Origin of the sequence: Methyloceanibacter methanicus (genome assembly GCF_001723285.1) — a bacterium.
Taxonomy (GTDB): domain Bacteria; phylum Pseudomonadota; class Alphaproteobacteria; order Rhizobiales; family Methyloligellaceae; genus Methyloceanibacter; species Methyloceanibacter methanicus.
The window spans coordinates 172769-229603 of record NZ_LPWG01000010.1 but is presented as its reverse complement, the minus strand read 5'-3'; the positions used below and the strand labels follow the sequence as shown (position 1 = coordinate 229603).

The following is a 56835-nucleotide window of genomic DNA, read 5'->3' as shown; positions in this document are numbered from 1 at the left end:
TGATGGACCTGTACAAGAAGGAGAAGGTGAACCCGGCCTCGGGCTGTTTGCCGATCCTCGTGCAGATCCCCGTGTTCTTCGCGCTGTACAAGGTCCTGTTCGTCACCATCGAAATGCGGCACGCGCCCTTCTTCGGATGGATCAAGGACCTTTCGGCCCCGGACCCGACCTCGGTCTTCAATTTGTTCGGCCTCATTCCCTGGGACCCGCCCATGTTCCTCATGGTCGGCGCCTGGCCGCTGATCATGGGTCTGACCATGTGGTTCCAGATGAAGCTGAACCCGGCCCCGCCGGATCCGGTTCAGCAGAAGATCTTCTCCTGGATGCCGGTGGTGTTCACCTACATGCTGGCCTCGTTCCCCTCCGGTCTCGTGATCTATTGGGCCTGGAACAACTTCCTCTCGATCATCCAGCAATCGGTGATCATGTGGCGTCAGGGCGTGGACATTCCGCTCCTCGAGAATCTCGGCTTCAAGCCGCCACACGAGCCCGGCGACGAGTCCGAGGAGGCGCAGTCGGCCCGGGTCACGGCCGAGGAGAAGCGTAGCGCCAAGGCGTCCCGGCGGGCCGAGCGCGCCGCCAAGCAGACGGCGGCGGATGCGGACTCGGACGATGCAACGGACACGGCGGAAGACGCCGCGAACGGCGCCGAGGCAACGGCTTCCGCTCCCAAGAAGGCAGCACCGAAGAAACGCGCCCCGCGCAAGCGGGCGGCGAAGAAGACCGCAGCGAAAGCGGCGGATCGGGAGGCGGACGGCGAAAGTCCCGCGTAAGCGCCCTTGCGAATTGACGGGCCCGGCCTCAAGGCCGGGCCTCTTTTCAGGAACAATACTTAGGTGTTGACCTAAGTATTGTTCCGCACTAGCGTCCCGGTGCCGGACGCGATTGCCATCCGTGGGCGGGAGGGACGACAAACAATGACCGGGCTTGCCACAACGACACCCCCCGCCGCCGTGGACGGCGTCTTCCGGGCCCTGAGCGATCCCACGCGGCGCAGCGTGCTGGAGCGCCTCACCCGGGGGCCCTCGTCCGTCAGCGAACTCGCCGCCCCGTTCGAGATGGCCCTGCCGTCTTTCGTCGCGCACATGAAGACACTCGACGCGCGGGCCTCGTGTCCTCGCGGAAGACGGGGCGTGTGCGCACCTATTCTCTCGTACCGGAACAGCTGCGTTGCGCGGAGGACTGGCTCGGACGCCAGCGCCGCCTTTGGGAGACGCGGCTGGATCAGCTCGATGCGTATCTCGTCAAAATGAAGGAGGCCGACGAATGATGACTCTAGACCCACGCCTTGATCTTCAACTCGACCGTTTCGTCGACGTGCCCCGCAGGCTCGTCTGGGAGGCTTGGACGACCCCGGAGCACCTCAAGCACTGGTTCGTGCCGAAGCCCTGGACGATCACGGACTGCGAGATCGACCTGCGGCCCGGCGGCGTGTTCCGCTCGGTCATGCGCTCGCCCGAGGGTCAGGAGTTCCCCAATTTGGGCTGCTATCTCGAGGTCGTCCCCGAAGAACGGTTGGTCTGGACCGATGCCCTGCTGCCGGGCTATCGCCCGTCCGAAAAGCCTTTCTTCACGGCCTTTCTGCTGCTGGATGAGGAAAACGGCGGCACGCGCTATCGAGCCATCGCCCTCCATCGCGACGAAGCCGGCCGCAAGCAGCATGAAGAGATGGGCTTCGAAGAAGGCTGGGGCACGGTGGTCACCCAGCTCGTGGAATACATCAAGTCGTCGATGGTCTAAGTTGCCCCGGTTTGCCGCGCGGAGGGCCGCATGGCGCGAAACGAACCGGAATCCAGCACCGTGACCGCAACCGAGACGCCCGATCTATCCGCAGAAGAGCTAGCGCGCGGCGAAGCCCTGTTCCGCACGCCTTGCGACTTCGTGCTGGGCGCCGTGGCCGTCGACGGGCTGCCCCAGGACGGACGGCCCGAAATCGCCTTTGCCGGGCGCTCCAATGTGGGCAAGTCGAGCCTCATCAATGCCCTCACCGGGCGTAAGACGCTCGCGCGCGTCTCCGTGACGCCGGGGCGGACGCGCGAGCTCAACTTCTTCACTTTGGGTGCGCAAGACCCCGACGGCACTGGCGGCGCCTATCTTGTGGACATGCCGGGCTACGGCTACGCCAAGGTCTCGAAATCCGCCGTCAAGGGCTGGACCCGGCTGATCGAGGACTATCTCAAGGGGCGCCGGGAACTGAAGCGGGTGTTCCTCTTGATCGATGCCCGTCACGGCCTCAAGGCCAACGACCGGGAGACGATGAAACTCATGGACGAGGCCGCCGTCTCTTATCAGGGCGTCCTCACCAAGTCCGACAAGCCGAAGACGTCCGAGCTGGAGGCGGTGATCGCCAAGACGGAAGCCGAGCTCGCCAAGCATCCGGCCGCCTTCCCGCATCTTCTCGTCACCTCGGCCCGCGAGGGGCTCGGGATCGCGGAATTGCGGGCCACGATCGCGGGGCTCACGCCGAACGGCGTTGAACCCTGAGCCCTTCCGCCGCTATAAGCGCACCCGTGACACATACGAAGACCAACCCGCCTTCGGGCCAGACCACAGCGGCGGATGCCGGCCCGCTGGCGGAGGCGCTCGGCTCGGTGCACGCCAAGGCCAAAATCCTCTCCGAGGCCCTGCCCTATATGCAGCGCTACGACCGCCAGACGGTCGTGGTGAAATATGGCGGGCACGCCATGGGCGATCCGGAGCTTGCGCGGGATTTCGCGCGCGACGTGGTGCTTCTCAAGCAGGCCGGCGTGAACCCGGTCGTGGTCCATGGCGGTGGGCCGCAAATCGGTCGCCTGCTGGAGCGGCTCAACATCAAGTCCGAGTTCAAGGACGGCCTCAGGGTCACGGACCGGCAGACGGTCGACGTGGTCGAGATGGTCCTGGCAGGCTCCGTGAACAAGGAAATCGTCTCGGCCATCAACGATCAGGGCGGGAAGGCCGTGGGCATCTGCGGCAAGGACGCCAATCTGATGCGGGCCCACAGGCTCGAACGGCGCGTGCGCGACCCCCTGTCCAATATCGAGAAGGTCCTGGACCTGGGCTATGTTGGCGAGCCCGGTCTCGTGGAGCCCCACATCATCGACGTGATCATCCACTCGGACCTGATCCCGGTGGTGGCGCCGATTGGCGTCGGCCCCGAGGGCGAGACCTTGAACATCAATGCGGACACGTTCGCGGCTGCCATCGCGGTGGCCCTCAAGGCCAAGCGCCTCCTGCTGCTCACCGACGTGGACGGCGTCCTGGACAAGGACGGCGCGCTGATCCGGTCCATGACCACGACGGAAGCGCTCAACCGGATCGCGGACGGCACCATCACGGGCGGGATGATCCCCAAGATCGAGAGCTGCCTCGACGTGATCGCCGAGGGCGTGGAAGCCGTCGTGATCATCAACGGCAAGGTGCCCCATTCGGTCCTGCTCGAACTCTTTACCGAACACGGCGCCGGCACGCTCATCGAGCGGCGGCGCCCCGGCGGCTACCGTATGAGGCAGCCATGACTCGCGGGCGCGCGACCGCGGCGGCTGGCCGCGGCTTCGACCATGTCGAAACCTGGGTGTTCGACCTCGACAACACGCTCTACCCGGCCGAGTGCGACCTGTTCGCCCAGATCGACCGCCGCATGGGAACGTTCATCGCCGAGAGGCTGGAACTTTCGCTCGACGAGGCGCACGCGCTGCGCAAGCGCTACTATTTCGAGCACGGCACCACGCTTGCCGGTTTGATCCGCCAGCATGGCATCAAGCCGCACGACTTTCTCGATTACGTCCACGACATCGATCTCGACGTGCTCGCCCCCTCGCCGGAACTTGGCGCCGCCATCGATGCGCTGCCGGGCCGGAAGCTGGTATTCACAAACGGCTGCCGCAAGCACGCTGAACGTGTCACGGCGCGGCTCGGCGTGCGCGACCGGTTCGAAGACATTTTCGACATTCACGCGCTCGAATATCTGAACCCCAAACCTTCGCGGGAGGGGTTCGACCGCTTCGTGAACGCGCACGGGGTCACGGCCCAAAAAGCGGCCATCTTCGACGACCTGCCGCACAATCTTGAGACCGCGCACGCGCTCGGCATGACGACGGTCTGGATCGACTGCCGGGCGATGGGGCGGCCGGAACATACGTCCGGCCACGATTGGACCGAACTGCCCGCGCATATCCACCACCGCACGGAGGCGCTTGCGCCTTTCGTCGCCGCCATCGGGGCGGCGCTCGCGGACGGCGTAAAAAGCGATACATCTTCGGCCGTTGTACGCGGCCCGCAATGACCTACGAGAGTTCTGGGAGACTGACATGTCGCACGATCACCTGAAGAATTTCATCGACGGCGCCTTCGAGCACGCCTCCGATATCAATGCCCAGACCAAGGGTGTCGTGCGCGACGGCGTCGAGGAGGTTCTGGGCCTGCTCGACAAGGGCGAGTTGCGAGTCGCGGAAAAGTCCGACGGCGAGTGGGTGGTCAATCAATGGGTGAAGAAGGCCATCCTGCTCTCCTTCAAGCTCAACGACCAGAAGCGGATGGACGGCGGTCCCGACGGCTCGTCCTGGTGGGACAAGGTGCCGGTGAAGTTTGAGAAGTGGAAGGCTAAGGACTTCAAGGAGGCGGGCTTCCGCGCCGTTCCCGGCTGCATCGTGCGCCATTCGGCTTATATCGCCCCCGGCGTGGTGCTCATGCCCAGCTTCGTCAATCTCGGCGCCTATGTGGACAGCGGCTCGATGATCGACACCTGGGCCACGGTCGGCTCCTGCGCGCAGATCGGCAAGAACGTGCACCTTTCCGGCGGCGCGGGCATTGGCGGCGTGCTCGAGCCGTTGCAGGCCAATCCCGTGATTATCGAGGACAATTGCTTCATCGGTGCCCGGGCCGAAGTCGCCGAAGGGGTGATCGTGGGCGAAGGCTCGGTGCTCTCCATGGGCGTCTATATCGGCCAATCCACCAAGATCATCGACCGGGCCACGGGCTTCGTGCACCAGGGCCGCGTGCCGCCCTATTCGGTGGTGGTGTCCGGCTCCATGCCGGGCAAGCCGCTGCCGGACGGCACGCCGGGCCCCTCGCTCTATTGCGCCGTGATCGTCAAGACCGTCGACGAGCAGACCCGCTCGAAGACATCGATCAACGAGCTCCTGCGCACCTAGACAAGGCTCTGGCACGCGCCCGGGTCCTGGCAGGATCGGCCAAGATCGGCCCGCGACCCTGCGGTTCATTGGCGCTAGGATCGAATTGCGCTCTTCGCAATGTCACGATTCGGTTCTAAAAATTGAGACTTGCGTCAGACGCTGACCAAGGGGGGAACAATGGATCTGCAGTACATCTTCACGTCGCTGGACGGCCGCATCAACCGCGCCAAATGGTGGGCCGGTGTGGTGATCCTTGGCATCATCAGCATCGTGCTCGGGGTTCTGATCGAAGTGATCTTCGGAACCGGCTTTTTCGGCGGGCTCCTGGCCACGCTCGTGTCCCTTGCCCTGTTCTTCCCCAGCTACGCCGTCTGCGCGAAACGCTTCCAGGACCGGGACAAGCCCGGAAAGATGGCGCTGTACGGCCTGGTCCCCTCCCTGATCGCGAGCCTGCTGACGGCCTGGGGCCTCACGGGCACGCCCGACCAGCTCAACGGCCTCGGATGGATCTGCGTTCTCGTCAATCTCGGCGTGGGACTGTGGTTCCTGATCGAACTCGGCATCCTCAAGGGAACGCCGGGATCCAACCAGTATGGCGGCGACCCTCTGGCCGCCCTCACCTAACGCACCCGAGCAGACGCCAAGACCGCGCGGCCCAGCGTTCCCCGCAAGGCGACCAGGCTGTCGCCTGCGCTTGCCATCGGAACGGCACGCCGTCATGTTCTGGGGCCGCGCCCGGGACGGGCGCCACGTCGCAGTCAAGGACCCTTCCAAGGACCTTTCTATGCCAACGCCCGCCGAGTCCGCGGTCGAAATCGCGCAAAGCCTGATCCGGTGCCCCAGCGTCACGCCGCTGGATGAAGGCGCCTTGGACGCTCTCGCCAGGCCTCTCGCCGCGGCCGGCTTTGCCTGCGAGCGGCTGAGGTTCAGCGAGGACGGCACACCGGACGTGGACAATCTCGTCGCGCGCATCGGCTCGGGTGCGCCGCATCTGTGCTTCGCGGGCCACACGGACGTGGTGCCCCCGGGCGATACGAGCCTATGGAGCCATCCGCCTTTCGCCGCCGACATTGCCGATGGGCGGCTTTATGGGCGCGGCGCCTCAGACATGAAGGGCGCGATCGCCTGCTTCGCCGCGGCCGCGATCGACTATGTTTCGGCACGGAATGGCATTGTGCCGGGCACGATCAGCCTCCTTGTCACGGGCGACGAAGAAGGCCCCGCGATCAACGGCACCAAGAAGGTGCTCGCCTGGATGGAGGAGACGGGCCTCACCCCCGACCACTGCCTCGTGGGCGAGCCGTCCAACTCGACCGTGCTCGGTGAAACGATCAAGATCGGCCGGCGCGGCAGCCTGACCGGCCATCTCACCGTGACCGGGCAACAGGGCCATGTGGCCTATCCGCATCTTGCGGCCAATCCCGTGAAGGGCATCGTGTCGGCGCTCGCAAGGCTCTACGACACGCCGCTGGATTCGGGCAGCACCCATTTCTCGCCGTCAAATTTCGAAGTGACGAGCATCGACGTGGGCAACCCCGCCACCAATGTGATCCCGGTGCGCGCGGAAGCCCGGTTCAACATCCGCTTCAACGACAACCACGAGGCCGGCACGCTGAAGGCCATGCTGAGCGACAGCATCGCCGCCACGCTCGCCAATACGGAACTCGGCTTCACACTAGACTTCGCCCCGCACGGCGATGCGTTCCTCACCAAGCCCGGCGCACTCGATCGGCTTCTCAGCCAAGCCGTGGCTGAATTCACCGGCAAGACGCCGGCCCTGTCGACGAGTGGCGGCACGTCGGACGCCCGTTTCATTAAGGACTATTGTCCCGTCGTGGAATTCGGCCTCACGACCGAGACGATCCACAAGACCGACGAGAACGCCGCGCTGGCCGACCTGGAAACGCTGACGGCGATCTACCGCCGCTTCATCGCCCGGTATTTCGAAACGTTCGGGGATGGCGCATCCGGGGACAACGATGGCCGGTGATCCGCGCCCCATCGGCGTGTTCGATTCCGGCATGGGCGGGTTGACCGTGTTGCGGGCGCTCGCCGGCCGTTTGCCGGAGGAGCACTTCGTCTATCTCGGCGACACCGCGCGGCTGCCCTACGGCACCAAGAGCCCCGACACGGTCAGCGCCTATGCGCTCCAGGCCACGCATCTCCTTCTCGGCGAGAACGTCAAGATGGTGGTGATCGCCTGCAATACGGCGTCGGCGGTCGCGCTGGACGCACTGCGCGGCGCGCTGGCTCCCGTGCCCGTGATCGGCGTGATCGAACCCGGTGCACGTGCCGGCGTCGCGGCCACGCGCAACAAGCGCATCGCGGTGCTGGCGACCGAAAGCACGGTCAGAGGCGGCGCCTACGCCAAGGCCATCCACCGCTTCATGGCGGACGCAGAGGTGACGCAGCTCGCCTGCCAGGTCTTTGTCGCGCTCGCCGAGGAAGGCTGGACGAGCACGCGCGCGACCGCGGCGGCGGTCGAGGACTATCTCGAACCGCTCTTCGCGCGCGCCGATGCGCCCGATACGCTGGTACTGGGGTGCACCCATTTCCCGGTCTTGGCGGCGGCCATTCAGCACCATGTCGGCGATGCGATCACGCTCGTGGATTCGGCCGAGACGACAGCCGCGGCCGTCGCCGAGGCGCTGGCGGAATCGGCCCTGCAGGCCGGCGTCGGGCGTGGCCCGCAGTCGATCCGCTTCTTTGCCACGGATTCGCCCGAGCGTTTCGCCCGGATCGGCGCCATCTTCCTTGGCAGCGCGATCGAGGACGGCGCCGTGACGCTGGTCGATTTGAAGATGGCTTAGGCCGTCTTTCGCCCGGCTAGATCCTCGGCGGCGGCTCGGAGTCCGGGATCGCTTCGGAATCGTCTGTGGGGTCCTCGATCAGCTCGGCGGCACCCGGCGGCGGCAAATCCGCCTCGCGCTCGACCTCTCTCATGAGGCCTGCAAACCAGCGGCGCCCCAGAATGGCGAGAACGGCCGCGAAATAAACGACGCCACCCACCACGACGAGGATTCCAAGTTCCGTCTCGTCGCGGAAATGGGTCATCGACGAAAGCGCGCTGTCGAGCCCGAGCGCGCCGAAATAGAGCGCCACGGCGAAGGCGATGCCGATGATCGCGAGTTTCGCCACCGGTCCGCCGATGGCCGCGCCCGACACCGCGAAGCCCTGGCGCCGGGCCAGAAGACCAAGGAGACCGAGATTGATCCACGCGCCGACGCTCGTTGCAAGCGCGAGGCCGACCTGGGCGAGCGGGCCCATCAGCACCACTTTCAAGGCGATGTTCACGAGCGCGGCGAGGATCGCGGCCTTGACGGGCGTTGCCGTATCGCCGCGCGCATAGAACGGCGCGGTGAAGCTTCTGAGCAGCACGAAGGGAATGAGGCCGAGCGAATAGGCGGCGAGCGTGTGCCCGGCGGCGAGCGCATCTTCGCCGGTGAAGGCGCCGCGGGCGAACAGCGCCCGCATGATCAGATCAGGGATCGCGATGGCCGCAGCCGCGCAGGGAAGCGTCATCAGCAAAGCGAGCTGAATGCCGCGCGCCTGGGCGGACGCCGCGCCCGCCGTATCGCCCGCCGCGAGCCGGCGGGACATTTCCGGCAGGAGCACCGTGCCCACGGCGATGCCCACGACGCCGATGGGGAGCTGGTTGATGCGGTCCGCATAGTAGAGCGCCGACAGGGCGCCGGTCGGCAGGAAGGACGCGATGACCGTGTCGGCGAACAGGGCGAGCTGCACGCCGCCCGCGCCGATGATCGCCGGACCCAGCGCTTTCAGGAACCGGCGCGTGGGCGCGTCGAGCCTCGGCATGCGCAGGCGGATGCCGTAGCCATGCATCTCCGCATCGCCGCCCACGAGGAGCACCATCGCGACGCCCGCGATTAGCACGCCCCAGGCCGCCGCATGGCCCGCGCTTTCGAAATAGGGCGCTAGCGCCAGCGTGGCGATCAGCGAGACGTTGAGCAGAATGGAGGCGCCCGCTGCCGTGGCGAACCGGTTGTTGGCGTTGAGGATGCCCGCGAACAGCGTCTCCAGCGAGACCAGCGCGAGATAGGGAAACGTGATCCGGGTGAGCGCCACGGCGAGATCGAAGCGCTGCGGATCGTCTGACAGGCCCGGGGCGAGCAGCATGACCACGTCCGGCGTGAACAGGAGGGCGATCGCCAGGATGACGAGGTTGATCGCGATCAGCGCCGCGCCCACCTGGTCTGCGAAGAGTTTCGCGGCCGGGAGCCCCGCCTTTTCCAACGTGTGGGCGTAGGCCGGCACGAAGGCCGCGGCGAACGCTCCTTCGGCGAAGATCGCGCGGAAATGGTTGGGCAGGCGGAAGGCGACGAAGAAGGCATCGGCGACGGGCCCGGCGCCGAGGATGGCGGCCATGACCACGTCCCGAATGAAACCCGAAAGGCGCGAAACGAGCGTCAGCCCGCCAACCGTGGCAATGCGCCTGATCATGGATGTGTGTCCCCCTCGCCGGCCCTAGCGGCAGCTAGAGGCTTAATAGTCCACCTTGACCAGGTAAAGGCCGCAAGCAGGCGCCACGGGACCGCAGGCCGCCCGGTCGCGCGCCGCCAATGCCTGCTCCAGGTCGCCTTTCGTCCAGCGCCCTTCGCCGACGCATTTCAACGAACCGACCATGGAGCGCACCTGATTGTGCAGGAAGGAGCGCGCGGAGGCCTCGACCCGGATGACCTCGCCATGGCGTGACACCTCCAGCCGGTCGAGCGTCTTCTCGGGCGAAGCCGCCTGGCATTCGGAAGACCGGAACGTCGTGAAATCGTGATGGCCGAGCAGGCTCTGGGCGGCCGCGTGCATGGCTTTTGCGTCGAGCGGCCTGAAGACGCCCCAGGCGCGGTTGCGTTCCAGCGCCAGAGGCGCGCGGCGGTCGACGATGCGATAGAGGTAATGGCGCGCCTTCGCGGAAAAACGCGCGTCGAAATCGTCGCCTACGATCTCGCACGACAGCACCGAAATCGGATCGGGGCGCACTTGCGCGTTCAATGCGTCGCGCACCCTGGCAGGCTCCCAGTCCTTCGCAAGATCCATATGGGCGACCTGTCCGATCGCATGGACGCCCGCATCCGTGCGTCCGGCCCCCACGCGGGACGCTTCGCCGGAGAACGCTTCGATGGCTTCCGCAAGCCGTCCCTGCACGGACATCTGTCCATCCTGGACCTGCCAGCCCACGAAGGGCGTGCCGTCATATTCCAAAGTGAGCTTGTAACGGGGCATTGCGGGTCGCGCCTCGCTAGAGCAGCGTGCTGCCGGGCGCAGATCGACGCCGCGCAGGAAAGCGTCCGCCAGCATGGGCTTCTTGCCCGCGCGCTGGACCCGGGTCAGGCGCACCGCGCCCTCCGAGCAGGCAACCGTCAAGCGGTCGTCCAGTAGCGTGCCCGGCGCGCCCCGCCCTTTTTCGAGGGCGGAGCCCTGGACCTTCACCCGCTCGGCCTTGCCGTTCTGCACGATTTGGAACCAGGCGCCGGGATAGGGGGACAGGCCGCGTATGTGGTTGTGCACCTCTTGTGCGGGACGGGCCCAATCGATGCGGGTCTCCTCGTTCGTCAGCTTCGCCGCATAGGTCGCGAGCTTGCCGTCTTGCTCCACGCAGTGGAGCGTCCCCTGCCCGAGCGATGCCAGCACGTCCACCATCAGCTCCGCGCCGAGCGCCGAAAGCGCATCGTGCAACTCTCCCGCCGTCATGTCGGGTTCGATCGCCAACCGCTCCATGAGGCAGACCGGTCCCTCGTCGAGCCCTGGCGTCACCCGCATGATGGAGACGCCGGTTTCCGCATCGCCCGCCATGATCGCGCGGTTGATCGGGGCGGCGCCTCGCCACCGCGGCAGCAAGGACGCATGGATGTTGTAGACACCGCGCCGCGTGCCGTTCAGAACCAATGCGGGCAGGATCAGGCCATAGGCCACCACGACGGCCGCATCCGCCTCGAGCGCGGCGAAGCGTTTCTGTTCGGCCGGACTCTTGAGGCTGGCCGGCACGCTCACCGGAAGACCCAGCGCTTCGGCTTCCTCCTGGACCGGCGACTTGCGCAAGGCCATGCCCCGGCCCGCGGGCCTGGGCGGCTGCGTGTAGACCGCCGCGATCTCATGCCCCGCCTTGGCGATGGACAGCAGCGCCGGAACGGCGAAATCCGGCGTGCCCATGAAGATGATCCGCATGGGCCGGTCTTAGGCTGGTTCGATGCGCATGGGAAGCCGCTTCGCGGGATGGGAAGCCGCTTCGCGGGATGGGAAGCCGCTTCGCGGGCGTCAAAGGGCCGTGGCGCGCTTCTGCTTGGTGACTTCCGCACGATCATGTCGCGCTTCAGCCGCGACAGATAGTCGATGAACAAGACCCCGTTCAGATGGTCGACCTCGTGCTGGACGATGGTGGACAAGAAGCCCTCGACCTCCGCCTCTTGGGGCTTGCCCTCGCGATCGAGATAGGACACGCGCGCACGGCCGGGCGTTCCACCTCCGCCGTGACCTCGGGGATCGACAGGCAGCCCTCTTCATGCACGCGCATCTCTTCCGAGCGCTCCAGGATCACGGGGTTCACCATGACGAGCGGGGCCGGCTCCTCCTCGTCGCGGGCCGGGTCCATGACGATCAGCCGGCGCGAAATGCCGATCTGGGGCGCAGCGAGGCCGACGCCCGGCGCGTCGTACATCGTCGCCAGCATATCGTCCATCAGCTTGCGCAGCTCGTCGTCCACGCGTTCGACGGGCTCGGCCGTCTGCCGCAACACGGGCTCCGGGATGGTGAGGATGGGATAGATGGAAGTCATGTCTGACGCTGACATAAGGAGCCGGACGGCTCCGGTCAATGCGCCCCTTCATCCGACGCCCATCGGACCCGGTCCGCCGCATGTTCTGGTTTTGGTCTAGCCTCCCGAATCAGCCTATAGCTAGGCTGATGGTTCTCGAGCCCCTGAAAATCGGGACGATGACAGTCGACCCTGTCCTGGTGGGCCTCGTGCTCGCCGGGCTCGCTGCGTTCGCACTGCTCGTGCTGGCCGTCGTGCTGGTCGTCCATCTCGTCCGCCGGAAAGAGGACGCCGCCGCGCAGGATCAACAGCTCGGCGAGATGCGCGTCCGTCTGCAGACGCTGGCGGAGATCAGCGTCACCCGGCATGGCGAACTGGCGCGCGCGGTGAACGAGCGTCTGGACCGCATGACCCACAAGGTCGGGAGCGATATCAACGAGAGCGCCCGCAAGACGCACGAGACCATCTCGCGCCTCAACGAGCGGCTCGCGGTCATCGATACCGCCCAGAAGAACCTGACCGAGCTCTCCAGCAACATGGTCAGCCTTCAGGAGATACTGGCGAACAAGCAGGCGCGGGGCGCGTTCGGCCAGATGCGCATGGAAGCCATCGTCAAGGACGGGCTACCGGCCGGGGCCTACACGTTCCAGGCGACGCTCTCCAACGGCAAGCGGCCGGACTGTCTGCTGCGCATGCCGAACGCGGCCGCCGGCGTCGTGATCGACGCGAAGTTCCCGCTGGAAGGCTTCGAAGCCTTCCGCGCGGCGCGCAGCGACGAGGCCAAGAAATATGCCGCGCGGCGGATCCGGACCGATGTGGGCAAACATATCGAGGCGATCGCCGACAAATATCTCATCGCCGGCGAAACACAGGACACGGCCATTCTGTTCGTGCCGTCCGAGTCGATCTATGCGGACCTCGCCGAGTACTTCCCGGACATCGTCCAGAAGGCGCACCGGGCGCGCATCGTGATCTGCGCCCCGAACATGCTGATGCTCGCGGTGCAGACCATGCAGGCCATCCTGAAGGACGTGCAGATGCGCGAGCAGGCCCATCTGATCCAGCGCGAGGTCGCCACGCTGATGGAGGATATGGGCCGGTTCCGCGACCGGGTGTTGGATTTGCAGCGGCATTTCGGCCAGGCCAATGGGGATATCGACAAGATCCTCACCTCTGCGGACAAGATCACCAAGCGCGGGCAGAAGATCGAGCACCTGGATTTCGAGGACGAGGCCAAAGCCGCGACCGCGCCCAAGATCGGCCCGAACGTGGCCCGGCCCACGCCGCACGCCCCGGACGTGACGCAGGCCAGTGTGGCGGCTGCGGCCCCTCAGTCCAACCCGCAAGGGCCGGCACGGGCGCCGAGCAAAGGTCCACGCATCATCCGGCAGCCGGACCTCCTGGCCGGCGAATAACGTCACAACAGGACTTGGGAGAAGAGGGGATGGATCCGACTGTCGCAGAAGCCGTGAAAGAGTCGATGTGGATATCGACCATGAACGTGTCGATGCTCGATCAGATCGCCGTTGGCGGCAGCGCGAGTCTCGTCAATCTGTTCATTCATGCCATTCTGGTCGGCGCTATCGCCGCGACTTTGCGGAACCTCGCAAACACGGACGCCTCGTTTCCCGGCTTCGTGCAATACATGCTTGTCATCGTCGCGACGGGCACGCTGCTGCTGATCGGCCATTTCGGCGAATGCGTGGTCTGGGCCTACACCTATAAATGGGTCGGCGCCGTGCCGAAGAACACGGACCTGGTCTATTTCGCCTTCGGCAACTACACGACGCTCGGCTATGGCGACGTGGTGCCCGTCCCGAAATGGCATTTGCTAGGGCCCATGACGGCACTCAACGGCGTGATGCTCATCGGCTGGTCGACGGCGCTCGTCTACGACCTGCTGCATCGCTCGGTCCGCACGCCCGATCCGCAGGGCTAGGGCGCATCCAAGCCGCGGGCGTCCGCGCGGGGGGCCTCCTTCGGCACCTGGTCCCCGGCTGATCTCCCGAGCAGCTTGCCGATGGGCCAGAGCCCGCGCTTTGGGGAGAATAGAAACACCATGAAGAACACGAAGGCTTGCACCAGCACGATGCAGGCACCGGTCGCGCCGTCGATATGAAAACTGATGAGCGTTCCGAGCGCGGCAGAACCGCACGCAACCGCGATGGCGATGACAAGCATGCGTTCGAAACGGTCGGTGAGGACATAGGCCGTGGCCCCCGGCGCGATCAGCATGGCGATCACGAGGATGATGCCGACGGCCTGGATCGAACTGACGATGGTGAGCGACAGCAGCACCAGGAGCCCGTAGTGCAGGACGTTGACCGGCAATCCGATGGCGCGCGCATGGTTCGGATCGAAGCAGTAGAGCAGAAGATCCCGGCGCTTGGCGAGCACGACCAGGAGCGTGCCGCCGGCGATGATCGCCGTTTCGACCAGGTCCGCCGCGGTGACGCCGAGTACGTTGCCGAACAGGATGTGGTTGAGATGCTGGTCGGTCTCGACCTTGGTGAAGAGCACGAGCCCGAAACCGAACATGCCTGAGAACACGATGCCCATCACCGTGTCCTCTTTGACGCGGCTATTGTATTTCAGATAGCCGGTCGCCAGCGCGCAAGCGAGCCCGGCCACGAACGCACCGACCGCCAGCGGAATTCCGAGTACGAATGCGATGACGATGCCCGGCAATACCGCGTGCGAGATCGCATCGCCCATGAGCGACCAGCCTTTCAGCACCAGGTAGCAGGACAGCACCGCGCAAACGGCCGCCACGAGCAGCGACATGCCGAGCGCCCTTTGCATGAAGTCGTAGGCGAAGGGCTCCGTGAAGAACGCGAGCGGGTCCATCATACGGCCTCCCGTACGGCGTCGCCGTCCCGCAGCTCATTGCCCGCGCGCAGATTGTCCTCCTTCACCACGCGGGCCTTGCGGCGCGCGGCAATGACGCCATGTTTCGGCGCGAAATAGAAGGCCGCGAGGAACAGCAGCGTCTGCAACGTGACGATGACCCCGCCGGTCGCACCGTCGACGAAATAGCTAAGATAGGCGCCGACAAAGCTGGTGAGCGTGCCGATCGCCACCGCGATCACGATAAGCCGGTCGAAACGGTCGGTCAGGAGGTAAGCCGTCGCGCCCGGCGTCACCACCAAGGCGATCACGAGGCACGCCCCGACCGTCTGCAGCGCGGCGACCGTGCAGGCGCTGAGAAGCGTGAAGAAGACGAGCTTCAAAGTGCGCGTCTTGAGGCCGATGCTCTTCGCATAGGTCTCGTCGAAGAACGTGACCATCAGGTCCTTCCAGATGAAGAACAGGATCGCGAAGGAGATCACTGCGATGACGACGACCTGCATCGCGTCCGCATCGGGGATCGCGAGAATGTTGCCCAGCACAATGGTTTGGATTGAAACCGAGGTCGGGTGCAGCGAGGCCATGAGCACGCCGAGCGCGAACAGCGTCGTGAACACGAGGCCGATCGTGGCGTCTTCGCGCAGCCGCGAATGCTGCTTCACGAAGGCCATGCCGAGCGCGGCCAGAATGCCGGCGAAGAAGGCGCCGAACGCGAACGGCGCCCCGATGATATAGGCGCCGGCGACCCCCGGCACGATGGAGTGGCCAAGGGCGTCGCCCATCAACGACCAGCCCTTCAACATGAGATAGCAGGACAAGAACGCGCAGACCGCGCCAACGAGCGCGCTGACCCACATCGCCTTCCACATGTAGTCGTAGGAGAAGGGGACGATGAGCTCGGCCAGAAGGTCGCTCATTTCGCCTTGTCCCGAGCCGGCTTCTTCTTGCCCTTCTTGACCCCGTAGAACACGAGGGGCCGTTCGTCGTCGGTGATGACGTTGAGGCTGCGCGCGTCGTCGTCCTCGTGGAGCGCGTGACCGCTGAGCTCGAAATTGCGCAGCACACCGCCGAAGGTGCGCTCCAGGTTCTCTTGCGTGAAAGTCGTGGCGGTCGGGCCGGCGGCGAGCACCGTGCGATTGAGCAGCACGACCTGATCGCAGAAATCCGGCACGCTGCCGAGATTGTGGGTCGACACCAGGATCAAATGACCGGCGTCGCGCAACTCGCGCAGGAGGTCGATGATCGCGGATTCGGTCGTTACGTCGATGCCGGTGAACGGCTCGTCGAGCAGGATGATGCGTCCCTCTTGCGCCAAGGCGCGGGCCAGGAACACGCGTTTCTTCTGGCCGCCGGAGAGCTCGCCGATCTGCCGCGTGCGATAGGCGCTCATGTTCACACGCTCCAAGGCCTCGTCGACCTTGCGGCGATCCTTCCTGGATGGAATGCGGAACAAATTCATGTGGCCGTAGCGGCCCATCATCACCACATCTTCGACCAGGACCGGAAAGTTCCAGTCGACGTCCTCGCTTTGGGGCACATAGGCGACGATGTTCTGCGACACAGCCTTGTCCACGGGCAGGCCGCACAGCCGCACCTGGCCGGCGGACGGCGTGACGAAGCCCATGATGGCCTTGAAGATGGTCGACTTGCCGCTGCCGTTCACGCCCACGAGGGCGCAGATCGTGCCCGGACCAAGCTCGAACGAGGCATCGCGCACCGCCGTGAACCCGTTGGGATAGGTGACGCTGACGTCGTCGACAGCGATGCTTGCGGGACGGGCCAGCGCGTCGGAACGGGTCAGCAAATCAACACGGTTCATCGATGTTCTCAGCTTCCTTGCGCGCTCTTAACGTCCTTGGATGTTCTCAGCTTCCTTGGGCATTCTCAAAGCCCTTGGCGACGGTGTCCACGGTGACGCTGAGCAGATCGAGATAGGTGGGAACCGCACCGCCCTCCTTGCTCAGCGAGTCCACGTAGAGAACGCCGCCATAGGATGCGCCGCTTTCCTTGGCGACCTGCTTGGCCGCTCGGTCCGAGACCGTGCTCTCGGAGAAGACGACCGGGATGCCGTTCGACTTCACGAGCTCGATGACGTGCCGTACCTGCTGCGGCGTGCCCTGCTGGTCCGCGTTGATCGGCCAGAGATAGGCCTCGCGCATGCCGTAGTCCCGGGCGAGATACGAGAAGGCGCCCTCGGACGTCACGAGCCAGCGCTTGTCCTCCGGGATGGCCGAAAGGCGTTTGCGCAAGGGCTCGTCGATCGCTTTGATCTTGTCCGCATACGCCGCCGCGTTGGCGTCGTAGACCTCCGCGTTGTCCGGATCGTATTTCACCAGCGCCTTGCGGATGTTCTCCACATATTGAAGCGCGCTTGTTGGCGACATCCATGCATGCGGATTGGGTTTGCCGTTATACGGGCCTTCCGTGATGCCCATGGGCTCGATCCCCTCGCTCACCACGACGCCCGGCACGTCCTTGATGTTCTCGAAGAACTTCTCGAACCAGCGCTCCAGGTTGAACCCGTTCCACAGGACAAGATCCGCCTCCTGGGTCTTGACGATGTCTCCCGGCGTCGGCTGATAGTCGTGAATTTCCGCACCCGGCTTGGTGATCGATTCCACCACGGCGGCGGCGCCGGCGACGTTCTGGGCGATGTCCTGGATGACGGTGAAGGTCGTCACCACGCGGAACTTGCCGTTCTCCGCGCCGTCGCCCTCCGCTATCGCGGCGGAGTCTTGATCGCCACAACCGGCGAGCCCGGCCATCGCCAGGATGGCGATCGCGGCCGCCGCTCTTCGAACATGCGTTGCCCAGCGCACTGTCACTTGAAGCCTCCTCATCGAAGCCAATCGTCCTTTTGCGATGCAGCATAGCGCTAGTTGCAAATCATTCGCAAGTAGGAATTTGTCGCAGGCGGAGATTTGGAGCCGTCCGTGAGCCTCGAGGGCCCGCTTTTCCCGGGATAGGCGGTGGGAAGCCATGACGGATGGGCGAGCGGCTGGTAAGAACGAGCTATGACGGCCACCGAGGGAACGCCCAAACACTCCGACATTGCGGACGTTCGCCGCAGTTGGACCGAGATTCTTTTCACCCGCAAGATGCTGGCCTGCATTTTCCTGGGCTTCAGCTCGGGCATGCCCCTGTTCGTGCTCGTGTCCCTGGTGCCGGCCTGGCTACGCGACAACGGCGTCGACCTCGCCACGATCGGCTTGTTCGCCCTCGTGGGGCTGCCCTACACCTGGAAGTTCCTGTGGTCGCCGGTCATGGACCGGTTCAAGCTGCCGTTCCTGGGGCGCCGCCGCGGCTGGGCCCTGCTGACGCAAGTGCTGCTGCTCGTCTCGATCGGGCTTCTGGGCCACTTCAATCCGTCGACCTCGATCCAGGCCATTGTCTGGATCGTCTTCGCCGTCGCCCTGTTCAGCGCCAGCCAGGACATCGTCATCGACGCCTACCGGCGCGAGTTGCTGGCCGACGACGAACTCGGCACGGGCACGTCGTTCTGGATCAACGCCTACCGTCTGTCCGGCCTGGTGCCGGGCTCGCTGGCCCTGATCCTCGCCGACCATCTGCCCTGGTCCACGGTATTCTGGATCACCGCGGCCTTCATGCTGGTCGGCATCGTGACCACCTTGCTGGTCAAGGAGGAGAGCGACGACGACTTGGCGCCCCACACCTTGCGGGAAGCGGTGATCGATCCCTTCGTCGAGTTCTTCAGCCGCGACGGCATCGCGGCGGGGCTCGCGATCCTCGCCTTCCTGTTTCTCTACAAGCTTGGGGACAACATGGCCACGGCCCTGGCCACGCCCTTCTATCTCGACATGGGGTACAGCAAGACCGAGATCGGCAGCGTGGCCAAGTTCGCCGGCCTCTGGGCGGTGCTCGCCGGGGCGACCGTCGGCGGCATCGTCATGCTCAAGGTGAGCATCAACCGCGCGCTATGGCTGTTCGGCTTTGTGCAGCTCCTCACCATCATTCCCTATATCTGGCTGAGCCAGGCCGGGCACTCGCTGGCGGGACTGTTCGTTGTCGTCAGCGGCGAATACCTCGCCGTCGGCCTCGGCACCGTGGCGCTCACCGCCTTCATGGCCCGGGAAACCAGCAAGGCCTTCACCGCCACCCAGTTCGCGCTGTTCTCAAGCCTCATCGCCGTCCCGCGGACGGTTGCCAACGCGACCACGGGCTTCATCGTGGAAGCGGTGGGCTGGACCCAGTTCTTCGTCATCTGCACGGCTCTCGCGGTCCCCGGCATGCTGATGCTGTTCAAGGTCGCGCCTTGGAATGCGGAAGACGAGAACGCCGAAGACCAGGACCCGGACGACACGGCGCTCGTGGAGGCGGAAGAGGAGGCAGGGTCGTGAGCGACGGCGGACGGCTTCTTTGGATCGTCGGCGTGTTCGCCGCCGCGACCGTGGGTCTTCTCGCCGGAATCTGGATCGGCGGGGAGATCGAGTCCGACATCTTTTGGGACGTTATTGCCGAGACGAACCTGCCCGCCGAGTGCCTCGAGGCGTTCGAAGCCGCCGCGAACCGGGTTGCCGACAGCTATCAAGGCTCCGGGACGGTGCCGGCAGCCGACTAGCCTCACCCGCCCATCGACTTCCGCGCCTTGACGGCGGCGGCGAGCGTGCCTTCGTCGAGATAGTCGAGTTCGCCGCCGATGGGGACGCCCTGAGCGAGGCGCGAGACCGAGACGTTGCAGCCAGCCAGCTGGTCGGTGAGGTAATGGGCCGTGGATTGGCCCTCGACGGTGGCGTTCAGCGCCAGCAGGACCTCGGTCACCTCTTCGGCGCGGGCGCGTTCGATCAGCGTCGGGATGTTGAGATCGTCGGGCCCAACCCCATCCAGCGGCGACAGCGTCCCGCCCAGGACGTGATAGAGCCCGTTCACCACCGCCGCCCGCTCCAGCGCCCACAGGTCGCCCACCTCCTCCACGACGCAAATCAGGGAGCGGTCGCGCGCCGGGTCCCGGCATAGCGTGCACGGACTTTGCGTATCGATGTTGCCGCAGATCTCGCAGGTGAGGATCGTGTCGCGGGTCTCCGCCAGCGCCACGGCCAGCGGGTCGAGCAACTGCTCCTTCTTCTTGACGAGGTGCAGCGCCGCGCGCCGGGCCGAGCGGGGTCCGAGCCCCGGCAGACGCGCCAGGAGCTGAATCAGCCGTTCGATCTCGGGACCAGCCGCCGCGCGCGCCATGGACCGCATCCTCTCCAAGAAATCCCGACCCGCGGGGGCTCCCGCGGTCCGCAACCCGATGTCGCATCCGCCAAAACGCCGACGGCACGGCCCAGCTTAGCTGAGTCGTGCCGCCGATCCAGATCGGAGAAACGCGCAAACGCGTGCACCGCGTTCGCGGGGCGCCTATCGCTAGGCGGCCTTCACGACGTCCTTCTGCTCGAGATATTGCAGGAGGGTCTCCGGCGCGCTGACGCCGTACGGATCTTCCACATGGTTGTCGCACAGGCCCGGCTCCTCGAACCAAGCTTCGATCACTCCGTCGTTGACGACGGCGGCATAGCGCCAGGAGCGCATGCCGAAGCCGAGATTGTCCTTGTCGACCAGCATGCCCATCTTGCGGGTGAACTCGCCCGACCCGTCGGGGATGACCTTCACGTTCTTCAAGTCCTGATCCTTCGCCCATTTGTTCATGACGAAGCTGTCGTTCACCGACAGGCAATAGATGTCCTCGATGCCGAGGTCCTTGAACTTCTCGAAGGCGCTTTCGAAGCCCGGGAGCTGATAGGTCGAGCAGGTCGGCGTGAAGCGCCGGGCAGCGAGAACAGGATGACCCGCTTGCCGGCGAAATAATCGTCCGTCGTCATGTCCTGCCAGCGATAAGGGTTCGGGCCGCCGACGGATTCGTCGCGCACGCGCGTGCGAAAGGTGACCTCGGGGAGTCTTGATCCGGTCTTCATCTTTGATCCTTGAAATATTTTGCGAAGCTGCTGTTGGAACGTCCCATCCGCTGATGTGATTTCAGGCGCGCGCCAAGATTTCAGCCAAAGCTGCCCTGCAGCGCGACTTCCGTTTGGAACCGCGCGGCGTCCGCCGTCTACCACCTCGACCGATGTGATCCGTTCAAAGCCGGGATGTGGGAATCATACACGAGGCATAGCGGTGCAACATGGTGACGTTGCGCCGCAGTAATGCGACAAATCGTGCCGCCCGCGCGTGCGCAGTGTTCCTGCGTTGCGCTCGCCTAGAAGAGTTTGAAGCCGGGCGGAATGGGCAGGCCGCCGGTCAGCACGGACATCTTTTCCTTCATGGCCTCTTCGACTTTCAGTTTCGCATCGGCATGAGCGGCGACGATCAGGTCTTCCAGGATCTCGGCCTCCTCCGGCTTCAGCATCGAAGGATCGATGGTCACGCCCTTCATCTCGCCCTTGCCGTTCAGCGTCACGGTCACCATGCCGGCTCCGGCGCGGCCCTCGCAGGCCAGGGCTTCCATCTCGGCCTGCATGTCCTGCATGCGGCCCTGCAGTTCCTGCGCCTGCTTCATCATCTGCGCAAAATTCTTCATCGCGTTCCCATTTCGTCGCTCTTCGGTGCCTGAACGTTGTTCGGCCAGCCTCAGTTGGTTCCACCCTTCGTATAGACGTCCGCGTCGCCAAGGTCGTTCCTGTCGTCGAAGTCGCCTTGGGCGTTGTCGGTTTCCGCCGGCTCCGATGCGACCGCCCGGACGTCCTCGATCGTTGCACCCGGAAAGTGACGCAGCACTTCTTGAACGGCCGGGTGGGCTTGAAGTGTCTCAATCTCACGCGCCTCGGCCGCCCGGCGCTGGGCGCCCAACGGCTCTTCGCCCGCCTGGTCGCTTGTCGAGACGATCCAGACGCGTCCGGTCCAGGCTTTGAGCTTGCGCATCAACTCCTGGAGCAGGTCGGGTGCTGCGAGAGACAGCGGGTTGAGTGCGATGTCCCCGGGCTTGAAGTGCACGAGCCGCACCTGCTCCAGCAGGGCGTTTTTCAGCTTCAGATCGCGTTTTGCCTCCGCGAGGGCCACCACATCGGCGAAGCTTTGCGGCATGGGACGGTCCGGCGCGGGCTCCGGGTCGGGCTCATCGGCTGCGCTGGGCGGGGCCGGATTTTCGCTTTCGGTGACCGGAGGCGCATCGCACAGGCCTTGCGCGGCCGTGGTGCTGGGCGCCGCGGGCGCGAGCGTCTCGCCTCGACCGGAGAAGCCGCCTCAGCCGGAGACGCCTCAGCCGGTGACACGTCAGCAGGAGACACGTCGGCCCGCTCCGTCTCGGGGCGCGAGGGCCGCTCCGGCGTCTTGCGCTCGCTGTCAGACTGGCAGGCAATTTCGCCGGGCGGCGGCAGGTCGCCCACATAGGCCAGCCGGACCAGAACCATGTCGGCGGCGGCGAGCGGACGGGGGCTTGAGCGCACCTCGTCATGCCCCTTGAGCAACATCTGCCAGGCGCGCGCCAGCACGGCATCGACAGGCGCTTGGCCAAGTCCTCGATGCGGCCACGCTCCGCCTCGCCCGCAGCCGGGTCGATACTGCCGGGCCCGGCGGCCTTCGCGACCGTGACCGCGTGCACGGCATCTGCGAGATCGGTGATCACCTGGCCCGGTTCCGCGCCGTCGCGGTTGAGCTGACCAAGGGCGGAGAGTGCCCCGCCCGCATCGCCCTTCAGCACGGTCTCGAGCAGGTCGAAGATACGCCCGCGGTCGGCAAGACCCAGAAGCTCCCGGACGGTGCCCACCTCGATCCGCCCCGACCCGAAGGCGATGGCGCGGTCGAGGATGGAGAGCGCATCGCGTACCGACCCCTCGCCCGCCCGTGCGATCAGCGCCAGCGCCGCCGGTTCCGCCTCGGTGCCTTCTTCCTTGGCGACGCGCGCGAGATGGTCCGTGAGCGTCTCGATTTCGATCCGTTTCAGATCGAAGCGCTGGCAGCGCGACAGCACCGTCACCGGTACTTTGCGGACTTCCGTGGTGGCGAAGATGAACTTCACATGCTCGGGCGGCTCCTCGAGCGTCTTTAACAGGCCGTTGAAGGCCTGTTTGGAGAGCATGTGCACCTCGTCGATGATGTAGACCTTGTAGCGCGCCGTGTTGGGCTTGTAGTGGGCGCTGTCGATCAGATCGCGAATGTCGTCGATGCCCGTGTGGGATGCCGCATCCATCTCGATCACGTCCAGATGCCGTCCCTCCAGGATGGCCCGGCAGTGGACCCCCTCTTCGTCGAAATCGATCGTGGCGCCTTCGCCGTGCGGCCCCTCGTAGTTGAGCGCCCGCGCCACCAGCCGCGCCGTGGTTGTCTTGCCCACGCCGCGCACGCCCGTGAGCATATAGGCCTGAGCGATGCGGCCCGAGGCAAAGGCGTTCCGCAAGGTGCGCACCAACGGGTCCTGGCCGATGAGTTCGGCGAACACTTGCGGGCGGTATTTGCGAGCAAGGGCCGCGTGGCTGGCCGCCGCGTTCTGGGTCGGGTGCTGGGCCTGATTTTCGGACATCGAGAACGGGGCCCTCATGCCTTGGCTTCGCTTCTTGGCTTCGCTACTTGGCTTCGCTACTTGGCTTCGCTCGGAGCCGGCTCTTCAACGACGGGCAGCAGGATCGCCGCCCCCAGGGAGTTTACGCGATGCACAGACCGGACGCATGGGAAAGGTGGGAGGCTGGACAATCAACCCGCGAAACGCTCGTTAGGGCTGCTTCCTTCCGGACCTGACCCGGTTGGCGAGGCACGCGCCTGCCGCCAACCTCCCTGGCCTCTATATCGGCGAAGCCGGGGCTTGTGGCAAGCCACTGAGCCCCAATCGGCCGGCGCCTCCCGACTAGGGCGCCAGAAATTTGAACGCTTGGCGTCCTCGAAGCTGCCGGAGACCTCGCCCGATAGGATCGGATAGCTGGTGAGGTCCAGCTTCTTGGGCGCCGCGCCGTCCGACAAATCGAGCTTGTCGAGGTCGACCCAGAACAGCCCGGGATTGAACACCGAGTCATAGTAGTAGCGCTTGACGTTCTGATCGGCGTAGGTGCGCCACTGGGTCGAGGCGATATTGGGCTGTTTCGGGTCCTTGACGCCCACCGGAACGCTGACCGCGCGCATCATCGATGCCACGCTCGCGAGCGCCGTGCGCTTGTCCTCGAACTTCGGCGAGGCGCTCAAATTGTAGCTGGCGCGCACGAAGCGGTCCGCCGCGCGGTTCGTGCCCGGCAGGAACGTGAGGCCGCCGATCCCCTGCCAATAGGTGTTGATGGCGAGTTGCTGATCGTAAGGCGGCGAATTGGTCATCACAGTGGTTTGCGGACCGTGATGGATGACGAGCTTGCCGTCGAGATACTCGAAAATCGCCGAATCGCCGGACGGGTCGGACAAGGCCACATGACCGGTCGCCGCCTTCCCGTTCGGGAGCGCGGGCGCCACGATTGTGAACTGATGGCCCTCCAATGCCTCCACGGCTTCCGCCACGGTCGCGAAATTGTCGAGGACGTATTGCAGCCACGCGCCGACGGAAATCTTCGGTTTATCGGTGTCAGCGGGACCGTAGTCGGACTCGGCCAGATAGAGGACGTTGCCGACAAGGCCAGCCTCGTTGATCCCATCGACCGTCGCGACATCGTAGATCGTGGCGATGACCGAACCGAACTTGGACGTCCAGGTGACCGAGCCGGCACCGGCACCGCCGTCCCGCTCCATGCCCTTCGGAAAGGCCCACAGATTCGTCTTCGTGTCGTCGGCCCAATCCATGCTCCGGCCGACGATGTAGTCGCCGCCTCCCGTCTCGTAGAGAACGCGCGTACAGGCATCGCTGACGGTCACTGGACCGGCGACCGCCAGGCTTACCAGGGCCACCCCGAGAATTGGGCTCCATGTCTTCGATGGGGATTTCTTGGATTGGAATTTCTTGCTCATCTGACCTCACTTGACCGATGGCCCAAAGTGCCGGGCCGGAACGAATCGTCGAGCGCCGTGTCTAGCGCCGTTTTGTGGCGCCAAACTGTCCCGGCCGCAGTCTCGCGCGCCTACGATTTCAGCGTGCGCCGGAATGGGCTCGCGGGATAGGTGCCGAGCAGGGTGATCTCGCTGGTGTAGAAGTCGAGCTCCTCCATGGCCAGTTGCACCGGCCGCGAATCGGGATGTCCTTCGATATCGGCGTAGAACATGGTGGCGTTGAACGAGCCCTCGAGCTGGTAGGATTCCAGCTTGGTCATGTTCACGCCGGTCGTGGCGAAGCCGCCGAGCGCCTTGTAGAGCGCCGCGGGCACATTGCGCACGCGGAACACAAAGGTGGTGATGACCGGCCCGTCATTGGGCTTGGTCTTCACGGGCTTGGCGGACAGGACCACGAACCGCGTCGTGTTGTGGGCCGCGTCCTCGACGTCCCTCTTGGCGATCCGCAGACCGTAGATCTGCGCGGCGAGCTTCGAGGCGATCGCCGCTTGCGTGGGATCGGCCGCCTCGCTCACATGCCGCGCCGCACCGGCCGTATCGGCTTCGGTCACCGGCTTGAGGTTCAGCTCGGCGATGACCTTGCGGCACTGGCCGAGCGCCATGATGTGGCTGTGCACGGACTCGAGGCCGGCCAGCTTGGCGCCCGGCAAGGTCAGCAATTGATGCCGGATGCGCTCGAAATGCTCGCCGATGATGTAGAGCCCCGAATGGGGCAGCAAATGATGAATGTCGGCCACGCGCCCGGCAACCGAGTTCTCGATGGGAATCATGGCCAGCTTCGCCGCGCCCGTCTTCACCGCGGCCAGCGCATCCTCGAACGTGGCGCAGGGCAGAGCCTCCATGTCCGGATAGGCATCGTTGGCCGCCAGGTGCGAGTTGGCCCCGGGTTCCCCTTGGAAGGCGATTCGGTTTGGGCGCTTTCTAGCCATCGGTGTGTCGGCTTCGTTGCTGGTCCATCGGGCGGGAGGGCCAGAAATTCCTAAGAGGTTTCAAGAATTTCGCGTGCCCGCGTGAGGTCGGCCGGAGTATCGACACCGAGCGGAACCGTGTCAACGAGGCCGATGTGCAGGCGCATGCCGGCCTCGAGCGCGCGCAGTTGTTCGAGTTTCTCGCGCATCTCGAGCGGCGAGGGGCGCAGCCCCACGAAGCGCTCGAGCGCCGCGCGCCGGTATGCGTAAAGCCCGATGTGATGATAGAGCGGCCCCTCGCCATACGGTGCCGTCGCACGCGTAAAGTAGAGCGCATTGAGAATTCCGCCGCGCGCGAGGGGCGTGCCCACCACCTTCACCACATTGGGATTCGTGCGCTCCTCGGCGCGTACGATCTCGGCCGCGATGGTGCCGATGTCGGCGCCGCCTTCTTCGAGAGCCTCAACGCACTTGCGCACCAGGGCGGGATCGAGCGTCGGCAGGTCCCCTTGCAGGTTGATGACCACGTCGTACGTCCGGTCCGGATCTGCCGCCTGCAGCGCTTCGTGAATGCGGTCGGATCCGCTGGCATGATCGGGCCGGGTGAGAACGGACTCGCCACCGGCGCTGGCGACGGCGTCCTGGACGGCCTGCGAATCGGTGGCCACCAAAACCGGACCGCATTGCGCCTCGATGGCCCGCCGCCATACGTGAACGATCATGGGCTCGCCCGCGATCTCGGCCAGCGGTTTGTCCGGCAGACGTGTCGCCGCAAGCCGGGCAGGAATAACGACTATGGATTTTGTCATTGTTTCCCGTTTGTTAGCGTTGAAACGTCCTTTTCGACGGTGGCGCCGGGTGCGCTGATTCTCTCAGTTGCAACAACCCGCGCCCCCTTATAGTGTCAGCCGGCATCGCAAGAGCTATTCTGAAGTAGCCTTTTTTCCTGCCGGGGGGATATCGCTTATGAAATACTATTACTTCAACAAGATCGCCATGGCGGTGCTGTTGGCGCTGCTGTTGTTCTTTGGCACGCGAACGCTCATCGACATTATGTACGAGGAGCATGCGCCGGAGACACCGGGCTACGAAGTGGCCGGCGCCGAGGAAGACCTCGTTCACGGCGACAAGAAGAAGGAAGGGCCCGACAAGGGCGCGGAGTTCATTGCCGCACTGAATAAAGCCGACCCGGCCAAGGGCGAGCAGGCCGTCGGGCTCTGCAAGGTTTGCCACAATTTCGAAAAGGGCGGCCCGAACATGATCGGTCCGGGCATCTACGGCGTGGTCGGGCACAAGATCGCCGCCCATGAAGGTTTCAACTACACCCCTGGCCTCAAGGACCATGGCGGCGAGTGGACATTCGAGAACCTGGACCACTGGCTCGAGAACCCGGCAGGCTTCGCGGCCGGGACCAGCATGGCTTTCCCCGGTATCAAGGACCTTCAGAAACGCGCGGACGTGATCGCCTATCTCAACCAGAACAGCGATAGCCCGCTGCCGATTCCTGAGCCCACGGCCGCACCCGCCGCCGAGGAGAAAGCCGGGGACGCGGCCGAAGAGAGCGGCCAGCCCGAAATCCTGTCGCTCCTCGCCGAGGCCGACCCGGCCAAGGGCGAGCAGGCCGCGGCGCTCTGCAAGGTCTGCCACTCGTTCGACGCGGGCGGCGCCAACATGATCGGGCCGAACCTGCACAATGTGGTCGGCGCCGATGTCGCTCACCACGAGGGCTTCAGCTACACCGAAGCCCTCAAGAGCAAGGGTGGCGCATGGACCTACGAGCGCCTCGACGAGTGGCTGACGAATCCGCAAGCCTTCGCGGCGGGGACCACCATGGCCTTCGCCGGCATTCCCGACGCGAAGAAGCGGGCGGACGTGATTGCCTTCCTGCGTAGCCAGACGGAGAACCCGCCGGCTCTGCCTGCAGGCGATGCGGCGGCTGCGCCGGCCGAAGATGCTGCCCCCGCCGAGGACGCCGCCCCCGCGGAGGAACCCGCCCCAGCCGAGGACGCGGTCCCTGCCGAGGAAGAGGCGAAGCCGGCTGAGGAGGCCGCTCCTGCTGAAGAAGCCGCTCCCGCCGAGGACGAGGCCGCTCCCGCGGAGGACGAGGCCGAGCCCATGGTCGAGGAAGAGGTGATCGAGGAAGAGGCGGTGGAAACTGCACCGGCCGAGTCCGAGGAGAGCCCGTCCGCGACCGAAGAGTCCGGCGCCGCGACCGAGATGGAGAAGGAAGACGCGGCCATGGAAGAGATCGAGGAGGTGATGGACGAAGAGACCATCGTCAACTCGCCCGAGGTCTCCGAGGATGCGCCGACCCTGCCGCATAAAGGCGAGGCGCCGTCTCCGAACCAGCCGCAGCCGGTCGTCCCGTCGGACCCGTCTTCCACGACGACGCAGGCCGACGAGCCCAGCACGCCGGACGACAGCGCAAGCACGTCCTCGCAGCCCCAGCCGGTCTACCCGGACGGCAAGCCCGAGGGGCTCTAGACCGCGCAGGCGTCATTCAAAACCGCTTGATCAAGGGCCCTCGCAAGAGGGCCCTTTTTCTTGGCCGCGATGCATTGCCAGGGGCCGCACGCCAGGCATCGGCGTTGCCGTTCTTCCCGGTCCGCGGCGACCGCGGGACATGACCGATATTTCACTTGGCCCCGCAGCACGCCATGCTAACTTTTTCTGCCTTTTGCGCTTCTTGCCGCCCCCGGCCAGGCTTAAGCCCCGTGGTTGCCCGTCTCGGCATGCCGGGGCGCACGTGGCCGGAACGATCCCTCAAACGCGGAACGGTGTTGCTCCACCCATGATCCTTTCACGCCTGAGAACTGTGCATCCGACATTCGCGCCCCTGACGCTCGCCGCGACGCTGACGGCGCTGCTGCTCGGGCCGGCCGTCGCCGAAGAGGCCAAGACCGACACCGGCGATGCCGCCGGTCAGACCCAGCACCATGCGCTGTCTTTGGTGGGGGGCCCCGAATACCCCGCCGACTTCGCCCATTTCCGCTTCGTCAATCCCGATGCGCCAAAGGGCGGCCTCGTGCGCCTGCCCTCGATCGGCGGTTTCGACAGCCTCAATCCGGTCCTTTATCGGGGCGAGCAAGCGCCGGGGATCAGCCTCGTCAACGAGAGTCTGATGTCCGACAGCATCGATGAGCCGTCGACCTCTTACGGGCTCATCGCCGAGTGGGCGTCCTACCCCGAGGACTACTCGTCCGTGACGTTCAAACTGCGCGATGAGGCGCGATGGCATGACGGTAAGCCGATCACGCCCGAGGACGTGATCTACAGCCTCAACGTGAACAAGGAGGCGAATCCGCGGCTGGGCCTCTACTACAAGAATGTCAGCCATGCGGAGCAGACCGGCGACAACGAAGTCACGTTCTACTTCGACACCAAGACAACCGCGAGCTGCCGATGATCATGGGGCAGCTCACCATCTTGCCGAAGCACTTCTGGACCGGCAAGGACGCCAACGGCGAGACCCGCGATCCCATGAAGACCACCATGGAGCCGCCGCTCGGCTCCGGCCCCTACCGCGTCAAGACGGTCCGGCCCGGCCGGTCGATCAGCTTCGAGCGGGTGGACGACTATTGGGGCAAGGATCTACCCGTGAACAAGGGCATGTGGAATTTCGACGAGCTCCGCTTCGATAGCTATCGCGACATGACCGTCGCCTTCGAGAGCTTCAAGGCGGGCAATCTCGATTTCTGGAACGAAACGAGCTCCAAGAACTGGGCCATGGCCTACGACTTCCCGGCGGTCCGCAACGGCGAGGTCAAACGCGAGGAGATCAAGCTCGATCGCGTGATGCCGATGCAGGCCTTCGTGATGAACCTTCGCCGCCCGCAGTTCCAGGACCGGCGCGTCCGCCAGGCGCTCAACCTCGCGTTCAACTTCGAATGGGCGAACAAGAACCTGTTCTATGGCCAGTACGAACGGGTCGGTAGCTATTTCCAGAACTCCGAACTCGCGGCACCGGCAGCCCTTCCCGAAGGACGCGAACTGGAGATTCTGGAGACCGTGCGCGGCGACGTCCCCGAAGAGGTCTTCACCACCGTCCATCGCAATCCGACCAACAAGGACCAGATGGAAATGCGCAACAACCTGCGCAACGCCGTGAAGCTCTTGCGCGAGGCAGGCTGGCAGGTGAAGGACGGCAAGCTCACCAACACCAAGACCGGTCAGAAAATGACGGTGGAGTTCCTGCTCGTTTCGCCGCTCTTCGAGCGCATCGTCCAGCCCTATATCCGCAATCTCGACCGGCTCGGCATCGACAGTTCGATCCGCCTGGTGGACTCGGCCCAGTACACGCGGCGTCTCAACAATTTCGACTATGACATGGTCGTCGGCAATTTCGCCCAGTCCGAATCGCCTGGCAACGAACAGCGCGACTACTGGGGCAGCGAAGCCGCCGGCCGCGAGGGCAGCACGAACCTCATCGGCATCAAGGACCAGGCCATCGACAAGCTGATCGACTATGTCATCTTCGCCAAGGATCGGGAGGAGCTTGTCGCCGCGACCCGCGCGCTCGACCGCGTGCTTCTGTGGAACGATTTCGTCGTGCCGCAGTGGTTCTCGCCGAATTCGCGGATCGCCTATTGGAACCGCTACGACAAACCGGAAACGCTCCCTGGACTGACGCCGGGCTTCCTGCAAGTGTGGTGGTACGACAAGGACAAGGCCCAGTCGGCCGGCGAGCAGGCCGAGGTGCGCTAAGAGGCTCAAGACCCGATCGATGACAGTTGCACGTGCCGCGTTTGTCCTTGCTGCAGGCCTTCTCTGCAGCCTATCGGCCCCCGCCCCTCTAGAGGCATCCGAACTCAGCCACGGCCTGTCGGCATTCGGCGATCTCGCCCAGCCTGAAGACTTTGAAGCCTTCGCCTATGTCGATCCGGATGCCCCCAAGGGCGGCGCCCTGTCCTTGATCGGCTGGGGCGGTGTCACGACCTTCAACAGCCTCAACAACTACATCCTCAAGGGCGACGCCGCGCAGGGGCTCGACCTGTTGTTCGACAGCCTCATGGTGCGCGCGCAAGACGAGCCGGATGCGGTCTACGGGCTCATCGCCGAAAGCGCGGAAGTCGCCGACGACCGCAAGTCGGTGACGTTCTACCTCCGGCCCGAAGCGCGCTTTTCCGACGGCACACCGGTGACCGCTGACGACGTCGTGTTCTCCTTCGAGACCCTCAAGGAAAAGGGCCATCCGCTTTTCTCTCAGATGCTGCGCGATGTGGAGACGGCCGAGGCACTCGATCCGGCGACGGTGCGCTACACGTTCACCGGCGACCTCGTGCGCGATTTGCCGCTCACCGTGGCGGGGCTGCCCGTGTTTTCCAAGGCCTACTACGCCGGCAAGACGTTCGACGAGACGACGCTGGAGCCGCCTCTGGGGTCGGGCCCATACCTGGTCGACGGTTTCAAGCAGGGCCGCACCATCACCTATCGGCGGAACCCTGACTATTGGGCCAAGGACCTGCCGGTCAACAAGGGCCGCTGGAACCTCGACACGATCCGCTTCGAGTATTTCCGCGACCGCACAGCCGGCATGGAAGCCTTCAAGGCCGGCACCTACGATCTTCGCGAGGAGTTTACCTCGAAGGTCTGGGCGACCGAGTACGACTTTCCCGCGGTACAGGACGGACGCGTGAAGAAGGAGACCGTGCCGGACCTCACCCCGTCTGGAACGCAAGGCTTCTTCATCAATACGCGGCGTGACAAGTTCAAGGACAAGCGCGTGCGCGAAGCCCTGGCGTTGGCCTTCGACTTCGAATGGACCAACCGCAACATGTTCTTCAGCCTTTACGACCGCACCCAGAGCTATTTCGAGAACTCGCCGATGAAAGCCGAAGGCGAGCCCTCGGACGGCGAACGCACGCTCATCGAAGGGCTCGGCGTCGAGGTCGATGCGGATGCGCTTGGGCCCGTGGCGATGCCGCCGGTCAGCGACGGTTCGGGCCGGGACCGGAACCTCTTGAGAGAGGCCAGCAAACTGCTCGATGAGGCGGGCTGGCGCATCCAGAACAAGAAGCGCGTCAACGACAAGGGCGAACAGCTCACGGTCGAGTTCCTGACCTTCGAGCCCTCCTTCGAGCGCATCATCGCGCCCTATGTGAAGAATCTGGAACTGCTCGGGATCGCCGCGCGCATCCGCCGCGTCGACCCGGCCCAGTATCAGCAGCGCCTGAAGGATTTCGATTTCGATGTCACCACCCAGCGCTATGTCATGCGCAATACGCCGGGCGCGAGCTGCGCAGCTATTTCGGCTCCCGCGCCGCGGATCTCGGGGGCTCCTTGAACCTCGCCGGAGTCAAGGACCCCGCGGTGGATGCGCTGATCGAGAAGATCATCGCCGCCGAGAACCGCGAGGACATGAACACCGCGGCGCAGGCGCTCGACCGGGTTCTGCGGGCGGGGCACTACTGGGTGCCGCACTGGTACAAGGCATCCCATACGATCGCCTATTGGGACAAGTTCGGCCAGCCCGAGACCAAGCCGAAATACGATCGGGGAATTCTCGATACGTGGTGGTTCGTGGGCGCGCAGAACGAGCGGCCCTAAGCCAGCCGCTCGAAGCGCTCGATCTTGCGGAACACGGGCGCCGGGTTGACACCGAACGTATCCCGGAATGCATGGCTGAAATGGGTTGCGTCCGCGAAGCCGCTGTCCAGTGCCGCAGTGGTCATGCTGTCGGAGGCATGCAGCCGCTCCGCCGAAAGCCAAAGCCGCTTCCACATGCGATAGCGCCGGTACGGCACACCGATCTGTTCACTGAACAAATGCAGGACTCGCGAGGGCGACAGACCCAGCGCCTCGGCCAGTTCCGTCTGCGAGTGATTCCGGTCCGGCTCGGCAAGGATGAGATCGAGCACTTTCAGAATACGCGGGTCGATCGTGGTGCCCGGTTCGGCCGGGAACAATTTGTCGAGCCGCGCCTCGACATCCGGCTGGCGCGGATCCTCCTCGAACACCCAGTGAAACGCGGCCACGATTTCGGGATCGCGGAAACTGCTCACCACGCCTTTTCGATACGGATAGCGCTTGCGGAACGCGGGCGCCGAGGCGCTCTCCGCATCGACGAAGAGTTTCCCATGCACGCCGCCGTCAATATCGAGGGCGTGACGCAAGCCCGGCGGCACCAATGCGACGCGGTAGCTGCGCCACACGCCATCGGCAAGCATCATCTTGAACGGCTTGTAGATGCCCACATGCAGGACGGGCGCGCCGTAGACGTGATTCTCCAATTGCTGGAGTGGACCGCAATACACGGCCCGGCCGTCACCGATATAGAGCTGCGAATGAAAGGGATGAAATTGATCCATAGCAGGTTCCTGCAAGTCGGAGGCATGGTCGCTCGGCTATGGTCCCGGCGCAACAATAAAGGCAATGGCGTCACCCCGTTGGCGCTGCCACGGATGGAACGTCTTGATGGAACGACTTGGAGGACCCTATGCAAGATCGCCCTCAACTCGACAGCGCCGCGTTCGAAGCGCAGTTCAGGGCGCTTCTCGGCCAGGCACCGGCCGGGATCGTCAAGGATTTTCACTTCGTCCTCGTCCCGTCGAACCAGCCGCCCTGGCTCGACACCGGGATCGACTTCGCACCCGGGGACCAGGTCTCGACCTTCGTGATCGGCACGACCTCCTTGACGGGCACAGCGATCTCGTTTCCGGCCGCGATACAGCTCTGGTGCCGGATCGGCACCGACGGCGAGATCTTCCGGGGATCCCGGGCGACCAACAGCTTCGAAGCCGTGAAGTCGGGACGGCTCTATGTGGGCACGAGTTTCCCCGGTGAGTTCGCGTCCCGCACGGGCGATCTGGCCACGCCGGACGAAGCCTGGGGCATGGCCGAAGGCATCCTCACGCTGCTCGTCGTGCGCTGGCAGATGCCGCCGCTGGAAGCCCTGAAGAGGCTCGTGCAGATCGGCGACGTGAACGGCATGGTCGCCGGCGAGATCGACCGCTTTTCAAGTCAGGTCCCGGTGCCGAAGGGATGGGACTATCTCTGGTTCATCGGTCCCTCGGAGATCTACAAGGAATGCGGCGATCACGGACGGGCGAATGCGATCTGCTGCCATAGCGACAACAACGGCGCGCTACTCACAAAGGACTGTGTCGTGCCGCTCAAGCCCGGCACCAAGGTCTCCTGGGCCTGGCGCATGGAGAAGCTTCCCTCCGCGGTTGCCGAGGATACGTTCCCCACGCACGACTATCTGAGCATCGCCGTGGAGTTCGATAACGGCCAGGACATCACCTATTTCTGGAGCAGCGAGCTGCCGCTCGAGACGACGTTCCGCTGCCCCATTCCCACCTGGACCCACCGGGAGACCCATGTGGTCGTGCGCAGCGGGCTGGACGACCTCGGGAAATGGCTCACCGAAGAGCGGGATCTCTACCGGGATTACGCCGAGCGGATCGGCGGCCCGATGCCCGAAAAGATCGTCAAGGTCTGGCTGATCGCCGTGTGCATCTTCCAGCAGGCGGAAGGCAAGTGCCAATTCGCCGATATCGCGATCCACGGCGAAAACGGCACGATCGCGGTCATGTAGCGCCAGCTTTGCACGAACGCCGCGAGGGGCGCCCCTTGTTGCCACTTGGGGCGTTTCTTGGCGCGTTCCTTGGCGCGTTCCTTGGGCGCCGGCGCCCAAGTCTTACCAACTTGCAATAATTCCAGCCCCTCTGTCGGGTTCCACTCGCCTCCAGAATCCAGTAAGCAAAGACAGCACATACGGGTCCCCGCCCTCCAGGCGAGAGCGGCCGCAGCCCGTTGCAACCGGAAGCGCAGCGACAGGAAGCCCAACACAATTGGCCGCCTATATCCTTCGCCGACTCTTACTGATCATTCCAACGATGCTCGGCATCATGCTGGTGACCTTCGTCATCGTGCAGTTCGCACCGGGCGGACCCGTCGAGCGGCTGATCGCGCAGCTAACCGGCACCGATGCCGGCGCCACCGCGAAATTCAGCGGCGGCGGCAGCGACTTCTCCGGCAGCGGCGGTCAGCAAGGCATGCCCGGCGGCGACGTGAGCGGGGGCTCGTCCAAATACCGGGGCGCGCAGGGGCTCGACCCGGAATTCATCGCCAGCCTCGAGAAGCAGTTCGGTTTCGACAAGCCCGCTCACGAGCGCTTCGGGCAGATGATCTGGAACTATCTGCGGTTCGACTTCGGCGAGAGCTATTTCCGCGACACGAGCGTCATGCAGTTGATCGCGGAGCGCATGCCCGTCTCGATTTCGCTCGGTCTGTGGATGACGCTGATCTCGTACGCGATCTCAATTCCACTCGGGATCCGGAAGGCCGTCCAGGACGGCTCGCGCTTCGACATCTGGACGTCGAGCGTGATCGTGATCGGCTACGCCATCCCGGGCTTTCTGGTCGCGGTGTTCTTGATCGTGCTGTTCGCCGGCGGCTCCTTCCTGCAGATCTTTCCCTTGCGCGGCCTCGTCTCGGAGAATTTCTGGTCCCTGCCCTGGTACGAAAAGATCCTCGACTATTTCTGGCATCTTGTGCTGCCGCTGACCGCCATGGCGCTGTCGGCGTTTGCGACCACGACGTTCCTGACCAAGAACTCGTTCCTCGAGGAAATCCGCAAGCAATACGTCATCACGGCGCGGGCGAAGGGATTGACCGAACGGCAGGTGCTCTACGGACACGTCTTCCGCAACGCCATGCTGATCGTTATCGCCGGTTTCCCCGGTGCCTTTATCGGGGCCTTCTTCGCCGGGTCGCTTCTGATCGAGACCATCTTCACGTTGGATGGCCTCGGACTGCTGGGCTTTGAGTCCATCGTCAACCGCGACTATCCGGTCGTGTTCGCGACCGTCTACATCTTCTCGCTGCTCGGACTTCTGATCAGCCTCCTCTCCGACCTCACCTATACCTGGGTCGATCCGCGCATCGACTTCGAAACGCGGGAGGTCTGATGGACGCGCCGACCGATGTCAGCGTCACCGAGGAGGTTGCGGCGGAAGGGATCCCGCAGACCCGCCCTTGGATTTCCGCGCTCAACAAGCGCCGCTGGCAGACCTTCAAAGCCAACAAGCGCGGCTACTGGTCCTTGTGGGTCTTCCTGATCCTCTTCGTGACCAGCCTTTTCGCCGAGTTCATCGCCAACGACAAACCCATCCTCGTCGAATATGAGGGCCAGCTTTATTGGCCCATCTTCGAGGCCTATCCCGAGACGGATTTCGGCGGCATCTTCGAAACGGAAGCGGATTATCGCGATCCCGTGGTGCAGGAACTGATCACCGAGAAAGGCGGCTGGATGCTGTGGCCGCCGATCCGCTTCTCCTACAACACGCAGAACAAGAACCCGCCAATGGCGTTCCCGGTGAAGCCCACCTGGCTGCTGACCGACAAGGATTGCGAACTCGCCGTCGAGAAGGGCTTCCACCCTTGCGACGCCAGTCTCGAGTGGAACTGGCTCGGCACCGACGATCAGGGCCGCGACGTGGTCGCGCGGATCATCTACGGCTTTCGCATCTCCGTTCTGTTCGGACTTGTGCTGACGGTCTTCTCGACGATCATCGGCGTCTCCGCCGGCGCCGTTCAGGGTTATTTCGGCGGCTGGACGGACCTGCTGTTCCAGCGCTTCATCGAGATCTGGACGAGCGTCCCGCAGCTCTATCTGCTGATCATCGTGGCCGCCGTCATCGAGCCGAATTTCTGGATCCTGCTCGGCATCCTCTTGGCCTTCTCCTGGGTGGCGCTGGTCGGCGTCGTCAGGGCCGAGTTCCTGCGCGCGCGCAACTTCGAATATGTCACGGCCGCGCGCGCACTTGGCCTGCCCAACCTCAAGATCATCTTCAAGCATCTGCTGCCGAACGCGATGGTCGCCACCCTGACGTTCATGCCCTTCATCCTGAACGGCTCCATCACGACCCTGACGTCGCTGGACTTCCTCGGATTTGGACTGCGCCCGGATTCGCCGTCGCTCGGCGAGTTGCTGGCGCAAGGCAAGGACAATCTGCAGGCGCCCTGGCTCGGGCTGACGGCGTTCTTCGTCATCGCCATCATGCTGAGTCTTTTGATTTTCGTCGGCGAGGCCCTGCGCGACGCGCTCGACCCGCGCAAGACGCTGACCTGAGGCGGGCCCATGCACGGTTCACACGACCACAGCCACACGGTCACCGCCAAGAATGAGACCCGCATGGGCCTGGCCGCGATGATCACCGGCGGGTTCATGTTCATCGAGCTGGCGGGCGGAATCATCGCCAACTCCCTGGCGCTGATCGCCGATGCGGGGCACATGCTCACGGATTTCGCGGCGCTGGGACTGGCGTGGTTCGCGTTCCGCCTGGCCCGGCGTCCCGCCGACTGGAAACGCACCTACGGCTTCGACCGGTTCCAGGTCCTGGTGGCGTTCACCAATGGCATGGCCCTGTTCGTGATCGCCGGCTGGATCGTCTACGAGGCGATCGACCGTCTGATGCAAGGCGAAGCGCATGTGGCCGGCGGCATCATGGTCGTCATCGGCGTCGCGGGGCTTCTGGTGAACATCATCTCGTTCCTGCTCTTGCGGGGCGCGGACCGGGAGAATCTCAACGTGCGCGGCGCGGCGTTGCACGTGCTCGGCGATCTGCTGGGGTCGGTGGCCGCGCTGATCGCCGGCGCCGTGATCATGCTGACGGGGTGGACGCCGATCGATCCGTTGCTGTCGATCGTCGTGGCCCTGATCATTCTGCGCAGCGGCTGGTTCGTGGTCTCTGAATCGGCCCATATCCTGCTCGAAGGAGCGCCGCACGAACTCGACACCCGCGACATCGCCCCGGACCTCGTGAAGAACGTGCCGGGCGTGGACGAAGTCCACCACGTCCATGTGTGGTCCATCACCCAATGCCGCCGCATGGTCACGCTGCACGCCGTGATCGGCGATGCAGCCGACATCGACACCGTCGTGCAGGGCATCAAGGCCCGGCTGAAAGACAAGTTCAACCTGGACCATGCGACGGTCGAAGTGGAGTCCCGCACATGCGCCGATCATACCGACGCATCTCATCGAGCACCCGCATGACCGATACGCCGACCCTCCTATCCATCGACAAGCTGTGCGTGGACTTTCGCGCGGGTGAGAAGGTCACCCATGCGGTGAAGGATGTCTCTTTTGACATCGACCACGGCGAAACCGTCGCCCTTGTGGGCGAGTCGGGTTCCGGCAAGACCGTCTCGGCTCTGTCGATCCTCCAGCTCCTCCCCTATCCCGCCGCCTCGCACCCGGGCGGAGCGATCCATTTCAAGGGCGAGAACCTCCTGGCCCTGCCGCCGGAGGGCTTGCGCCATGTGCGCGGCAATCAGATCTCGATGATCTTCCAGGAGCCCATGACGTCCCTGAACCCGCTCCATACGATCGAGCGCCAGATCGCCGAGGTCCTGCGCATCCATATGGGCCTCACGGGCGACGCGGCGCGGGCGCGCGTCATCGACCTCCTGACCAAGGTGGGCATTCAGGACGTGGAGGAACGTCTTGCGTCCTACCCGCACCAGCTTTCGGGAGGGCAGCGCCAACGCGTGATGATCGCCATGGCGCTTGCCAACGAACCGGACCTCCTGATCGCCGACGAGCCGACAACGGCGCTCGACGTGACGATCCAGGCACAGATTCTCGAACTGCTGTTGCAGCTCAAGGCCGAGTTCAACATGGCGATGCTTCTCATCACCCACGATCTCGGGATCGTGCGCAAAATGGCCGATCGCGTCTGCGTCATGCACAACGGCGCGATCGTCGAACGCGGGGCCACGAAAGACATTTTCGAGCACCCGAAGGACGACTACACGAAGCATCTCATCGCCTCGGAACCGAAGGGCTCGCCGCCCCCAGCCGACCCCGGCGCCAAGACGATCCTCACGACGGACGATCTGAAAGTGTGGTTCCCGATCAAGCGCGGCTTCCTGCGCAAGACGGTCGGGCATGTCAAAGCCGTCGACGGGATCGATGTGGACGTCAAGGAGGGGCAGACGCTCGGCGTGGTCGGCGAGTCCGGCTCCGGCAAGACGACGCTCGGCCAGGCCCTTTTGCGGTTGATCTCGAGCGAGGGGCCGATCGTCTATCTCGGCCAGCGGATCGACGGCTACAATTCGAAGCAGATGCGGCCCCTGCGCAAGGAGCTGCAGATCGTTTTTCAGGATCCGTACGGTTCCTTGAGCCCGCGCATGTCGATCGGGCAAATCATCGAGGAAGGTTTGCTGATCCAGAACCCGGGCATCTCGCAGGAAGACCGCAATTCGCGCGTCGCACGGGCGCTGACGGAGGTGGGGCTGGACCCAAAGGTCCGGGACCGTTACCCGCATGAATTTTCCGGCGGCCAGCGGCAGCGCATCGCCATCGCCCGCGCGCTGGTTCTGGAGCCGAGATTCCTCATTCTGGACGAACCGACATCGGCGCTGGACGTCTCGGTCCAAGCGCAGATCGTGGACCTTCTGCGCGATCTCCAGAAACGGCACCGGCTGGCCTATCTCTTCATCAGCCATGACCTGAAGGTCGTCCGGGCCCTGGCCAATTCCATCATCGTCCTGCGGCACGGGAAGGTGGTGGAGCAAGGCCCTTCGCAGGATGTCTTCACCAATCCGCAAACGGACTACACCAAGGCTCTCCTGGCCGCCGCGTCGAGTTGGAGACGACGCCGGCCGATGCGGTTTCCACCTAGCCGTTTCGGCTAAGGGGTCTCCACAAGTCGCCGCACGCTCGTGATGGCAAACCCGGCCTCCTTGATGCGCCGGCAGGCGTCCTCGAAGGGCTCGTGCTCGACGGCCATATGATAGGCGTTGGCGTGCAAAAAGCGGTCCGGGCTCGTCATGATGCCCACATGGCCTTCCCAAAAGACGAGATCGCCACGCCTCAAACCGGCGCCGCCCGCCAGGTCCACGGGTACGCCGGCTTCGGCCTCTTGCATGTCCGCATCGCGCGGGAGGTTATGGCCAGCGGCCGCGGCGGACAGTTGCACGAGGCCCGAACAGTCCAAGCCGACGCTGGTGCGTCCGCCCCAAAGATAGGGCGCCCCAATAAAGCTCTCGGCAATCGTGACGAAATCCGGCGCGTGGTCGCTCACGGGCGCGATATGGCTCGCATAGACGAAGCCGCCCGTGTCCAGCGGCGCGTAGCGGCCGCCCTCCTCGGCAAGGCGCACGCGCGCATTCAGACTGAGCAAACGAAGCGGCGGCGCCTTGGCGTCCGGTTCGGGGAAGACATAGGTCCGCAGCGCGGCGACGCGATGCGTCGCGGGCGCCCGCACGGGTCCGAGCCCCTCGCTCGGCACATAGCCGACATAGGCGTCGTGATCGAGCTGCACCCAGGCCCATCCGTCCCGCTCGTCGAAAACGGTTAGGGTCTCGCCGTGCAGCGCCTCGGTATCGAGGTTCGCACCGGCGCGGGGCTCCCGGCGCAACGGCAGCGTGGATGCCTCCACCTGCCGGCGTTCCCCTTGCACGTAGCGCCCGGCCTCGACCACACCACGCAAGGCCTCTGCCGCGAGGTCGTCGCGGAACGGGTGCCGGCGTGGATCGAGCTTCGTCACGCGGTCAGCTCTCCCCGGAAGTACTCGAACAGCGCGCGGGCGGCATGGGGCTCTCCGCCGCGCGGCCGGCCGGGCTGGTCGCGCGGCACCCAGCCGTAGATGTCGAGATGGGCGTAGCGCTTCGCGTTCTGACGAAGCGCTTGAGGAACAGCGCTGCCGTGACGGAACCGGCAAACGGCCCGTCGGAGATGTGATTGACGTCGGCGATGCTGCTCTTGAGCATCTTGTCGTAGGGCTCCCAGAACGGCATGCGCCAGACCGGGTCGCGACCGCCTGCGCGGCTTTCAGCATGCCCTCGGCGAACGCCTCGTCAGTCGCGTAGAACGGCGGGAGATCCGGGCCGAGCGCGACCCGGGCGGCGCCGGTCAGGGTCGCAAACGTCACGAGATAGTCCGGCGCGTCTTCGTCGGCGAGACTGAGGGCGTCGGCGAGCACCAGGCGCCCCTCGGCGTCGGTGTTGCCGATCTCCACGGTCATGCCGTTGCGGCTGGGCAGCACGTCTCCCGGGCGGAAGGCATTGCCCGCGATCGAATTATCGGCGGCCGGAATGATCACGCGGAGGCGAACCGGCTGCTTGGTTCGCATCACCATCACGGCGAAGGCAAGCGCTGCCGCGGCGCCGCCCATGTCCTTCTTCATCAAGGCCATGGCATTGCCCGGCTTGAGGTTGAGCCCGCCCGTATCGAAACAAATGCCCTTGCCGACAATGGTGACCTTCGGCGCGCTCTCCGAGCCCCAATGCATATCGATCAGGCGCGGGGGGCGGTCGCTCGCGCGGCCCACCGCGTGGATCATGGGAAAATTGTCCGACAAAAGGTTCGAGCCCTCGGTCACCTTGATGGTCGCGCCGAAACTGTTGGCGACGTCGCGCGCCACTGCCTCGAGTTCGGCCGGCCCCAGATCGTTGGCGGGCGTGTTGATCAGATCGCGCCCGAGATAGACGCCCTCGGCCAGCGCAAGGATATGGGCGCGATTCGCGCCCTCCGGCAGGACGATACGCTTGACCTCCTCCGAGCCGCCGGACTTGTAGCGCGTAAAGCGATAGCAGCTCTTCAGAAAGCCGAGGACGGCGAGATCCGGGTCCGGCAAGGGGCTTGCGAACCGGTAATCGCCCGCCGGCAACGCGGCGGGTAGCGCCCCACCGAGCATGGGGGCGCGCTCGGGCCAATCCGCGCCGCCCGTGCCCAGGAGGACCTTGGCGATGGCGCCGCTCTCGTCGGGGACGAGAAGCACCGAGCCTTGCGTCGGCTTCCAGCCGCGGGCCTCCACCCATCGGGCCTCGCGCTCGCCAATATCCGAAAGATCTTCGCCTGAATTGACGAGCTCAACGGGAATGGACGGCGCGCCCGGGTCCAGAAGCAAGTCTTCGAGTGTTTGGCGCATGGGATCGAGCGTGATCGCGTGTGTCGGCATGAAAAATTCCGGATGAGTCTTGAAGGGGTGGCGCATTAATGGCAGGGGAGCGGACGCATGACAACGATGGAAGGCGGAACGATGACGGGCACGGGCTACAGGCTGGTAATTGGCGACAAGAATTATTCGTCATGGAGCCTGCGGCCCTGGTTGTCCCTGAAAGCGTGCGGCGCGCCGTTCGAGGAGGAGCGCATCCGCCTCAGACTTCCCGAGACCAAGGCCGAGATCTTCAAGCATTCGCCGTCCGGCAAGGTCCCGGCCCTCAAGACCGATTTCGGGGTGATCTACGACAGCCTCGCCATCGTCGAGTATCTCGCCGAGCAGTTCCCGGACGCCGGGCTCTGGCCCGAGGATACGGCCGCGCGCGCTGCCGCGCGCAGCATCTCCGCCGAGATGCATTCGAGCTTCCAGGCCTTGCGCAACGACATGCCCATGGATCTCGTTTCGCGCTTTCCGATGCCCGAGGTCAGCGAGACCCTCGCCCTCAACATCCAGCGCGTCGTCGCGGTCTGGAAAGACACGCGCGCGCGGTTCGGTCAAGGCGGCCCGCTTCTGTTTGGCGCCTTCACCAACGCGGACGCCATGTATGCCCCCGTCGCCACCCGCTTCCGCACCTATGGCGTGCCCCTCGCCGCGTTCGGGGACGACGGCACCGCGGCCGCCTATGTGGAGGCGATCTATGCCATGCCCGACATGGCCGCGTGGCTCGCCGGCGCCGAGGCCGAGATGGCCGAGCGCGCGCTGGTCTAGACGCCGTCCTCAGGATTTTTCCGCGAGCACCCCGCATGGGGCATGCGGCGCCGTCCGGGGGCCAGTCCGTCCCTTCCGTCTGTGTTTCCTTCCGTCTGCGGCTCCTTGGGCCCGTGGCTCCTAGGGCCCGCGGCTCCTTGGGCCCGCGGCTCCTTGGGACCGCGGCTCCGTGGGCTGCCCGGCCCCGTCTTATGGTTAAGACTTTTTATACGCCTGTCCCACATCATGACACTTAACGAACCATGCCAAGAACACCGGGCGCGTCCTCCGTCGCCCGTTGGGGACAAAATCGACGATGGCACGCCTCCACTCTCCGCGACGTTCAATGGCGCTAGCGCTTCTGGCGACAACCGCCGCGGCTGCGCTTCTTGGCGGATGCGGTCATGTCGGCAGCGGCATTGGAGGCGGCGGCGGCATTGCCAGCAGCGGTTTTGGCATCTTCAAGCGCAAGCCGCCTGAAGTGCAGATGAGCGCTGCGGAGGCCTTCGAGGCCACAACGAAATGGGGCGCCGCCTACAACAAGGATACGACCGACCCGCGCAACGCGCTTGGCTACGCGGCGTCTCTCCGTGCCTTGGGCAACAAGACGCGGGCGTCGAGGTCCTGCAGACCGCTTACGCTGCCAATCCGGACAACGCCGAGCTGGCCGCCGAGATCGGCAAGGTCGCCCTCGAGACCGGTCAGGTCGGCGTTGCCCAGAAGGCGCTCAAGACCGCCGAGGACAAGGGCGTCCAAGATTGGAAGACCCTGTCGGCCCAAGGCACGCTCGCGGCCAAGACCGGCGATCACGCCAAGGCCCAGAAATACTACCAGGCGGCCCTGCGCAAGAAGCCGGACTCCGCGTCGGTGATCAACAATCTCGCGCTCTCTTACGCGCTCGACGGCAAAGCCAGGAAGGCCGAAACCCTTCTTCGCAAAGCCGCCAAGGAAGGCCACGACGACAAGCGCCTGCGCCAGAATCTGGCCCTCGTGCTTGGGGTCCAGGGCAAATACAACGAGCCCGGGACGTCGCCGCCGTGGACGTGGGCGAGAGCCAGGCTAAGAAGAGCATGGCCTATTTGAAGAACATGCTCACCAAGCCAACCGCGGTCGCCGCGTCGGAGCCCGACACGTCCGAGCAAGGCGACGAGAGCTGGTCGCCCTTCGGACCGAGCGTCCCAAGCCAGCCGGCCACTTTCGCCGCGAGCCAGCCACAAGCGGCCCCGGCTCCCGTGGTCCAGATGGTCAAGCCCGTGGACGAAGTCATTTCGGCCCCGCCCAAGGTTGCCCAGGCGGCGACACCCGGCACCTCGCCCGGCACGTCGACCTTTGCCAAGACATCCGCGCGTTAAGACATCCGCGCGGTAAGACGTCCGCACAGCCTTATGGGGGAACGAGGGAGGCGCTCTCCGGAGCGCCTTTCTTGTTGGTGCCGCCCTTATTGGTGTCGGCACGTTGGCGTCGGCGCTTCCCGCCGGAACGCTGCGCCGCGCCGACATCGCGCGCCCAGCGTTGCGATTAGCCGCCGAAGTTCTGCGCCACCTGAATTCCCGCCGGGCCCAGAATGACCACGAACAGGACCGGAAGAAAGAAGACGATCATGGGAACGGTCAACATCGGCGGCAGAGCCGCGGCCTTCTTCTCCGCTTCCGACATGCGCATGTCGCGGCTCTCCTGGGCGAGAACGCGCAAGGCCTCGCTCACGGCGGTTCCGTAACGCTCCGCCTGAATGAGGCTGGTGCCGACGGCCCTCACGGCAGGCAGTCCGGTGCGTTTGCCGAGGTTCTCATAAGCGAGCCGCCGCTCCGGCAGGTAGGACAGTTCCGCCGTGGTGAGGCTGAATTCTTCGGCGAGCTCGATTGAGCGCGTGCCGATCTCGCCTGCAACCTTGTTCATGGCGGCTTCCACGGACATGCCGGCCTGCACGCAGATGAGCAGCAGATCCAGCGAGTCGGGGAACACGGACCGGATGGACTTCTGGCGCCGCTGAATCAGGTTCGAGATGAAGATGTCGGGAAAATAGAAACCCAGATAGGCGCCGCCGATCGAGACACCGATCTTGGCGATGGGCGGCAGGCCGAAGCCGTTCACGAAGAACAGGTACACAAATGCGACCGCGAAGCCCGCGAACGGCAGGGCGGCCCGGAAGAAGAGGAACGCAACGACCGGCGCCTGGCCGCGAAAGCCCGCCATCTTCAGCCGGTCGCGCGTCGTGTCCGTCTCGAGCGCCTTGCTGAGTTTGAGGTTCTCCACGACCTGCTTCATGAAGCTCTTCGGCTCCTTGCGCAGTCTCGCGTGCCGTTGCTCGTCGGCCATCGCCGCCACGCGCTCGGCCCGCAGCCTGTCGCGCTCGCTGGAGACATATTTCATGCGGGCGTCGAACCGGTCCGCGGCGAAGTAGGGCATAATCAGAGAGGCGACCGTGGCAAAGGCGGCGATGGCGGTGAGGATCACCACCACGGTTCCCGGATCGGTCACGGTGTTAATGAGGGTCTGCATGGGTCACCGGTCCGTTAGATCTCGAAGTTGATCATCTTGCGCATGACGAGCACGCCGATCAGCATCCAAACGCCGGCGCCCATGAGCATGAACTGCCCAATCTTCTCGGTCCAAAGCAGCGTGATGTAGTCCGGCGAAATGAGATACACCGCCGTCATCACGACCGGAGGGAGGGCGCCAATGATCATGGCCGAGGCCTTGGCCTCCGCGCTGAGCGCTTTCACCTTGGCCTGCATCTTGTAGCGATCGCGCAAGACGCCCGACAGGTTCGACAGAGCCTCGGCGAGATTGCCGCCGGTCTGCGACTGGATCGCGATCACGATCGAGAAGAAGCTCACCTCTTGCAGCGGGACGCGCTCGAACAGGCGCTCGAAGGCCCTGGGGAGCGGAATGCCGATCCGTTGCTGTTCGACGAGTTCTACAAACTCGCTGCGCACGGGCTCCGGACACTCGCTGGCGATGATCTCCAGACAATCGCCAAGCGGCAGACCAGACCGAATGCCGCGAACGATAATGTCGATGGCGTTGGCGAACTCCTTCAGGAACTTCGCCTGGCGGCCCCGAATGCGGCGCGCCAGGAGCCAGCGCGGCAGGCCGATCCCGCAAACGATCATGCCAAGCAAGGACATAAACGGCGACAGACCCGATACGAGAAATATGAACCCGCCAAGGAGGCCCATGGCGACGCAGAACATGTAATAGGTCTGCGGCTTCACGTTCAGGCCCGCCTGCATGAGCTTGGTCCGGAGCGAGACGCGCTTCACTTTCTTCTGCTTGGCCTCGATCTCCTTGAGCGTGTCCTGCACCTGCCGGCGCCGCGTTTGCAACTGCTGCGGCACGTTGGTCCGCTGCCGCCCGGCGGCCTGGCCTTGCGCCGTGACCTCGACCCGCTTGCCCACTTTCCGCTCACCGCTGAAATACGGCATGACGAACACGTAGACCACGCCGCCGACGGCGAGCGCGGCCAGCGCGATGGCTGCGAACTGGATGAACTCAGGCGGTAGCAAACTTCTCTCCCAAGGGACGGCCATGCTCGTCGTTGACCTCGGCGGAGGACAGGCACTCCGTGAGCCGCTTGTCGTCGCCGAAATAGCGAGCCCTCTCGTAGAAGTACGGCCGCGCAATGCCGGTCGAGCGGTGACGGCCGACGATGCGGCCATTCGCGTCCTCGCCTGCGACGTCGTAGATGAAGAGGTCCTGGAGCGTTACGATTTCGCCTTCGAGCCCGACGACTTCGGTGATGTGGGTGATCTTTGCGGCTGCGTCGCGCATGCGCGAGGCCTGGACGATGATGTCGACGGACGACGTGATCATCTCGCGGATGGTCCGGGCCGGCAGGTTGAAGCCGCCCATCAGGATCATGCTCTCCAAGCGGCTCAGGCATTCGCGCGGGCTGTTGGAGTGCAAGGTTCCCATCGACCCGTCATGGCCCGTATTCATGGCCTGCAACAGGTCGAACGCCTCGGGGCCACGCACCTCGCCGACCACGATGCGATCGGGACGCATGCGAAGGCAGTTCTTGACGAGATCGCGCATTGTGATCTCGCCCTCGCCTTCCAGGTTCGGCGGGCGCGTCTCAAGCCGGACCACGTGAGGCTGCTGCAATTGAAGCTCCGCAGAGTCCTCGCAGGTGATCACGCGCTCGTCCGGCTCGATATAGGCCGTCAGGCAGTTGAGCAGGGTCGTCTTACCGGAACCGGTGCCGCCGGAGATCAGCACGTTGCAGCGGACGCGGCCGATGATCGACAGGAGCGTGCGCCCCTCCGGACTGATCGAACCGTATCTCTGCAGCTGATCGAGAGTCAGCCTGTCCTTCTTGAATTTGCGGATGGTCAGTGCCGGCCCGTCGATCGACAGGGGCGGCGCGATCACGTTGACGCGGCTGCCGTCGGGAAGACGCGCGTCGCAGATCGGGCTGGACTCGTCCACGCGGCGGCCGACCTGGCTCACGATCCGCTGACAGATGTTCATCAGCTGCGCGTTGCTGGCGAAGCGGATCGACGAAGCCTCGACCTTACCGCCGACTTCGATATAGGTCGTCTCCGCGCCGTTGACCATGATGTCCGCGATGTCGTCGCGCATGAGCAACGGCTCGAGCGGACCGTAACCAAGCACGTCGTTGCAAATGTCCTGGAGCAGTTCCTCCTGCTCGGCGATAGACATCACCACGTTCTTGATCGCGACGATCTCGTTGACGATATCGCGGATCTCCTCGCGTGCGGCGTCGGCGTCCAGCTTTGCCAGCGCGGTGAGGTCGATGGTGTCGATCAGCGCGTTGAAGACCGTCGTCTTGACGTCGTAATATTCTTCCGAGCGCGCCCGTTCGGGGGCCTTGCGCGCCGGGGCTGCAGGAGCCGGCGCGGCCTCGGCAGGCGCACTCGCGGCTTGCGGAGGCGCCGGTGCTTGGTCGACATTAGTGTCGGTCCCCGCATTGACGGCCTCGCCGACAACGGGTTTGGCAGCCGGCGGCGCGGGCCGAGGACTCAGGTCGGGCGCGGAACTGTTTCGTTTTCCAAACATCGCTTCAGACTAGCCGCGGGCTTTCATCAGGTTCAGGCGTTCGAGCAATGGGGCGAGGAAGGACGTGCCTTCGGCCCTGTGCTCGGTCCGGTCGGTGAGAATATTGGCCAGATTGCGAAACGCCTCGGCGGCCTTCGCCTTGTCGGAGACCTCTTCGATCATCTGCCCGTTGTTGGCCGCGGTTCCAAAGAGATGGGCATCGAATTCGATGACCACACGCGGCTCGAGCTCGATGGCGTGCCCGAAATCCTTGACCGGAATCTCGGGGCGCTTGGGGACGCCGACCTGGTTGAGCACCAGCATTGGGGGGCGGTCGTTGGGACGCGCCGCCTTGAGCTGGTCGGCGAGGTTCTTCGTGTTCCGCAAGCTGGCCAGGTCCGGCATGGCCGTCATCACCACATGGTCGGCCTTCAGAACCACTTCCTTCGCCCAGGCGGTCCAAAGGTGCGGCACGTCGATCGCGACCCATGGCACGCTTTCGCGAACGACATCGAGCACGGCTTCGCACGCCGTCGGATCGACATCGTAGGGCCGGTCGAGCGCGATGGGCGCGGCAAACAGGCTGAGATGATCGGAGCAGCGCGAGAGCAGACGGTCGAGAAGAACCTCGTCCAAGCGGTCGGGTGCCGCCAGCGCGTCGGCAATGCCTTGGAGCGGGTCCTGGTTGAAGTCGAGCCCGGCGGTGCCGAAGGGCAGGTCCATGTCCGCGATCACCACGTCGCTTTCCAGCACGTTGGCGATGGCAAAGGCGGTGTTGTGGCAGACCGTGCTCGAGCCCGACCCACCCTTGGTGCCGACAAAGGCAACGCTCTGCCCGACCGGCCCGGTGGCCGGATCGGAATAGACCGAGGCGACGCTCTCGATCATTTGGGCAACGGTCATCGGCGCGACGACATACTCGCTTACGCCGCGGCGCAGAAGTTCGCGATATAGAAGCACGTCGTTGACATGACCGATCGCGATCACCTTCGTGCCGGAATCGCAGACATCGGCGAGCCGGTCCAGATCGGCCAGCATTTCGAGCCTGTCCAACAGGGATTCGATGACAATGAGGTTGGGAGTCGACGCACTGCGGTAAAAGGCAACGGCCGCCTCGACCCCGCCCATCTGGACCGTGACATGGGCCTTGGACAGGCGGCGGTCTTCCGCGGCCTTCTGGATCACCGAAGCCGTGTTCTGGTCCTCGCAAAAGGCCTGAATGTTGACGCGCGGGATTGGCCGCGCGCGCGGCTCCTCCGGCACCTCATGGGCGTCTTGCGGTTCCGGGTCCAGCGAATATGCGACGTTACTCGTCATGCGTTTAGTTTCCTGCAGCAGCTTCGCTCGTGAGCGCGCGTTCCGGCAAAGGCTGGTTGCTGGGCGCCCATTTGGCACCTGTGGGCTCACCCTTGACGTACTTGCCCCAAATGGTGTCGCGCCGTTCGCCCGGCCGCGGCGCTTCGGGCCTCGGCGTGAGCAGGTCCTGCGGATCGGCGATCATGGCCGCGAGGTTCTTCTGCGTCGCGCAGCCCATGTTCGGCGGTGGCAGGTTGGCGGGATTGCGCGCAAGGTTCTCCGACCAATCCGGACAATCCGGCCCCTTCGCCTTGAGCTCCATGTAGGACAGGCGCACGGGCGCCGACGGATCCTGGTTCGCGTAGTACGGTTCGACCCGCACGTCCCGCGGATTGATCCCCGAGCGCCGCATGGCGTGGCGGATGTCGCCGTAGACACGCTTGGCGGCCGCCTGGTTGGCGCTGCCCGACGGCGTCCGGACGATCAGACCGCCGGTGCCTCGCTCCTGATAGTTCGCGAGATAGCCGTAAAGCCGGTTCCACTGCATCCCGGTCAAGCCACGCGCGCCGCGCGGCGCGGCAATGTCGAGCATCGACTCGCCTTCGCCGACTTGGATCGGATGACGCTGGGTCGGGTCGGACAACGTGAACGGCGCCTCCATGCGCGGACCTTGCGCGCAACCGCTCACCGTACCGGCCAATGTGGGACCCACCACCATGAGCGCCGCAATCAGTGCGAGCCTTGGGCGTATAAAGCCTCTTGGGCGTACAAAGTCTCGGGGACCTCGAGCAATTGACATCATCTGACCTTCCTCTTTCCCCTACTCGACGATGAATCCGACATCGCCCGAGTAGTTGCCGACTGGCGCCCGCTCGGGATCGCGTCCGTAGATCCGGTTCATTTGACCAAGGAGATCGCTGTTCACGTCCGATGCCCAGGCGAATCCGTCGTCGGGGCGTGCCAGTTGCTGGCGCGCGGCCGGTTTGACGACATAGGGCGTGACGAGAACGACGAGCTCGGTTTCCTTCGACTGAAAATCGCGGCTGCGGAACAGGGTCCCCAGCACCGGCAGGCTTTTCAGGCCGGGATAGCCGCTGATGGCTTGGCGCGATTGATCCGACAGCAGCCCGGCGATCACAATCGATCCGCCGCTCGGCAACTCGACCGCCGTCTCCGCACGCCGGACCTTCAAGGCCGGAATGGAGATGTTTCTGAGCACGACGGCGCCTTCGGTCGAGAGCTCGCTGACCTCGGTCGAAATCTTGAGGCTGATCAGCCCCTCGGACATCACGACCGGCGTGAACGACAGGCCAATACCGAACTTCTTGAATTCGACCGTGATCTGATCCAGCTGCTGCGCGACCGGAATGGGGAACTCGCCGCCGGCCAGGAAGTTGGCCGTCTCGCCGGAGATCGCGGTCAGGTTCGGTTCCGCGAGCGTGTGGATCAGCCCGTTCTGTTCGAGGGCGCGGAGGACGGCGTCGACTTGGCTGCTGCCGGACTGCCACCCAGCGCCGGCGAGTGCGGCACCCGGACGGCTGTCGACGAGATTGGCAAGACCGCCCCCACCGAGCAATCCGCTGGCGGCTGCGCCGACGGCGCCGTTGACGGGATAAGGCAAGGCCGAAAGCGCGGCGAAGCCGAAATTGCCCGAATTGACGATCGCGGCCAGATCGACGCCGAGCTGCTTGATGACGTTCCGTTCCATCTCGACCACGGAGACCTTGAGGAGCACCTGCTCACGCCCTTCGACGGTGATCATGTTGATCACACGGTTCGAGCCGCTATCGCCGCTGGAGCTGCCGGCATTGCCGCCCGTGTTGACCGTGATCGCGGTGCCGCCGCCCGCAGCCGAGTTGCTCGAGGCCGCGGCGCCGGAATCCAGGAAGCTGTTGACGATCTCGCTCGCGCGCGTGGCATCGATGGGCGTTGGCACGCTGCCCGTGAGAACGACGTTCTGCCCCACCGTTTCGACATGGACGCGCGAGCCGGGAATGAGCCGCGCGATCAGATTTTCCAGGGCGCCGAGATCGCGCTCGATCGTCACCTCCAGCACCGCGACCTGGCTGCCGTTGTTGTCGATGAAGAGGATGTTGGCTTCGCCGAGATTCTTGCCGATGAGATAGGCACGGGTGGCGCTTTGCATCACCGCGTCGATCTGAGCGGGGTTGGAGACCATGACCTCCCGCACCGGGCGCGGCAGCTCCACGATCATCGACTTGTTGAGGCCGAGCTTGATGTTGCGGACTTGGCCGTCCCCGACCCGCAACAAGGACCGATGGTAGGACTGGGCGTATCCCGAACCGGGCGCGATCGTCATCGCGGCCGCCGCGAACGCGGCGGCGAGCGCCACGGGCAGGAGGAGGGAAGCAAGGAGAGAGCGACGCATCCGGTAGCCTTTTTTTGTTCTGTCTGTCATTCGCATTCTCAGTTGACCCCGAAGGACCGCGAGGGCACGCCGTACTTCAAAAGCTTGACCGTGCTCGATCCGTCGTCGCCGATCGGCGCCGTCGACTCGTCGGTTGTCTGGGCGTCGGCGAGGCTGCGCAACGACAATGAAATCTCGCCGATGGACTGCGCGAGGGTCAGCACTTCCGCCTGGCTCGGAGTCAATTCGAGCGTGGCGGTCTTTCCGGCCACGACTTTCTCGCCATCGTCATTTTCGAGGGCCTGGCCGATCGCAAGGACGCGCACATTGCGAAGCACCGCTTCGCTGACCGTCTCTTCCTTCCGGCCGGATTTCTGCTTGTGGGACAGGATAACGTCGACCCGGTCGTTGGGGAGTATGAAGCCTCCGGCCGCGGTTTCCTCCCGAATAGGAGTCGACACAGCACGCATGCCGCGCGGCAGTATGGCGGCCATGACACCGCCTTCGGAAATCTTGATCAGCTTTTGATCCTTGATGGGCTCGCCGGCAATGAAGGGCGCGCGCGCAACGGCACCGGAAAGCTCGGAGGGAGCGTCGGGCTGCGACTCCTTGGTGATCAAGCCGGGGGTCACGCCCTCCACGGGCCATTGCTGCCATTTGAAATCGTCGGCGCGGACGCTGTCGCCGAGATTGATGTCCTTGGACGCGACGAGCACGTCGGTGGCGCCAACAGTCGTTTCAACCTGCTGCACTTCGGGCGGTCTGGAGATGAGCGAGTTGGCCATCCACGCGGCCGCGAGTGCAGCCGTTGCGGCAATCCCGAGGACGACGACCCTTCCTTTTTTCATCTTTAGCTCTTCCCCTTTGGCGCCCTTTGGGTTGCGCCGATTGAGGCCAACTCTGCCCCACCAAACCTCAACGCGAAGTTAATGGATGTGCCAAATTGGCCGCAGGCTGATGCCGTTGCGGCACAGGCAAGGCGTGCTTCATGGCGCCCAGGATCGGGTGCCATGGGAGTGGGGATCAGGTTTGGAAGAGGCTGCGGATTGAGGCGTTAGCCGCCAAGAGCCGCCATGAATGGCGTGTCGGGATAGACCAAGAGGCCGGCCGCGGCGAGCGCGATGCCATAGGGCACGCCCTCGTTGGAATCGTGCAGCCGCGTGATCCATTGCTGCGAGTACAGCGTTGCCGGAAGCGGCATCGACCGCACCAGCAGGAGCACAAGCGTCAACAGACCGCCCAGCACGGCGGCATACACCGCATAGCCGAGGATGAGTTCAGGGCCCATCCACAGGCAGGTTGCCGCGAAGAACTTCGCATCGCCTCCGCCGATCCAGCCGAAGGAGAACAAGGCGAAGGTGATCACCAGCGCGCCGAGAGCCAGAACGACATGGAGACCGGCGGCCTCCCAGCCGATGCCGACCAGGGACGCAAGCACCGCAAAGCCGGCGACCACCGCCAGCGACAACCAGTTGGGGATGGTCATCGAGAACAGGTCGTATGCCGCCGCAAAGGCCATGGCCAACGGAAAGATCGAGATAATGAGTAGGTCGGTCACCATTTGCCGCTCTGCCTGTGCTCCGCGCTCCGGCGTTCACGCACCGGATTCGCTGCCCCCGCGATGTCCGGCAAAGTCTTGCCGCGAAGGCTTAAGACCGCGTTAACCGAGCGCCGGCGACAGGGTTTGCCAATCCTTCATCTTTTCGGAGTGAGATCGCCACTGACATTCAGTCCTCGTTAGTAGTTGAGCGTAGGGGATAGGAAGCCAATGGCATTCCGGTTTCGCCCGGGCCGTCGGGTCTGCGGACTTTCACTGGCCGCGGCCTTAGCAATTGCGTCCACACAGCCCGTGCTGGCCTCGGGCCGGTATGCCTCGGACAGGGATATCGAAGTCCTGATCGATCAGGCCCTGATGGTGCGCTTGGAGCGTCCTGCGGCCGAAATCGTGGTCGGCAATCCGTCGATCGCCGACGTCGCCGTGCAAAGCAGCGACACGCTCGTTCTCACCGGCAAGTCGTTCGGCGAGACCAACCTGATCGTCACCGACACAAGCGGACAGGTCCTCGTGAACCGCCGGGTCGTGGTCCAGGAACCGGATGGCGGCTTCGTCACCGTGTATCGGGGCGTCAAGCGCGAGACCGTCCATTGCGCGCCCAATTGCGAGACGCCGCTCGTGATCGGCGATACGCCCGCCTATTTCGATACCATCTCGAAAGAGATCAGGGCCAAGCAGGGTATCGGCCAGGCCGCCGCGGAAGGACAGGGCGCCGGCGAATAGGCGAGCGGCAACCCGCCGTCACACCAAGACGCATGAAGGCCCGGCGCATGGCTTGCACCGGGCCTTTCCATTGTCTGCTTCCCTAGAACCGTGACGCGCCTACTGGGCGATGCGCAGCTCACTCAAGCCTTGCGCGATCTCGCTGAAGATCGCCGCGAGCTGCGAGTTCGAAGGTGAGTTGTAGTACATGTCCGGCTTCGACGCGCAGTTCCTCAGGAGATTGTGCGTCGTCGAGTCGTTGATGCGGAATCCGATCGTATAGATCCGAATGCCCTTGGCCTTGATGTTGTTGCACACCGTCTGCGTCTTGCTGTTCAGCTCGCTGTTCGGATTGCTGCCAAGATGCCCATTCGATTTGAAGCCGAACGCGTTGAACGTCGAGCCATTGAAGCTTTGGCCGCCATTCACGTTGTTCTCGCCGTCGGTCAACAGCACGATCGCCTTGACGCGCTCTTCTTCGTCATAGGGCTCTGCTTCGGTGAAAGGGGCACCCGGAGACAGCACGCGCCAGCCCCAGAGCAGCCCTGCCGGGATCACCGTGTTGCCCGAAGGCTGCAGCGCATTGATCGCGTTGGTCACGGTGCTCTTGCTGTCGCTCAACGCGGTGATGGCCGTGGGCGGACAGTGCAGGTTGGGTGACGCGCTGCTCCGGTCGGTGGAGGGCGAGAAGTACTTACCCGTGTATTCCTGGCATTGCTGGGGTGTGGCGTTGTTCGTGTTCCCGCCCCGACCGCGCCTGCCACCGCCGTTGTTGCTCACGCCACATCCATCGTCGTCGATGTAGGTATTGCCGTTGTAGGAGCCGCCGTTGTCGTCATCGGGCTCATCGGGCGCGAGGTATGGGGTGAACAGCGTGTCCCTGTCGCCCTGCGCGGGAGTTGCGTCGGTCAGCTCGTAAGGATCGGCACGCTCGCGGACGCAACCCTGCCATGCCCAACTGTTCCGCCTGCTCTTGAGTTGATCGGAGATATCCAGCACGCTTTCGCCGTTCTTGAAGTCGAAGTTTTCCTTGGATATCGAGACATGTTCGGGTACTTGCCCTTGTCGAGCCAAGCCTCGTTCTTCTTGTCCTTGCCGACATTCACCGTGGCGGCAAACGGCACCACGGCCACGTCCAGCGTGTCGGAGACGGACTGCTTGCCGAAGAGATCGTCGACCATGGATTTCGCGGCGGCCTTCATGGCGTTCATCTTGCCGCTGGACCCCATGGAGCCGGTCGTATCCAGCACCAGCGCGAGCTCGATGTTGCGCTGGCGCTTGGTGATCGTGTTCTGGACGCCCACGTCGAGACTGTCGACATTGGCAAGCCGCAGGAAGGTGGTCGGCACGGAGGCATTGGCCTGCACGACAATGTCGTCGCCGATGAAGCTCACCTTGAAATTGCTCTTGATGTCCTTGGACAGGGTCGAAGCGTAATTCGCGTCGAAGAACTTCTGCGCCTTGTCCTCGAGTTCGGCCTCCGACAGCCCGACCCACGAACCGATCGCCAGCGCGGCGCTGTCCGCCGCATCCGAGATCGTGCCGCGAACCGTCATGGCCCGGCCGTAGTCGACGGCGACGCCGACGATGAGAATGATCGGGATAATGGCCAGCCCGAAGAGAATGGCCGCATTGCCGCGTTTGTCGCGCGCGAACCGGCGCGCGTGCGCACTCGAAAACTTCAACATTTGACACCCCTGTCTTTGTGACCGGCAGGGGCATCTTTTTGACGTGCCCCATGTCCAGCGGAGCCCATCTAAGCAGAAACGTTTTTACGTCCCGTCTCTCAATTTGCTAAAATTCAAATATACTTTGATTTAACCTGTATTACTTCCAGATTTACCTTATCAAATCGCCAAACCTCCCGTTTACCGGGCGTTAAACGGCCGCGCTCTATTTGTTTATGCATGTTAATTGCTCTCAGACGTCCGACCCGAGCCGCACGCGGTGGCACAATCGGCGCCCGTTTCGCACGCGACGATCGCGGCGCCTCGGCGCTGGAATTCGCGTTGATCGCCATGCCGCTGATTTTCCTGCTGCTCGCCGTGGTCCAAGTCGGATACGTCTACTTCGCGAACTTCGCCCTGGATGGCGCCGTCGCGCGTGGCGCGCGCATGATTCGGACGGGACAGGTGCAGACGAAGGGCTTCGATGCGGCAAAGTTCAAGGAAGAACTTTGCAAGGACTTCGTCGGTCCCCTTTCATGCGGGAAGGTGATGCTCGACGTGCGGAGCTACGACAGCTTCGCGGCGGCCGCGAGCGGGCTGACGCCGGCCTTGGGCGAGGACGGGAAGATCAACGACAACGTGACCTTCGACCCGGGTAGCCCGGAACAGGTCGTCATCGTGCGCGCCTTCTACCCTCTGGAGCTCAGCTCTCTGTTCCCGTCCGCCATGGGTCTCGACGCCTTGGGCAACATGGCCAACGGGGACCGCTTGCTCGTGTCCACAGCGGCATTCCGCAACGAGCCGTACCTATAGGAGACTTGCACGGTGGGAGTCTGTCGATCCATGAGCGCGCGTATGCGGCAGCGCTTGACGCGTGTGACAGGCCGGCTCGGCCGCGATCGCCGGGGCGCCTCGCACTCGAATTCGCGCTCATCCTGCCCGTGCTGATCGGTCTTTATCTCGGCGCGGTCGAGGTCAACAACGCGCTGACGATCTATCGCCGGACCCTTCAGGTTGCGACGACCGCCGCGGACCTCACCGCGCAGGTCAAGTCCGTTACCAGGGACGACGTCCGAGACATTCAGGCCGCGTCCACGAGCATCATGACCCCCTACGCCACGGCGCCGCTCAAGATCGTGCTCACCAGTGTCGTTGCCAACGACAACAATGTCGGGAAGGTCGAGTGGAGCTGCGCCAACACGGGCTCTGCCCGGACCAAGGGCTCGACGTTCAACGTGCCAACGGGCCTGACCGATCCCAAGAGCAGCGTGATCGTCGCCGAGGTGACCTACGCCTTCAAGCCGCTGGTCGGACTCAGCACGTTCTTCAGCCCGGGCTCGTTCACCATGGGCCAGACGTTCTACGCGCGCCCAAGGCGCAGCCTGACCGTGAAGAAGGACGACAATTCCTGTTAGGCGTCCGATCCTGTTAGGCGGCGGACTCGTCCGCGCAGGCCGGGCGCCGCACGGGGCGCGCCCATAGATCGTATTCGCTCGCGTCCGTCACCGTCACCATCACCCTGTCGCCCGGCTGAAGTCCCGCCGCCTCGTCGATGAAGACATTCCCGTCGATCTCCGGCGCGTCCCAGTGCGAGCGCGCGATGGCGCCCTCCGCGTCGACATCGTCCACGATGACCTCCAGCGTCTCGCCGACACGACCCTCGAGGATTTCGGCGCTGATGGCTTGCTGATGCGCCATGAGACGGGCATAGCGCTCCTCCTTGACCGCCGCAGGCACTTGATCGGGCAACGCATTGGCCGGTGCGCCGTCGACGTCCTCGTATTTGAAGCACCCGACACGGGCCAGCCGCGCCGCGCTGAGCCACTCGAGCAGCGCCTCGAAGTCCTCGTCGCTCTCGCCGGGAAAGCCGACGATGAAGGTGGACCGGACCGCAAGCTCCGGACACGACGCGCGCCAATCCGCAAGGCGCTGCAACGTCTTTTCCTGGTGTGCGGGCCGGCGCATCGCCTTCAGAACGCGCGGGCTGGCATGCTGAAAGGGAATGTCGAGATAGGGCAGGACACGCCCGTCCGCCATCAGAGGCAGCACCCCGTCCACATGCGGATAGGGATAGACATAA

At 64.5% G+C, this 56835-nt stretch carries 51 protein-coding genes, 1 other RNA gene and 9 pseudogenes (2 of these 61 only partly in view); 30 read left to right on the top strand and 31 right to left on the bottom strand.

From position 1 onward, the window contains the following. The 11 genes and pseudogenes from yidC to murI all read left to right on the top strand — a co-directional run. A protein-coding gene (gene yidC, locus AUC68_RS06065; RefSeq protein ID WP_069436797.1) for a membrane protein insertase YidC crosses the window boundary here: on the top strand, positions 1-773 show its 3' portion. It extends 1294 nt beyond the left edge of the window; only the last 773 of its 2067 coding nucleotides appear in the window; its start codon lies beyond the left edge, outside the window; the stop codon is at positions 771-773. Positions 774-917: 144 nt separating this feature from the next. Next, a pseudogene (locus AUC68_RS18325) lies at positions 918-1040 on the top strand (transcriptional regulator); the annotation flags it as partial. Between the two features lie 95 nt (positions 1041-1135). Next, entirely contained in the window at positions 1136-1270 is a 135-nt protein-coding gene (locus AUC68_RS18320; protein WP_342027467.1) for a hypothetical protein, read from the top strand. Next, a complete protein-coding gene (locus AUC68_RS06055; RefSeq protein ID WP_425283213.1) occupies positions 1267-1740 on the top strand; it encodes an SRPBCC family protein in 474 nt (157 codons plus the stop codon). The genes AUC68_RS18320 and AUC68_RS06055 overlap by 4 nt, the downstream gene beginning before the upstream one ends. Before the next feature lie 30 nt (positions 1741-1770). Next, positions 1771-2484, top strand: coding sequence for a ribosome biogenesis GTP-binding protein YihA/YsxC (gene yihA, locus AUC68_RS06050; protein WP_083240471.1), 714 nt, complete (start codon positions 1771-1773; stop codon positions 2482-2484). Positions 2485-2633: 149 nt separating this feature from the next. Further along, on the top strand, positions 2634-3497 hold the full coding sequence (gene argB, locus AUC68_RS06045; protein ID WP_083240520.1) for an acetylglutamate kinase: 864 nt from the start codon (positions 2634-2636) through the stop codon (positions 3495-3497). Further along, positions 3494-4264, top strand: coding sequence for a pyrimidine 5'-nucleotidase (locus tag AUC68_RS06040; protein ID WP_069436796.1), 771 nt, complete (start codon positions 3494-3496; stop codon positions 4262-4264). The genes argB and AUC68_RS06040 overlap by 4 nt, the downstream gene beginning before the upstream one ends. A 25-nt stretch (positions 4265-4289) precedes the next feature. Then, positions 4290-5132 (top strand): 2,3,4,5-tetrahydropyridine-2,6-dicarboxylate N-succinyltransferase, encoded by an 843-nt coding sequence (gene dapD, locus AUC68_RS06035; protein ID WP_069436795.1) that lies wholly within the window; start codon positions 4290-4292, stop codon positions 5130-5132. A gap of 159 nt (positions 5133-5291) precedes the next feature. Next, complete coding sequence (locus tag AUC68_RS06030; RefSeq protein ID WP_069436794.1) at positions 5292-5738, top strand: DUF805 domain-containing protein; 447 nt, start codon at positions 5292-5294, stop codon at positions 5736-5738. Positions 5739-5898: 160 nt separating this feature from the next. Continuing rightward, complete coding sequence (gene dapE, locus AUC68_RS06025; protein ID WP_069437049.1) at positions 5899-7104, top strand: succinyl-diaminopimelate desuccinylase; 1206 nt, start codon at positions 5899-5901, stop codon at positions 7102-7104. Continuing rightward, positions 7094-7924 (top strand): glutamate racemase, encoded by an 831-nt coding sequence (murI, locus tag AUC68_RS06020; RefSeq protein ID WP_141701116.1) that lies wholly within the window; start codon positions 7094-7096, stop codon positions 7922-7924. The genes dapE and murI overlap by 11 nt, the downstream gene beginning before the upstream one ends. Positions 7925-7940: 16 nt before the next feature. Here murI and murJ read toward each other — a convergent pair whose 3' ends face one another. From murJ to def, 4 genes and pseudogenes are all read right to left on the bottom strand, one after another. After that, positions 7941-9575 (bottom strand): murein biosynthesis integral membrane protein MurJ, encoded by a 1635-nt coding sequence (gene murJ, locus AUC68_RS06015; protein ID WP_069436792.1) that lies wholly within the window; start codon positions 9573-9575, stop codon positions 7941-7943. Between the two features lie 42 nt (positions 9576-9617). Then, positions 9618-10352: a tRNA pseudouridine(38-40) synthase TruA gene (truA, locus tag AUC68_RS17605; RefSeq protein ID WP_280138532.1), complete on the bottom strand. Its 735-nt coding sequence runs from the start codon at positions 10350-10352 to the stop codon at positions 9618-9620. A gap of 39 nt (positions 10353-10391) precedes the next feature. Continuing rightward, positions 10392-11294: pseudogene (fmt, locus tag AUC68_RS17600) on the bottom strand (methionyl-tRNA formyltransferase); the annotation flags it as partial. A gap of 122 nt (positions 11295-11416) precedes the next feature. Continuing rightward, positions 11417-11901: pseudogene (def, locus tag AUC68_RS06005) on the bottom strand (peptide deformylase); the annotation flags it as partial. A 158-nt stretch (positions 11902-12059) separates the two neighbouring features. On the opposite strand from def, the gene AUC68_RS06000 reads away from it, so the two are divergent. After that, on the top strand, positions 12060-13295 hold the full coding sequence (locus AUC68_RS06000) for a DNA recombination protein RmuC (protein ID WP_244500411.1): 1236 nt from the start codon (positions 12060-12062) through the stop codon (positions 13293-13295). Between the two features lie 29 nt (positions 13296-13324). Beyond that, complete coding sequence (locus AUC68_RS05995) at positions 13325-13819, top strand: potassium channel family protein (protein WP_083240469.1); 495 nt, start codon at positions 13325-13327, stop codon at positions 13817-13819. Here AUC68_RS05995 and AUC68_RS05990 read toward each other — a convergent pair. From AUC68_RS05990 to AUC68_RS05975, 4 genes are read right to left on the bottom strand one after another with little or no spacing between them, the layout of a single operon-like run. Next, entirely contained in the window at positions 13816-14727 is a 912-nt protein-coding gene (locus AUC68_RS05990) for a metal ABC transporter permease (protein WP_069437047.1), read from the bottom strand. The two genes, AUC68_RS05995 and AUC68_RS05990, sit on opposite strands and share 4 nt — an antisense overlap. Continuing rightward, entirely contained in the window at positions 14727-15644 is a 918-nt protein-coding gene (locus tag AUC68_RS05985) for a metal ABC transporter permease (RefSeq protein WP_069436788.1), read from the bottom strand. Before AUC68_RS05985 ends, AUC68_RS05990 begins: the two co-directional genes overlap by 1 nt. Continuing rightward, positions 15641-16546 (bottom strand): manganese/iron ABC transporter ATP-binding protein, encoded by a 906-nt coding sequence (locus tag AUC68_RS05980; protein ID WP_069436787.1) that lies wholly within the window; start codon positions 16544-16546, stop codon positions 15641-15643. Before AUC68_RS05980 ends, AUC68_RS05985 begins: the two co-directional genes overlap by 4 nt. A gap of 46 nt (positions 16547-16592) precedes the next feature. Continuing rightward, complete coding sequence (locus AUC68_RS05975) at positions 16593-17567, bottom strand: metal ABC transporter substrate-binding protein (RefSeq protein WP_069437046.1); 975 nt, start codon at positions 17565-17567, stop codon at positions 16593-16595. Between the two features lie 174 nt (positions 17568-17741). Here AUC68_RS05975 and AUC68_RS05970 point away from each other — a divergent pair, with 174 nt between their 5' ends. Together AUC68_RS05970 and AUC68_RS05965 are read left to right on the top strand one after the other, a co-directional pair. Further along, entirely contained in the window at positions 17742-19085 is a 1344-nt protein-coding gene (locus AUC68_RS05970; RefSeq protein ID WP_069436786.1) for an AmpG family muropeptide MFS transporter, read from the top strand. Then, the gene (locus AUC68_RS05965) at positions 19082-19306 is read left to right on the top strand and encodes a hypothetical protein (RefSeq protein ID WP_069436785.1); all 225 of its coding nucleotides are present in this window, start codon (positions 19082-19084) and stop codon (positions 19304-19306) included. Before AUC68_RS05970 ends, AUC68_RS05965 begins: the two co-directional genes overlap by 4 nt. A gap of 2 nt (positions 19307-19308) precedes the next feature. Here AUC68_RS05965 and recR read toward each other — a convergent pair whose 3' ends face one another. The 9 genes and pseudogenes from recR to AUC68_RS05925 all read right to left on the bottom strand — a co-directional run bounded on the left by recR (position 19309) and on the right by AUC68_RS05925 (position 26338). Continuing rightward, complete coding sequence (gene recR / locus AUC68_RS05960; RefSeq protein ID WP_069436784.1) at positions 19309-19920, bottom strand: recombination mediator RecR; 612 nt, start codon at positions 19918-19920, stop codon at positions 19309-19311. Positions 19921-20091: 171 nt separating this feature from the next. Beyond that, a pseudogene (locus AUC68_RS05955) lies at positions 20092-20639 on the bottom strand (redoxin family protein). Positions 20640-20923: 284 nt separating this feature from the next. Then, on the bottom strand, positions 20924-21244 hold the full coding sequence (locus AUC68_RS05950) for a YbaB/EbfC family nucleoid-associated protein (protein WP_069436783.1): 321 nt from the start codon (positions 21242-21244) through the stop codon (positions 20924-20926). A 50-nt stretch (positions 21245-21294) separates the two neighbouring features. Then, positions 21295-21747 carry a hypothetical protein gene (locus AUC68_RS16330; protein WP_069436782.1) on the bottom strand — a complete coding sequence of 151 codons (453 nt, stop codon included), beginning with the start codon at positions 21745-21747 and terminating at the stop codon, positions 21295-21297. A 269-nt stretch (positions 21748-22016) separates the two neighbouring features. Then, positions 22017-23182 (bottom strand): annotated as a pseudogene (locus AUC68_RS05940) (DNA polymerase III subunit gamma/tau); the annotation flags it as partial. Positions 23183-23334: 152 nt separating this feature from the next. Beyond that, positions 23335-23435: signal recognition particle sRNA small type (ffs, locus tag AUC68_RS05935), an RNA gene on the bottom strand. A 232-nt stretch (positions 23436-23667) separates the two neighbouring features. Next, positions 23668-24417, bottom strand: a pseudogene (locus tag AUC68_RS15680) (linear amide C-N hydrolase); the annotation flags it as partial. 275 nt (positions 24418-24692) lie between these two features. After that, a complete protein-coding gene (locus AUC68_RS05930; protein ID WP_069436780.1) occupies positions 24693-25550 on the bottom strand; it encodes a prephenate dehydratase in 858 nt (285 codons plus the stop codon). A 50-nt stretch (positions 25551-25600) separates the two neighbouring features. Next, a complete protein-coding gene (locus tag AUC68_RS05925; protein WP_069436779.1) occupies positions 25601-26338 on the bottom strand; it encodes a 3-deoxy-manno-octulosonate cytidylyltransferase in 738 nt (245 codons plus the stop codon). A gap of 157 nt (positions 26339-26495) precedes the next feature. Between AUC68_RS05925 and AUC68_RS05920 the strand changes: the two genes are divergently transcribed. From AUC68_RS05920 to AUC68_RS17595, 4 genes and pseudogenes are all read left to right on the top strand, one after another. After that, positions 26496-28013 (top strand): c-type cytochrome, encoded by a 1518-nt coding sequence (locus AUC68_RS05920; RefSeq protein WP_069436778.1) that lies wholly within the window; start codon positions 26496-26498, stop codon positions 28011-28013. A gap of 307 nt (positions 28014-28320) precedes the next feature. Continuing rightward, positions 28321-30233: pseudogene (locus tag AUC68_RS05915) on the top strand (extracellular solute-binding protein). Between the two features lie 19 nt (positions 30234-30252). Continuing rightward, entirely contained in the window at positions 30253-31812 is a 1560-nt protein-coding gene (locus tag AUC68_RS05910; RefSeq protein ID WP_244500410.1) for an extracellular solute-binding protein, read from the top strand. Continuing rightward, the gene (locus AUC68_RS17595; protein WP_244500409.1) at positions 31809-32075 is read left to right on the top strand and encodes a hypothetical protein; all 267 of its coding nucleotides are present in this window, start codon (positions 31809-31811) and stop codon (positions 32073-32075) included. Before AUC68_RS05910 ends, AUC68_RS17595 begins: the two co-directional genes overlap by 4 nt. Here the strand turns inward: AUC68_RS17595 and AUC68_RS05905 are convergent. Continuing rightward, positions 32072-32836: an AraC family transcriptional regulator gene (locus AUC68_RS05905; RefSeq protein WP_069436777.1), complete on the bottom strand. Its 765-nt coding sequence runs from the start codon at positions 32834-32836 to the stop codon at positions 32072-32074. The genes AUC68_RS17595 and AUC68_RS05905 overlap by 4 nt on opposite strands. A gap of 128 nt (positions 32837-32964) precedes the next feature. Here AUC68_RS05905 and AUC68_RS05900 point away from each other — a divergent pair, with 128 nt between their 5' ends. From AUC68_RS05900 to AUC68_RS05880, 5 genes are all read left to right on the top strand, one after another. Further along, positions 32965-34065, top strand: a complete 1101-nt coding sequence (locus AUC68_RS05900; protein ID WP_069436776.1) for a DUF3047 domain-containing protein — start codon at positions 32965-32967, stop codon at positions 34063-34065. Between the two features lie 256 nt (positions 34066-34321). Next, positions 34322-35440, top strand: a complete 1119-nt coding sequence (locus AUC68_RS05895) for a microcin C ABC transporter permease YejB (RefSeq protein WP_069436775.1) — start codon at positions 34322-34324, stop codon at positions 35438-35440. Then, positions 35440-36603: an ABC transporter permease gene (locus tag AUC68_RS05890; protein WP_069436774.1), complete on the top strand. Its 1164-nt coding sequence runs from the start codon at positions 35440-35442 to the stop codon at positions 36601-36603. The genes AUC68_RS05895 and AUC68_RS05890 overlap by 1 nt, the downstream gene beginning before the upstream one ends. 9 nt (positions 36604-36612) lie before the next feature. Further along, on the top strand, positions 36613-37530 hold the full coding sequence (locus AUC68_RS05885) for a cation diffusion facilitator family transporter (protein WP_069436773.1): 918 nt from the start codon (positions 36613-36615) through the stop codon (positions 37528-37530). Further along, positions 37527-39173 (top strand): ABC transporter ATP-binding protein, encoded by a 1647-nt coding sequence (locus AUC68_RS05880; RefSeq protein ID WP_069436772.1) that lies wholly within the window; start codon positions 37527-37529, stop codon positions 39171-39173. Before AUC68_RS05885 ends, AUC68_RS05880 begins: the two co-directional genes overlap by 4 nt. On the opposite strand, the pseudogene AUC68_RS05875 reads toward AUC68_RS05880, so the two are convergent. Further along, positions 39170-39886, bottom strand: a pseudogene (locus tag AUC68_RS05875) (C40 family peptidase); the annotation flags it as partial. The gene AUC68_RS05880 and the pseudogene AUC68_RS05875 sit on opposite strands and share 4 nt — an antisense overlap. Before the next feature lie 137 nt (positions 39887-40023). Next, positions 40024-41410 (bottom strand): annotated as a pseudogene (locus AUC68_RS05870) (leucyl aminopeptidase family protein). A gap of 87 nt (positions 41411-41497) precedes the next feature. On the opposite strand from AUC68_RS05870, the gene AUC68_RS05865 reads away from it, so the two are divergent. From AUC68_RS05865 to AUC68_RS05855, 3 genes are all read left to right on the top strand, one after another. Beyond that, the gene (locus AUC68_RS05865; protein WP_244500408.1) at positions 41498-42190 is read left to right on the top strand and encodes a glutathione S-transferase family protein; all 693 of its coding nucleotides are present in this window, start codon (positions 41498-41500) and stop codon (positions 42188-42190) included. Between the two features lie 501 nt (positions 42191-42691). Continuing rightward, the gene (locus tag AUC68_RS05860) at positions 42692-43252 is read left to right on the top strand and encodes a tetratricopeptide repeat protein (RefSeq protein WP_069436770.1); all 561 of its coding nucleotides are present in this window, start codon (positions 42692-42694) and stop codon (positions 43250-43252) included. After that, a complete protein-coding gene (locus tag AUC68_RS05855) occupies positions 43240-43521 on the top strand; it encodes a hypothetical protein (RefSeq protein ID WP_141701115.1) in 282 nt (93 codons plus the stop codon). Before AUC68_RS05860 ends, AUC68_RS05855 begins: the two co-directional genes overlap by 13 nt. A gap of 166 nt (positions 43522-43687) precedes the next feature. On the opposite strand, the gene AUC68_RS05850 is transcribed toward AUC68_RS05855, so the two are convergent. The 8 genes from AUC68_RS05850 to AUC68_RS05815 all read right to left on the bottom strand — a co-directional run bounded on the left by AUC68_RS05850 (position 43688) and on the right by AUC68_RS05815 (position 52392). Beyond that, complete coding sequence (locus AUC68_RS05850) at positions 43688-44668, bottom strand: type II secretion system F family protein (protein WP_069436768.1); 981 nt, start codon at positions 44666-44668, stop codon at positions 43688-43690. A gap of 14 nt (positions 44669-44682) precedes the next feature. Further along, a complete protein-coding gene (locus AUC68_RS05845; RefSeq protein ID WP_244500407.1) occupies positions 44683-45675 on the bottom strand; it encodes a type II secretion system F family protein in 993 nt (330 codons plus the stop codon). Next, a complete protein-coding gene (locus AUC68_RS05840) occupies positions 45662-47188 on the bottom strand; it encodes a TadA family conjugal transfer-associated ATPase (RefSeq protein ID WP_069436767.1) in 1527 nt (508 codons plus the stop codon). The genes AUC68_RS05845 and AUC68_RS05840 overlap by 14 nt, the downstream gene beginning before the upstream one ends. A gap of 9 nt (positions 47189-47197) precedes the next feature. Further along, positions 47198-48484, bottom strand: a complete 1287-nt coding sequence (locus AUC68_RS05835) for a CpaE/TadZ family protein (protein WP_069436766.1) — start codon at positions 48482-48484, stop codon at positions 47198-47200. Between the two features lie 4 nt (positions 48485-48488). Further along, a complete protein-coding gene (locus AUC68_RS05830) occupies positions 48489-49265 on the bottom strand; it encodes a CpaD family pilus assembly protein (protein ID WP_083240466.1) in 777 nt (258 codons plus the stop codon). A gap of 18 nt (positions 49266-49283) precedes the next feature. After that, positions 49284-50852 (bottom strand): type II and III secretion system protein family protein, encoded by a 1569-nt coding sequence (locus AUC68_RS05825; protein ID WP_069436764.1) that lies wholly within the window; start codon positions 50850-50852, stop codon positions 49284-49286. A 38-nt stretch (positions 50853-50890) separates the two neighbouring features. After that, a complete protein-coding gene (gene cpaB / locus AUC68_RS05820; protein WP_069436763.1) occupies positions 50891-51679 on the bottom strand; it encodes a Flp pilus assembly protein CpaB in 789 nt (262 codons plus the stop codon). 206 nt (positions 51680-51885) lie between these two features. Continuing rightward, the gene (locus AUC68_RS05815; protein WP_069436762.1) at positions 51886-52392 is read right to left on the bottom strand and encodes an A24 family peptidase; all 507 of its coding nucleotides are present in this window, start codon (positions 52390-52392) and stop codon (positions 51886-51888) included. A gap of 207 nt (positions 52393-52599) precedes the next feature. On the opposite strand from AUC68_RS05815, the gene AUC68_RS05810 reads away from it, so the two are divergent. Beyond that, positions 52600-53109 (top strand): pilus assembly protein N-terminal domain-containing protein, encoded by a 510-nt coding sequence (locus AUC68_RS05810; RefSeq protein WP_069436761.1) that lies wholly within the window; start codon positions 52600-52602, stop codon positions 53107-53109. 99 nt (positions 53110-53208) lie between these two features. On the opposite strand, the gene AUC68_RS16715 is transcribed toward AUC68_RS05810, so the two are convergent. Together AUC68_RS16715 and AUC68_RS16710 are read right to left on the bottom strand one after the other, a co-directional pair. Next, complete coding sequence (locus AUC68_RS16715; RefSeq protein WP_069436760.1) at positions 53209-54087, bottom strand: vWA domain-containing protein; 879 nt, start codon at positions 54085-54087, stop codon at positions 53209-53211. After that, positions 53997-54776, bottom strand: coding sequence for a pilus assembly protein (locus AUC68_RS16710; protein ID WP_069436759.1), 780 nt, complete (start codon positions 54774-54776; stop codon positions 53997-53999). The genes AUC68_RS16715 and AUC68_RS16710 overlap by 91 nt, the downstream gene beginning before the upstream one ends. 219 nt (positions 54777-54995) lie before the next feature. On the opposite strand from AUC68_RS16710, the gene AUC68_RS05795 reads away from it, so the two are divergent. Both AUC68_RS05795 and AUC68_RS05790 read left to right on the top strand, forming a co-directional pair. Next, positions 54996-55568 (top strand): TadE/TadG family type IV pilus assembly protein, encoded by a 573-nt coding sequence (locus AUC68_RS05795; protein ID WP_069436758.1) that lies wholly within the window; start codon positions 54996-54998, stop codon positions 55566-55568. A gap of 5 nt (positions 55569-55573) precedes the next feature. After that, a complete protein-coding gene (locus AUC68_RS05790; RefSeq protein ID WP_141701113.1) occupies positions 55574-56170 on the top strand; it encodes a TadE/TadG family type IV pilus assembly protein in 597 nt (198 codons plus the stop codon). Positions 56171-56183: 13 nt separating this feature from the next. Here AUC68_RS05790 and rimO read toward each other — a convergent pair whose 3' ends face one another. Then, positions 56184-56835, bottom strand: the end of a protein-coding gene (gene rimO, locus AUC68_RS05785) for a 30S ribosomal protein S12 methylthiotransferase RimO (protein WP_069436756.1). The gene runs 734 nt beyond the window's last position; only the last 652 of its 1386 coding nucleotides appear in the window; its start codon lies beyond the right edge, outside the window; the stop codon is at positions 56184-56186.

Coding starts and splice junctions, on each gene's coding strand:
- AUC68_RS05900 (WP_069436776.1), top strand. CDS start 32,965: ATGCAAGATCGCCCTCAACTCGACAGCGCCGCGTTCGAAGCGCAGTTC.
- AUC68_RS05970 (WP_069436786.1), top strand. CDS start 17,742: ATGACGGCCACCGAGGGAACGCCCAAACACTCCGACATTGCGGACGTT.
- AUC68_RS05950 (WP_069436783.1), bottom strand. CDS start 21,244: ATGAAGAATTTTGCGCAGATGATGAAGCAGGCGCAGGAACTGCAGGGC.
- AUC68_RS05865 (WP_244500408.1), top strand. CDS start 41,498: ATGACAACGATGGAAGGCGGAACGATGACGGGCACGGGCTACAGGCTG.
- AUC68_RS06000 (WP_244500411.1), top strand. CDS start 12,060: ATGACAGTCGACCCTGTCCTGGTGGGCCTCGTGCTCGCCGGGCTCGCT.
- truA (WP_280138532.1), bottom strand. CDS start 10,352: ATGCCCCGTTACAAGCTCACTTTGGAATATGACGGCACGCCCTTCGTG.
- AUC68_RS05810 (WP_069436761.1), top strand. CDS start 52,600: ATGGCATTCCGGTTTCGCCCGGGCCGTCGGGTCTGCGGACTTTCACTG.
- recR (WP_069436784.1), bottom strand. CDS start 19,920: ATGGCGCGCGCGGCGGCTGGTCCCGAGATCGAACGGCTGATTCAGCTC.
- AUC68_RS06040 (WP_069436796.1), top strand. CDS start 3,494: ATGACTCGCGGGCGCGCGACCGCGGCGGCTGGCCGCGGCTTCGACCAT.
- AUC68_RS05860 (WP_069436770.1), top strand. CDS start 42,692: ATGGGGCGCCGCCTACAACAAGGATACGACCGACCCGCGCAACGCGCT.
- AUC68_RS05905 (WP_069436777.1), bottom strand. CDS start 32,836: ATGGATCAATTTCATCCCTTTCATTCGCAGCTCTATATCGGTGACGGC.
- AUC68_RS05985 (WP_069436788.1), bottom strand. CDS start 15,644: ATGAGCGACCTTCTGGCCGAGCTCATCGTCCCCTTCTCCTACGACTAC.
- murJ (WP_069436792.1), bottom strand. CDS start 9,575: ATGATCAGGCGCATTGCCACGGTTGGCGGGCTGACGCTCGTTTCGCGC.
- AUC68_RS05975 (WP_069437046.1), bottom strand. CDS start 17,567: ATGAGGAGGCTTCAAGTGACAGTGCGCTGGGCAACGCATGTTCGAAGA.
- AUC68_RS05855 (WP_141701115.1), top strand. CDS start 43,240: ATGGCCTATTTGAAGAACATGCTCACCAAGCCAACCGCGGTCGCCGCG.
- AUC68_RS05850 (WP_069436768.1), bottom strand. CDS start 44,668: ATGCAGACCCTCATTAACACCGTGACCGATCCGGGAACCGTGGTGGTG.
- AUC68_RS05995 (WP_083240469.1), top strand. CDS start 13,325: ATGGATCCGACTGTCGCAGAAGCCGTGAAAGAGTCGATGTGGATATCG.
- AUC68_RS05830 (WP_083240466.1), bottom strand. CDS start 49,265: ATGATGTCAATTGCTCGAGGTCCCCGAGACTTTGTACGCCCAAGAGGC.
- AUC68_RS05815 (WP_069436762.1), bottom strand. CDS start 52,392: ATGGTGACCGACCTACTCATTATCTCGATCTTTCCGTTGGCCATGGCC.
- murI (WP_141701116.1), top strand. CDS start 7,094: ATGGCCGGTGATCCGCGCCCCATCGGCGTGTTCGATTCCGGCATGGGC.
- AUC68_RS05890 (WP_069436774.1), top strand. CDS start 35,440: ATGGACGCGCCGACCGATGTCAGCGTCACCGAGGAGGTTGCGGCGGAA.
- AUC68_RS05880 (WP_069436772.1), top strand. CDS start 37,527: ATGACCGATACGCCGACCCTCCTATCCATCGACAAGCTGTGCGTGGAC.
- AUC68_RS06055 (WP_425283213.1), top strand. CDS start 1,267: ATGATGACTCTAGACCCACGCCTTGATCTTCAACTCGACCGTTTCGTC.
- AUC68_RS06030 (WP_069436794.1), top strand. CDS start 5,292: ATGGATCTGCAGTACATCTTCACGTCGCTGGACGGCCGCATCAACCGC.
- AUC68_RS16710 (WP_069436759.1), bottom strand. CDS start 54,776: ATGTTGAAGTTTTCGAGTGCGCACGCGCGCCGGTTCGCGCGCGACAAA.
- dapD (WP_069436795.1), top strand. CDS start 4,290: ATGTCGCACGATCACCTGAAGAATTTCATCGACGGCGCCTTCGAGCAC.
- cpaB (WP_069436763.1), bottom strand. CDS start 51,679: ATGAAAAAAGGAAGGGTCGTCGTCCTCGGGATTGCCGCAACGGCTGCA.
- AUC68_RS05825 (WP_069436764.1), bottom strand. CDS start 50,852: ATGCGTCGCTCTCTCCTTGCTTCCCTCCTCCTGCCCGTGGCGCTCGCC.
- AUC68_RS16330 (WP_069436782.1), bottom strand. CDS start 21,747: ATGCCGCAAAGCTTCGCCGATGTGGTGGCCCTCGCGGAGGCAAAACGC.
- argB (WP_083240520.1), top strand. CDS start 2,634: ATGCAGCGCTACGACCGCCAGACGGTCGTGGTGAAATATGGCGGGCAC.
- AUC68_RS05910 (WP_244500410.1), top strand. CDS start 30,253: ATGACAGTTGCACGTGCCGCGTTTGTCCTTGCTGCAGGCCTTCTCTGC.
- yihA (WP_083240471.1), top strand. CDS start 1,771: ATGGCGCGAAACGAACCGGAATCCAGCACCGTGACCGCAACCGAGACG.
- AUC68_RS05795 (WP_069436758.1), top strand. CDS start 54,996: ATGTTAATTGCTCTCAGACGTCCGACCCGAGCCGCACGCGGTGGCACA.
- AUC68_RS05920 (WP_069436778.1), top strand. CDS start 26,496: ATGAAATACTATTACTTCAACAAGATCGCCATGGCGGTGCTGTTGGCG.
- AUC68_RS05835 (WP_069436766.1), bottom strand. CDS start 48,484: ATGACGAGTAACGTCGCATATTCGCTGGACCCGGAACCGCAAGACGCC.
- AUC68_RS05930 (WP_069436780.1), bottom strand. CDS start 25,550: ATGGCTAGAAAGCGCCCAAACCGAATCGCCTTCCAAGGGGAACCCGGG.
- AUC68_RS05980 (WP_069436787.1), bottom strand. CDS start 16,546: ATGAACCGTGTTGATTTGCTGACCCGTTCCGACGCGCTGGCCCGTCCC.
- AUC68_RS05885 (WP_069436773.1), top strand. CDS start 36,613: ATGCACGGTTCACACGACCACAGCCACACGGTCACCGCCAAGAATGAG.
- AUC68_RS05990 (WP_069437047.1), bottom strand. CDS start 14,727: ATGGACCCGCTCGCGTTCTTCACGGAGCCCTTCGCCTACGACTTCATG.
- AUC68_RS05840 (WP_069436767.1), bottom strand. CDS start 47,188: ATGTTTGGAAAACGAAACAGTTCCGCGCCCGACCTGAGTCCTCGGCCC.
- dapE (WP_069437049.1), top strand. CDS start 5,899: ATGCCAACGCCCGCCGAGTCCGCGGTCGAAATCGCGCAAAGCCTGATC.
- AUC68_RS05925 (WP_069436779.1), bottom strand. CDS start 26,338: ATGACAAAATCCATAGTCGTTATTCCTGCCCGGCTTGCGGCGACACGT.